This is a genomic window from Variovorax sp. GW821-FHT09B05 (genome assembly GCF_059418265.1).
Genome location: NZ_JBWKPN010000002.1, coordinates 330,136 through 385,366 on the forward strand (window position 1 = coordinate 330,136; position 55,231 = coordinate 385,366).

53 protein-coding genes (2 of these 53 running past the window's edge) are annotated in these 55,231 nt (G+C 69.3%); 28 read left to right on the top strand and 25 right to left on the bottom strand.

Features of this window, described 5'->3' with window-relative positions:
* Window positions 1–607: the 3' portion of an acetamidase/formamidase family protein gene (locus AC07RM_RS06390; protein WP_495333824.1), read on the top strand. Its footprint begins 383 nt before the window's first position; 607 of the gene's 990 nt are visible here — the last part of the coding sequence; its start codon lies off the left edge, out of view; it ends in the stop codon at window positions 605–607.
* Window positions 608–613: 6 nt separating this feature from the next.
* Here the strand turns inward: AC07RM_RS06390 and AC07RM_RS06395 are convergent, their stop codons facing one another.
* Complete coding sequence (locus AC07RM_RS06395; protein ID WP_495333826.1) at window positions 614–1,597, bottom strand: LysR family transcriptional regulator; 984 nt, start codon at window positions 1,595–1,597, stop codon at window positions 614–616.
* A 96-nt stretch (window positions 1,598–1,693) separates the two neighbouring features.
* Here AC07RM_RS06395 and AC07RM_RS06400 point away from each other — a divergent pair, with 96 nt between their 5' ends.
* Genes AC07RM_RS06400 through AC07RM_RS06410 form a run of 3 tightly spaced genes read left to right on the top strand, consistent with a single transcriptional unit; the run spans window position 1,694 to window position 5,205 of the window.
* The gene (locus AC07RM_RS06400; RefSeq protein WP_495333828.1) at window positions 1,694–2,905 is read left to right on the top strand and encodes a CaiB/BaiF CoA transferase family protein; all 1,212 of its coding nucleotides are present in this window, start codon (window positions 1,694–1,696) and stop codon (window positions 2,903–2,905) included.
* Window positions 2,906–2,930: 25 nt separating this feature from the next.
* Complete coding sequence (locus tag AC07RM_RS06405) at window positions 2,931–4,184, top strand: DUF1254 domain-containing protein (RefSeq protein ID WP_495333830.1); 1,254 nt, start codon at window positions 2,931–2,933, stop codon at window positions 4,182–4,184.
* 43 nt (window positions 4,185–4,227) lie between these two features.
* Entirely contained in the window at window positions 4,228–5,205 is a 978-nt protein-coding gene (locus AC07RM_RS06410; RefSeq protein WP_495333832.1) for a Bug family tripartite tricarboxylate transporter substrate binding protein, read from the top strand.
* Window positions 5,206–5,212: 7 nt separating this feature from the next.
* On the opposite strand, the gene moeA is transcribed toward AC07RM_RS06410, so the two are convergent.
* The 3 genes from moeA to AC07RM_RS06425 form a co-directional block, all read right to left on the bottom strand.
* Window positions 5,213–6,526 (bottom strand): molybdopterin molybdotransferase MoeA, encoded by a 1,314-nt coding sequence (gene moeA, locus AC07RM_RS06415; RefSeq protein ID WP_495334168.1) that lies wholly within the window; start codon window positions 6,524–6,526, stop codon window positions 5,213–5,215.
* 8 nt (window positions 6,527–6,534) lie between these two features.
* Window positions 6,535–7,680 carry a GTP 3',8-cyclase MoaA gene (moaA, locus tag AC07RM_RS06420; protein ID WP_495333834.1) on the bottom strand — a complete coding sequence of 382 codons (1,146 nt, stop codon included), beginning with the start codon at window positions 7,678–7,680 and terminating at the stop codon, window positions 6,535–6,537.
* A gap of 112 nt (window positions 7,681–7,792) precedes the next feature.
* Window positions 7,793–8,458: a hypothetical protein gene (locus AC07RM_RS06425; RefSeq protein ID WP_495333836.1), complete on the bottom strand. Its 666-nt coding sequence runs from the start codon at window positions 8,456–8,458 to the stop codon at window positions 7,793–7,795.
* A gap of 228 nt (window positions 8,459–8,686) precedes the next feature.
* Between AC07RM_RS06425 and AC07RM_RS06430 the strand changes: the two genes are divergently transcribed.
* Window positions 8,687–9,337, top strand: coding sequence for a superoxide dismutase (locus AC07RM_RS06430; RefSeq protein ID WP_490877624.1), 651 nt, complete (start codon window positions 8,687–8,689; stop codon window positions 9,335–9,337).
* A 38-nt stretch (window positions 9,338–9,375) separates the two neighbouring features.
* Window positions 9,376–10,266 carry a ZIP family metal transporter gene (locus AC07RM_RS06435; protein ID WP_495334169.1) on the top strand — a complete coding sequence of 297 codons (891 nt, stop codon included), beginning with the start codon at window positions 9,376–9,378 and terminating at the stop codon, window positions 10,264–10,266.
* A gap of 73 nt (window positions 10,267–10,339) precedes the next feature.
* Here the strand turns inward: AC07RM_RS06435 and AC07RM_RS06440 are convergent, their stop codons facing one another.
* Both AC07RM_RS06440 and AC07RM_RS06445 read right to left on the bottom strand, forming a co-directional pair.
* Window positions 10,340–11,773, bottom strand: coding sequence for an aldehyde dehydrogenase family protein (locus AC07RM_RS06440; protein WP_208510098.1), 1,434 nt, complete (start codon window positions 11,771–11,773; stop codon window positions 10,340–10,342).
* A 42-nt stretch (window positions 11,774–11,815) separates the two neighbouring features.
* Window positions 11,816–12,385, bottom strand: a complete 570-nt coding sequence (locus AC07RM_RS06445) for a peroxiredoxin (RefSeq protein WP_495333839.1) — start codon at window positions 12,383–12,385, stop codon at window positions 11,816–11,818.
* Between the two features lie 165 nt (window positions 12,386–12,550).
* Between AC07RM_RS06445 and AC07RM_RS06450 the strand changes: the two genes are divergently transcribed.
* The 8 genes from AC07RM_RS06450 (at window position 12,551) to AC07RM_RS06485 (ending at window position 20,168) form a co-directional block, all read left to right on the top strand.
* On the top strand, window positions 12,551–14,134 hold the full coding sequence (locus AC07RM_RS06450) for a phospholipase D family protein (protein ID WP_495333841.1): 1,584 nt from the start codon (window positions 12,551–12,553) through the stop codon (window positions 14,132–14,134).
* A 10-nt stretch (window positions 14,135–14,144) separates the two neighbouring features.
* A complete protein-coding gene (locus tag AC07RM_RS06455) occupies window positions 14,145–14,939 on the top strand; it encodes a sterol desaturase family protein (RefSeq protein WP_495333843.1) in 795 nt (264 codons plus the stop codon).
* Window positions 14,923–15,846, top strand: a complete 924-nt coding sequence (locus tag AC07RM_RS06460) for a fatty acid desaturase (RefSeq protein ID WP_495333845.1) — start codon at window positions 14,923–14,925, stop codon at window positions 15,844–15,846. Before AC07RM_RS06455 ends, AC07RM_RS06460 begins: the two co-directional genes overlap by 17 nt.
* Window positions 15,847–15,849: 3 nt before the next feature.
* A complete protein-coding gene (locus tag AC07RM_RS06465) occupies window positions 15,850–17,766 on the top strand; it encodes an iron-containing redox enzyme family protein (protein WP_495333847.1) in 1,917 nt (638 codons plus the stop codon).
* Window positions 17,753–18,688: a DUF6999 family protein gene (locus AC07RM_RS06470; protein ID WP_495333848.1), complete on the top strand. Its 936-nt coding sequence runs from the start codon at window positions 17,753–17,755 to the stop codon at window positions 18,686–18,688. The genes AC07RM_RS06465 and AC07RM_RS06470 overlap by 14 nt, the downstream gene beginning before the upstream one ends.
* 17 nt (window positions 18,689–18,705) lie before the next feature.
* Entirely contained in the window at window positions 18,706–19,077 is a 372-nt protein-coding gene (locus AC07RM_RS06475; protein WP_093341382.1) for a hypothetical protein, read from the top strand.
* Window positions 19,064–19,324, top strand: coding sequence for a hypothetical protein (locus tag AC07RM_RS06480; RefSeq protein ID WP_057592505.1), 261 nt, complete (start codon window positions 19,064–19,066; stop codon window positions 19,322–19,324). Before AC07RM_RS06475 ends, AC07RM_RS06480 begins: the two co-directional genes overlap by 14 nt.
* Window positions 19,325–19,580: 256 nt before the next feature.
* Window positions 19,581–20,168 (top strand): hypothetical protein, encoded by a 588-nt coding sequence (locus AC07RM_RS06485; RefSeq protein WP_093341385.1) that lies wholly within the window; start codon window positions 19,581–19,583, stop codon window positions 20,166–20,168.
* 10 nt (window positions 20,169–20,178) lie between these two features.
* Here the strand turns inward: AC07RM_RS06485 and AC07RM_RS06490 are convergent, their stop codons facing one another.
* Window positions 20,179–21,030: a metal-dependent hydrolase gene (locus AC07RM_RS06490; RefSeq protein WP_495333850.1), complete on the bottom strand. Its 852-nt coding sequence runs from the start codon at window positions 21,028–21,030 to the stop codon at window positions 20,179–20,181.
* Between the two features lie 129 nt (window positions 21,031–21,159).
* Here AC07RM_RS06490 and AC07RM_RS06495 point away from each other — a divergent pair, with 129 nt between their 5' ends.
* Entirely contained in the window at window positions 21,160–21,786 is a 627-nt protein-coding gene (locus AC07RM_RS06495) for a TetR/AcrR family transcriptional regulator (protein ID WP_209540631.1), read from the top strand.
* Here the strand turns inward: AC07RM_RS06495 and AC07RM_RS06500 are convergent.
* From AC07RM_RS06500 to AC07RM_RS06520, 5 genes are all read right to left on the bottom strand, one after another.
* Window positions 21,783–22,931, bottom strand: coding sequence for an ABC transporter permease (locus AC07RM_RS06500; RefSeq protein WP_495333852.1), 1,149 nt, complete (start codon window positions 22,929–22,931; stop codon window positions 21,783–21,785). The genes AC07RM_RS06495 and AC07RM_RS06500 overlap by 4 nt on opposite strands.
* On the bottom strand, window positions 22,931–24,115 hold the full coding sequence (locus tag AC07RM_RS06505) for an ABC transporter permease (RefSeq protein WP_495333854.1): 1,185 nt from the start codon (window positions 24,113–24,115) through the stop codon (window positions 22,931–22,933). The genes AC07RM_RS06500 and AC07RM_RS06505 overlap by 1 nt, the downstream gene beginning before the upstream one ends.
* Before the next feature lie 27 nt (window positions 24,116–24,142).
* Window positions 24,143–25,129 carry an HlyD family secretion protein gene (locus AC07RM_RS06510; RefSeq protein ID WP_093341394.1) on the bottom strand — a complete coding sequence of 329 codons (987 nt, stop codon included), beginning with the start codon at window positions 25,127–25,129 and terminating at the stop codon, window positions 24,143–24,145.
* Complete coding sequence (locus AC07RM_RS06515) at window positions 25,130–26,569, bottom strand: TolC family protein (protein WP_495333856.1); 1,440 nt, start codon at window positions 26,567–26,569, stop codon at window positions 25,130–25,132.
* A 173-nt stretch (window positions 26,570–26,742) separates the two neighbouring features.
* Entirely contained in the window at window positions 26,743–29,247 is a 2,505-nt protein-coding gene (locus AC07RM_RS06520) for a sodium-translocating pyrophosphatase (protein ID WP_495333858.1), read from the bottom strand.
* A 264-nt stretch (window positions 29,248–29,511) separates the two neighbouring features.
* Between AC07RM_RS06520 and ppa the strand changes: the two genes are divergently transcribed.
* Window positions 29,512–30,039, top strand: coding sequence for an inorganic diphosphatase (ppa, locus tag AC07RM_RS06525; RefSeq protein ID WP_093341396.1), 528 nt, complete (start codon window positions 29,512–29,514; stop codon window positions 30,037–30,039).
* Window positions 30,040–30,069: 30 nt separating this feature from the next.
* Here the strand turns inward: ppa and AC07RM_RS06530 are convergent, their stop codons facing one another.
* The 3 genes from AC07RM_RS06530 to AC07RM_RS06540 form a co-directional block, all read right to left on the bottom strand.
* A complete protein-coding gene (locus tag AC07RM_RS06530) occupies window positions 30,070–30,738 on the bottom strand; it encodes a lysozyme inhibitor LprI family protein (RefSeq protein ID WP_495333860.1) in 669 nt (222 codons plus the stop codon).
* Window positions 30,739–30,859: 121 nt separating this feature from the next.
* Window positions 30,860–31,612 (bottom strand): hypothetical protein, encoded by a 753-nt coding sequence (locus AC07RM_RS06535; RefSeq protein ID WP_495333862.1) that lies wholly within the window; start codon window positions 31,610–31,612, stop codon window positions 30,860–30,862.
* An 84-nt stretch (window positions 31,613–31,696) separates the two neighbouring features.
* The gene (locus AC07RM_RS06540) at window positions 31,697–32,863 is read right to left on the bottom strand and encodes a GNAT family N-acetyltransferase (RefSeq protein ID WP_495333864.1); all 1,167 of its coding nucleotides are present in this window, start codon (window positions 32,861–32,863) and stop codon (window positions 31,697–31,699) included.
* 19 nt (window positions 32,864–32,882) lie between these two features.
* Between AC07RM_RS06540 and AC07RM_RS06545 the strand changes: the two genes are divergently transcribed.
* Window positions 32,883–34,574, top strand: coding sequence for an NAD+ synthase (locus AC07RM_RS06545; protein ID WP_495333866.1), 1,692 nt, complete (start codon window positions 32,883–32,885; stop codon window positions 34,572–34,574).
* Entirely contained in the window at window positions 34,571–34,909 is a 339-nt protein-coding gene (locus AC07RM_RS06550; RefSeq protein ID WP_013540975.1) for a P-II family nitrogen regulator, read from the top strand. The genes AC07RM_RS06545 and AC07RM_RS06550 overlap by 4 nt, the downstream gene beginning before the upstream one ends.
* A 48-nt stretch (window positions 34,910–34,957) precedes the next feature.
* On the opposite strand, the gene AC07RM_RS06555 is transcribed toward AC07RM_RS06550, so the two are convergent.
* The 6 genes from AC07RM_RS06555 to AC07RM_RS06580 all read right to left on the bottom strand — a co-directional run bounded on the left by AC07RM_RS06555 (window position 34,958) and on the right by AC07RM_RS06580 (window position 38,616).
* Window positions 34,958–35,548, bottom strand: a complete 591-nt coding sequence (locus AC07RM_RS06555) for an LOG family protein (protein ID WP_495333868.1) — start codon at window positions 35,546–35,548, stop codon at window positions 34,958–34,960.
* 31 nt (window positions 35,549–35,579) lie between these two features.
* Window positions 35,580–35,987, bottom strand: coding sequence for a diacylglycerol kinase (locus AC07RM_RS06560; protein ID WP_057592491.1), 408 nt, complete (start codon window positions 35,985–35,987; stop codon window positions 35,580–35,582).
* On the bottom strand, window positions 35,984–36,562 hold the full coding sequence (locus tag AC07RM_RS06565; protein WP_495333870.1) for an RDD family protein: 579 nt from the start codon (window positions 36,560–36,562) through the stop codon (window positions 35,984–35,986). Before AC07RM_RS06565 ends, AC07RM_RS06560 begins: the two co-directional genes overlap by 4 nt.
* A gap of 12 nt (window positions 36,563–36,574) precedes the next feature.
* On the bottom strand, window positions 36,575–37,453 hold the full coding sequence (locus AC07RM_RS06570; RefSeq protein ID WP_495333872.1) for a DUF3106 domain-containing protein: 879 nt from the start codon (window positions 37,451–37,453) through the stop codon (window positions 36,575–36,577).
* Between the two features lie 168 nt (window positions 37,454–37,621).
* Window positions 37,622–38,053 (bottom strand): DUF3619 family protein, encoded by a 432-nt coding sequence (locus tag AC07RM_RS06575; protein ID WP_093341407.1) that lies wholly within the window; start codon window positions 38,051–38,053, stop codon window positions 37,622–37,624.
* Complete coding sequence (locus AC07RM_RS06580; RefSeq protein ID WP_208511881.1) at window positions 38,050–38,616, bottom strand: RNA polymerase sigma factor; 567 nt, start codon at window positions 38,614–38,616, stop codon at window positions 38,050–38,052. The genes AC07RM_RS06575 and AC07RM_RS06580 overlap by 4 nt, the downstream gene beginning before the upstream one ends.
* A gap of 296 nt (window positions 38,617–38,912) precedes the next feature.
* On the opposite strand from AC07RM_RS06580, the gene AC07RM_RS06585 reads away from it, so the two are divergent.
* The 7 genes from AC07RM_RS06585 to AC07RM_RS06615 all read left to right on the top strand — a co-directional run bounded on the left by AC07RM_RS06585 (window position 38,913) and on the right by AC07RM_RS06615 (window position 48,323).
* Window positions 38,913–40,697 (top strand): acetolactate synthase 3 catalytic subunit, encoded by a 1,785-nt coding sequence (locus AC07RM_RS06585; RefSeq protein WP_093341410.1) that lies wholly within the window; start codon window positions 38,913–38,915, stop codon window positions 40,695–40,697.
* A gap of 141 nt (window positions 40,698–40,838) precedes the next feature.
* On the top strand, window positions 40,839–41,330 hold the full coding sequence (gene ilvN / locus AC07RM_RS06590; RefSeq protein WP_012747479.1) for an acetolactate synthase small subunit: 492 nt from the start codon (window positions 40,839–40,841) through the stop codon (window positions 41,328–41,330).
* Window positions 41,331–41,476: 146 nt separating this feature from the next.
* Window positions 41,477–42,493, top strand: coding sequence for a ketol-acid reductoisomerase (ilvC, locus tag AC07RM_RS06595; RefSeq protein WP_296789229.1), 1,017 nt, complete (start codon window positions 41,477–41,479; stop codon window positions 42,491–42,493).
* 184 nt (window positions 42,494–42,677) lie between these two features.
* On the top strand, window positions 42,678–43,502 hold the full coding sequence (pssA, locus tag AC07RM_RS06600; protein ID WP_057592484.1) for a CDP-diacylglycerol--serine O-phosphatidyltransferase: 825 nt from the start codon (window positions 42,678–42,680) through the stop codon (window positions 43,500–43,502).
* Between the two features lie 223 nt (window positions 43,503–43,725).
* On the top strand, window positions 43,726–45,432 hold the full coding sequence (gene leuA, locus AC07RM_RS06605; RefSeq protein ID WP_495333874.1) for a 2-isopropylmalate synthase: 1,707 nt from the start codon (window positions 43,726–43,728) through the stop codon (window positions 45,430–45,432).
* A gap of 50 nt (window positions 45,433–45,482) precedes the next feature.
* Window positions 45,483–47,021 (top strand): 2-isopropylmalate synthase, encoded by a 1,539-nt coding sequence (locus tag AC07RM_RS06610; protein WP_495333876.1) that lies wholly within the window; start codon window positions 45,483–45,485, stop codon window positions 47,019–47,021.
* 117 nt (window positions 47,022–47,138) lie between these two features.
* Entirely contained in the window at window positions 47,139–48,323 is a 1,185-nt protein-coding gene (locus AC07RM_RS06615; RefSeq protein ID WP_093341415.1) for a serine hydrolase, read from the top strand.
* 112 nt (window positions 48,324–48,435) lie between these two features.
* Here AC07RM_RS06615 and AC07RM_RS06620 read toward each other — a convergent pair whose 3' ends face one another.
* From AC07RM_RS06620 to aat, 3 genes are read right to left on the bottom strand one after another with little or no spacing between them, the layout of a single operon-like run.
* Complete coding sequence (locus AC07RM_RS06620; protein ID WP_495333878.1) at window positions 48,436–49,287, bottom strand: IclR family transcriptional regulator; 852 nt, start codon at window positions 49,285–49,287, stop codon at window positions 48,436–48,438.
* Between the two features lie 30 nt (window positions 49,288–49,317).
* Window positions 49,318–50,067: an arginyltransferase gene (locus tag AC07RM_RS06625; RefSeq protein WP_495315893.1), complete on the bottom strand. Its 750-nt coding sequence runs from the start codon at window positions 50,065–50,067 to the stop codon at window positions 49,318–49,320.
* Window positions 50,064–50,819: a leucyl/phenylalanyl-tRNA--protein transferase gene (gene aat / locus AC07RM_RS06630; RefSeq protein ID WP_208511886.1), complete on the bottom strand. Its 756-nt coding sequence runs from the start codon at window positions 50,817–50,819 to the stop codon at window positions 50,064–50,066. Before aat ends, AC07RM_RS06625 begins: the two co-directional genes overlap by 4 nt.
* A 237-nt stretch (window positions 50,820–51,056) precedes the next feature.
* Here aat and AC07RM_RS06635 point away from each other — a divergent pair, with 237 nt between their 5' ends.
* Genes AC07RM_RS06635 through AC07RM_RS06645 form a run of 3 tightly spaced genes read left to right on the top strand, consistent with a single transcriptional unit; the run spans window position 51,057 to window position 54,832 of the window.
* Window positions 51,057–53,387: a xanthine dehydrogenase family protein molybdopterin-binding subunit gene (locus tag AC07RM_RS06635; RefSeq protein WP_495333880.1), complete on the top strand. Its 2,331-nt coding sequence runs from the start codon at window positions 51,057–51,059 to the stop codon at window positions 53,385–53,387.
* Between the two features lie 37 nt (window positions 53,388–53,424).
* The gene (locus tag AC07RM_RS06640) at window positions 53,425–54,354 is read left to right on the top strand and encodes a helix-turn-helix transcriptional regulator (protein WP_495333882.1); all 930 of its coding nucleotides are present in this window, start codon (window positions 53,425–53,427) and stop codon (window positions 54,352–54,354) included.
* Window positions 54,355–54,403: 49 nt separating this feature from the next.
* Window positions 54,404–54,832 carry an SRPBCC family protein gene (locus tag AC07RM_RS06645; protein WP_495333884.1) on the top strand — a complete coding sequence of 143 codons (429 nt, stop codon included), beginning with the start codon at window positions 54,404–54,406 and terminating at the stop codon, window positions 54,830–54,832.
* On the opposite strand, the gene pobA is transcribed toward AC07RM_RS06645, so the two are convergent.
* Window positions 54,802–55,231: the 3' portion of a 4-hydroxybenzoate 3-monooxygenase gene (pobA, locus tag AC07RM_RS06650; RefSeq protein ID WP_261213778.1), read on the bottom strand. 752 nt of this gene lie beyond the right edge of the window; 430 of the gene's 1,182 nt are visible here — the last part of the coding sequence; its start codon lies off the right edge, out of view; it ends in the stop codon at window positions 54,802–54,804. The genes AC07RM_RS06645 and pobA overlap by 31 nt on opposite strands.

Consider the following 55,231-nt stretch of genomic DNA (forward strand, 5'->3'; position numbering starts at 1 on the left):
CACCGCCTTCACCGCGCTGCTGAACCAGCCGCTGCCCGAGACCGTGCGCAAGATCGACGTGGACGAGGAGGGCGTGTACTGGAGCAAGCGCGTCACCCTGCCGTACCGCCCGCATATCGGCACCCTGAGCTGCTCGCCCGAGCTCGATTCCATCAACAGCCTCACGCCCGACCAGCACGGCGGCAACATGGACCTGCCCGACATGGGCCCAGGCAGCATCACCTACCTGCCGGTGCGCACGCCGGGCGGGCGGCTGTTCATCGGCGACGCCCATGCCTGCCAGGGCGACGGCGAGGTCTGCGGCACCGCGGTCGAATACCCGAGCCTCACGACCATCCGCGTCGACCTGATCAAGGGCTGGAAGCTCGAGTGGCCGCGGCTGGAAACCGAGGCCATGATCATGGCCATCGGCAGCGCGCGGCCGCTCGAGGACGCTACCCGCATCGCCTACAAGGAGCTGGTGCTCTGGATGGAAGCCGAGTACGGCTACGACCGCTGGGACGCCTACATGATGCTGAGCCAGTGCGGCAAGGTGCGGCTGGGCAACTTCGTGGATCCGAAGTACACGGTGGGGGCGGGGATCTCGAAGGAGTATCTGGCGCCCTGAGTCCCCTCAGGCCGCGGGCCTCGCGCGCCGCTTCGGCGCCATCGTCGCGGCCCCGCGCCGCACCGCCTCGGCGAACTCGGCCAGGATCGGCGGGCGCTCCATGCCGTCGCGGCGGAAGAACAGGCCGAAGGACGGCAGGCTCACCTTCGGCGCGACGGCGAGCCGGCGCACGCCGCCGCGCGCGATCTCGTCGATCGCATGCTCCAGCCGCACCGCGCACAGCAGCGACGGATCGCGGCGCAGCACTGCGCCGACCGTGACCGACGACAGGGCCTCGACGACCGGCATCGGCGGCGTCGCGCCGTCGTTGAGGAAGGCCGTCATGAAGGCCTGACGCACCAGCGTCTCGCGCGGCGGCAGCACCCAGGAGGACTGGGCCAGGTCGGCCCAGCGCAGCCTGCGCCGGGCGCCGTCGTCGTTGCCGGGGTGAGCGGTGGATGCGAGCACGCAGAGTTCGTCCTCGAGCAGCACCACGGGCTCGAGCCGCGGCGCGATGTCGCTCGCGGACAGCTCGGGCGTGATGGCGCCGAAGACGCAGTCGAGCGCGCCCTCGAGCAGCCGCTCGATCAGTTCGTGGACGCGGCCCTCGCGCAGCAGCACGGCGGCGCCTGGCACCCGCCGTCGCAGCTCGGCGATGGCGGCCGGGATGGTGGCAGTGACGGAGGGCGCGCCGACCCGCAGCACTGCCGCGGCGCCGCCCTGCAGCGCGTCGACGTCCTCGGTGGCGCGCACGAGTTCGTTGAGCACCGCCCGCGCGCGGAACACGGCGCTCGCGCCCAGCGCGTTGGCGTGAATGCCCTGGTGGCTGCGCTCGAACAGCCGCGCGCCGAAGCAGCCCTCGATCTCGCCGAGCATCTTGCTGATCGCGGGCTGGCTCAGGTGCAGCCGTGCCGCCGCGCCGCGCATGGTGGCGGTCTCGGAGAGCGCGGCGAGCAGCTCGAGGTGCCTCAGGCGCAGCTTGCGCACGAGATGGTGGGTCTTGGCGTCCATGGGCGGTCCCGGTGTCGGAGGCGATAGCTGATCGTGATCGCTCCCTCACGATTATCGAATTTTCAAGAATAGGGGAAGGGGATAAGGTCCGGGCCGATGAACACCGAGACAACGACCGAGACATCCGGACCCGCGGCACCGCTGGCGGGCGTGCGCGTGATCGACATGGGGCAGTACATCGCCGGCCCGGGCGCGGCGATGGTGCTGGCCGAGCTGGGCGCCGAGGTCGTGAAGATCGAGCCGATCGCGGGCGACCAGGCGCGCCACATCGGCCGCTACGGCGAGTCGATGATCCGGGCCTACAGCCGCGGCAAGCGCTCGATCGCGCTCGATCTCAAGAGCGAGGCCGGGCGTGCGGTCGCGTGGCGGCTGATCGAGGGCAGCGACGTGCTGATCCAGAACCTGCGCCCGGGCGCGGTGGAGGCCCTGGGCTTCGGGCCGGAGCCGGTGCGCGAGCGCTTCCCGAAGCTGATCTACCTCTCGATCTCGGGCTTCGGCAGCCGCGGGCCCTCGAGCGCGCGTCCCGGCTACGACGTGGCCGCGCAGGCCGAGAGCGGCCTGATGTCGGTGACGGGCGAGCCGGACCGGCTGCCGCAGAAGGTGGGCGTGCCGGTCATCGACGCGGCCGCGGGGCACCTGGGCGCGCAGGCGGTGCTGGCGGCGCTTTACGGCCGCACGCGCACCGGCAGGGGCGAGACGCTGCGCACCTCGCTGCTCGAGGTGGCGCTGCACCTGCAGGCCACCACCTGGTGCGACTACCTGGGCGGCGCACCCGAGCCGACGCGCATCGGCGACGGCCAGCCGAACAACGCGCCAGCCGCGGAGGTGGTGCCCACGCGCGACGGGCACATCGTGCTGTCGGCCTATGCGGACGAGCACTGGGCGCGCTTCTGCCGCGTCGTGGGGCGCGAGGCGCTCGCGGACGATCCGCGCTTTCGCAGCAACGCCCTGCGCGTGCGGCACCGCGCCGAGCTGCGCGCGGTGCTGCGCGAATGCCTGTCCGCGTTCACGAGCGAAGAGTGCGTGGCGCTGCTGAGCCGCAACCAGATCGTCGTCGGCGCGGTGCGCAGCTACCGGCAGGTGCTCGACAGCGAGGACGTGCAGGCCAGCGGCATGCTGGTCGACGCGGTCGCGGCCGACGGCAGCCGCTACCCCTCGCTTGCCTTGCCCTACAGCCTCGGCGACGCGCCGCGCGCCCGGCCGCGCGCCGCGTCTGCCTGCGGCGCGGACACCGACGAGGTGCTGGGCGCGCTGGGTTTCGGCGCGCAGGAAATCGCCGAGCTGCGCCGCGACGGCGCCGTGGCCTGAACGTCGGATGAGAGAGGAAAACGCCATGGACATGTTCACGCAAGAAGGCGAAGCCGCGGTCGTCCAGACGCTGCCGCTGTACGAGATGATGCGCATGCGCGCCGCGACCACCGCGCGCCGCCATCCGCGGCTGGGCTTCGCCGCCGCGGAGCCCGGCACCGGGATGCGCTGGGTCAACCAGTTCACCCACACGCACCGTCGCCTGGGGCCCGAAGACCGAGAGGTGGTGAGCCCGAACAACGACACCGTCTACAGCAACGCCTGGCTCGACCTCCGCGAGGGGCCGGTGGTCATCGAGTCGCCCGACATGGGCGAGCGCTACTGGACCCTCGGGCTGCTCGATGCCTGGACCAACCCATTCGCCTACGTGGGGCGACGCACCACCGGCAACCGGGCGCAGCGCACGCTGGTCCACGGCCCGGGCTGGCGCGACGCCGTGCCCGAGGGCATCACGCACACGATCCGCGCGGCCGGCGACGACGTCTGGCTGATCGGCCGCATCCTCGTGGAGGACGACGGCGCCGATGCCGAGCGCGTGCGCGCGCTGCAGGCGGGCCTGCGGCTCGTGCGGCTCGATGGCGCCGACGCTGCGATGCGCGTGGATACCGTGCTCGAAGGCCGCGACACGCGCATTCCCGCGCCCGACCTGTATCGCCAGGTCGTGGACGCCGCGCTGCGGCGCAATCCCGTGCCCGAGGGCGAGCGGCTCGCATGGCCGCCCACGGCCGGCGCGCTCGAGGCCGCGCTGCCGGCCGTCTACGAAGGCCTGCGCAGCGCCGGCCAGCCGCACGACCTGGGCGGCGGCTGGGCCATCCCGGTCATGGTGCGCACGCATTGGGGCGAGGACCTGCTGACGCGCTCCCGCATCGCGCGCAACTTCATCGGTGCGCTCGGCATCGACGAGGCGATGTACCCGACGGCCGAGGTCGACGCACGGGGCGAACCGCTCGATGGATCGCGGCGCTACGAGCTGCGCTTCGCGCCGGGCCGGGCCCCGAAGGTGGGCGCTTTCTGGTCGCTCACGATGTACCGGCGCAGCGACTGCCTGTTCGTGGCCAACCCGATCGCGCGCTACTCGATCGGCGACCGCACGCCAGGCCTGCGCCACGAGGCCGACGGCAGCCTCGTGATCCGGCTGCAGGCCGACGATCCCGGGCCGGACATGAACTGGCTGCCCGCGCCGCGCGACGCGCGTTTCTATGTCGTGCTGCGGCTCTACCAGCCGCATGCCGACCATCTGGCGCTGCGCTTCGACTATCCGCCGATCCGGCAGGCCTGAGACTCGACGAACGAACACACTTAGAAAAATGGAGACGACACGCATGACGACCTTGAACCGCCGCCACCTTCTCGCCGCGGCCGCCGGCCTGGCGCTGCCCTGGAGCGCGCCGGCTTTCGCGCAGGCCTGGCCCGCGCGGCCGATCCGCATGATCTCGCCCTACGGCGCGGGCGGCTCCAACGACATCCTCACGCGCGTGCTCGGCGACTTCCTCGGGCGCCGGCTCGGCCAGGGGATCGTGGTCGAGAACAAGGCGGGCGCGGGCACGCGCATCGCCAACGACTTCGTGGCCAAGGCGCCGCCCGATGGCTACACGCTGCTGCATGCCGCCGCGCCGATCGCCATCGGCGAGGCGCTCTACAAGGACCTGCCGTACGACGTGCACAAGAGCTTCGCTGCCATCGCCAGCACCGCGATCGCGCCGCTGTTCCTGGTGGTCAATGCCCAGGCGCCTTACAAGACGCTGGCCGAGTTCGTGAAGCATGCGAAGGCGCAGCCCGGGGGCGCCACCTTCGGCTCGCCGGGCGCGGGCTCCGCGCCGCACCTGACGGCCGAGCTGCTGCTGCGCGCCGCGGGCGCCAAGGGCGTGGTGGTGCAGTACCGCGGCGACGCACCGGCCTACACCGAGCTGCTGGCCGGGCGCATCGACGCCACGCTGACCGCCATCTCGACCGCGGTGCCGCATATCCAGGCCGGCAAGCTGCGGGTGCTGGGCGTGGCCAACGAGGAGCGTTCGCCGCTGTACCCCGATGCGCCCACCCTGCGCGAGCAGGGCCTGCCATCGGTCGTGGGCTACGGCTGGTACGGCATGCTGGCGCCCGCGGGCACGCCGGCGGCGGTGGTCGAGCGGCTCAATGCCGAGATCAACGCGGCCGTGGCCGACGCGGACGTGCGCCGCAAGGCCGAGGCCGCGGGACTGCAACTGCGTGGCGGCAGCGCCACCGAGTTCAGCGCCTTCATCGGCAGCGAGACACGCAAGTGGGCCCAGATCATCAAGGCCGCGAACATCACGGCCGAGTGAAAACGCCCTAGACGATCCCGTCGAACATCATCACGTCGACTTCGTCGCCCGCGGCCACCGGGCCCTGGTCGTGGTGCAGCACCACGAGGCCGTTGGCCTCGACCATCGAACTGAGCACACCCGAGCCCTGGTTGCCCGCCACCCGCACCTCGGGCAGCGCGCCGGGCACCGACTGCACGAAGCCGCGCTGGTATTCGGTGCGGCCCGGCTTCTTGCGGATCGGCCCGAGGCTGCGCGCGCGCAGCAGCGGCGGGTGCGCCGCGGCCGCGGCATGGCAGCCCATCATGCGCAGCAGCGCGGGCCGCACGAAGGCGAGGAAGGTGACCATCACGGCGACCGGATTGCCGGGCAGGCCGAACAGCACGGCGGATTCCGAGCCCTGGGGCTCGCGCGGGATCAGGCCCACGGCCATGGGCCGGCCGGGGCGCATCGCGACGCGCCAGAAGGCGATGTCGCCGAGCTGCTGCATCACCTCGCGCGTGTGGTCGGCCGCGCCGGCGCTGACGCCGCCGCTGGTGACGATGGCATCGGCCTCGCGCGCCGCGCGCTGCACGGCGGCCGCCAGCGAGGCGGGATCGTCGCGCACCAGGCCGAGATCGATGACCTCGCAGCCCAGCCGCTCGAGCAGGGCGGTGACGGTGTAGCGGTTGCTGTCGTAGACGGCGCCTTCGCGCGGCGCGTCGCCGATCTCGAGGATCTCGTCGCCGGTCGACAGACAGGCCACGCGCAGCCGTCGCAGCACCGGCACGCCGGTCAGGCCCAGGCTCGCGACCATGCCGAGCGCGGCCGGCGACAGCCGCTGGCCGCGGCGCAGCGCGGGCTGGCCCTGCATCAGGTCCTCGCCCGTGAGGCGGCGGTTGTCGCCGCGGCGCACCACGCGCGCGGGAAAGCTCAGGCGATCGTCGTCGACGCGGCAGAACTCCTGCGGGATCACGGTGTCGAGCCCGGCCGGCATGACGGCGCCGGTCATGATGCGCACGGCGTCGCCCGGGGCCAGCGCGCCGCGCCAGGTGGCACCGGCCAGCGCGGTGCCCACGATGCGCAGCGAGACCGAGGCATCGCTGGGCGCGTCGTCGCGCAGCAATGCGCCGTCGAAGGCGAAGCCGTCCATGGCGGAGTTGTCGTGCGGCGGCACGCTGACGGGCGAGACGATGTCCTCGGCCAGCACCCGGCCGAGCGCCTGGCGCAGGCCGAGCTGCTCGCGCTGGGCGACGACGGCGCCCTCGACCAGCCGCTCGATAAAGCTGCGCACGCCGTCGACGCCGAGGTCCTGGGGGTCGTGGCAGGCGAGGCCGGCGGCGATGTCGGCGATGCGGCCCATCGGTGCGCTCATCCGCCGATGTAGCTCATCTCGACGCGGCGCTGCGCCTTGGCGTCGCCGTCGTCGGGGCCGCGCAGCGCGCGCAGTTCCGAGTAGCGGTCGGCGCGCCCCTGCCAGACATGGCCGATGGCCGAGGCGATCTCCTCGTCGCTAGCGGCGCCGCGCAGCAGCGGGCGCAGGTCGTGGCCGGCGCTCGCGAACAGGCACAGGTAGAGCTTGCCCTCGGTCGACAGCCGCGCGCGGCTGCAGTCGTGGCAGAAGGCCTGCGTGACGCTGCTGATGACGCCGATCTCGCCGCGGCCGTCGGCATAGGCCCAGCGCTGGGCGGTCTCGCCGGCCACGCTGGCCTCGAGCGGGCGCAGCGGGAATTCGGCGCCGATGCGCGCGACGACCTCGGCCGAGGGCAGCACCTCGTCCATGCGCCAGCCGTTGGTGGCGCCGACGTCCATGTACTCGATGAAGCGCAGCACGACCTTGCCGTCGAGCTGGTCGCGGAAGTGGCGCGCCATCGGCAGGATCTCCTGCTCGTTGGTGCCGCGCTTGACCACCATGTTGACCTTGATCGGGCCCAGGCCCGCGGCATGCGCGGCCTCGATGCCGGCCAGCACGTCGGCGACGGGAAAGTCCACGTCGTTCATGTGGCGGAACACCGCGTCGTCGAGGCTGTCGAGGCTCACGGTCACGCGCTGCAGGCCGGCGGCCTTGAGCGCGGCGGCCTTGCGTTTGAGCAGCGAGCCGTTGGTGGTGAGCGTGAGCTCGAGGGGCTCGCCCGCGGGCGTGCGCAGCGCGGCGAGCTGCTCGATCAGGCCCTCGATGTTCTTGCGCAGCAGCGGTTCGCCGCCGGTCAGCCGGATCTTGCGCACGCCGTGCGCGGCGAACAGGCGGGCCAGCCGCGTGATCTCCTCGAAGCTCAGCAGCGCGCTGTGCGGCAGGTACTGGTAGTCCTTGTCGAACACGTCCTTCGGCATGCAGTAGCTGCAGCGGAAGTTGCAGCGGTCGGTCACGCTGATGCGCAGGTCGGTCAGCGGCCGGCCCAGACGGTCGTGCAGCACGCCGGTGGCGGGCAGCGCGATCCCGGGCACGGCGAGGGCCGCGCGCGCGCGGCCGATCTCGGCGATCGGGATGACGGTGCTGGAGCTGCTGCGGTTGTTCATGGGGCGAGGGGTCCGATTTTGCGCCATGGCCCAAGGGCCTGTGCCGCGCAGGCTACTGGATCGCGCCGCGGCGGACCTTGCCCGCGGTCAAGCTTCGGCGATACGGGGCCGTTCAACCGCGGCAGAGCTTGAGGTTGGTGCGGGTGGCGCGCACCACCGGCAGGTAGATCTCGGCGTCGGCCGGCGGGTATTCCTCCTGGATCTGCTCGTCGCTCTTGCCCGCGCTCTCGGCCAGCGGCGCCAGGGTCTGCAGGCAGGCGGCGCGGTCGCCGAGCTTGTACTGGGTCAGCGCGAGGTCGTTGCGCATCCAGCCCTTGCTGATCCAGTCCAGGGTCTTGTCGCACTCGGTGAGCACCGGTGCCAGCGTGGTGAGGGCGGCGGCATAGTCGCGCGCGTCGTAGCGGCGCTTGAAGCCCTGGCGCGAGGCGGCCACGGCCTTGTCGGTGCAGGCCGGGGCCGGGCGGGTGTAGGTGCCCTCGAAGGTGGCGCGCGCGCCGCAGCTGTCGCGGCACTGGTCGGCGCCGTTGCTGCCGACCTTGACCGTGCCGCCGTTGACGGTGAAGTTCACCACGCAGCTCGAGTCGTCGAGCTTCGCCGTGCCGCGCGCCACGTTGCCGTCGAGCGCGCAGGTGTGGGCGTTGGCGCCGATGGTCGTGATGTCGAAATGGCCGTTGGGCTTGACGCGCAGCGCGCCGTTGCCGCCCTGGTAGATGTATTCGCCGGGCGGCGGCGAGGCGAACTCGGCGCGGGCGAGGCCGGCGGCTGCGAGCACGAGCATGGGGAGGAGGCGGACGAAGGGAAGGGGGCGTGGAGCGTTCATCGGGCGTTCTTTGCGCGGGCGGCGACGGCCCGGCCAGTGTATCGGCCGCGCCCCGTCTGGCGGGTTCTCGCCATTCCCATTCGGCCTGTCTGGACATGGACAATGCGAACAATTATCATTTGTACGCCTGAGTACGTAGCGAATGGACGACGCAAAGGGCTTCTTTCAACCAGGAGCTTTGTCATCGTGCCCTACGTTCTTCCCGCCTTGCCCTATGCCTTCGACGCGCTCGAGCCCCATATCGACGCGCAGACGATGGAAATCCACCACGGCAAGCACCACCAGACCTACGTCAACAACCTCAACGCCGCGCTGAAGGACACGCCGCACGAAGGCCAGCCGGTCGAGGCGCTGATCGCCGGCGTCGAGCAGCTGCCCGAAGCCCTGCGCGCGCCGGTACGCAACAACGGCGGCGGCCATGCCAACCACGGCCTGTTCTGGACCGTGATGGCGCCAGTGGGCCAGGGCGGCGGCGGCCTGCCCGAGGGCGAACTCGCCAAGGCCATCGATGCCGACCTCGGCGGCTTCGAGGCCTTCAAGGAGGCCTTCACCAAGGCCGCGCTCACGCGCTTCGGCAGCGGCTGGGCCTGGCTCACGGTCACGCCCGCCGGCAAGCTCGCGGTGGAGAGCAGCGGCAACCAGGACAGCCCGCTGATGCGCGGCATCGGCTCGGGCAACGTGCCGATCCTCGGGCTCGACGTGTGGGAGCACGCCTACTACCTCAAGTACCAGAACCGCCGCCCCGAATACATCGCGGCCTTCTACAACGTCGTGAACTGGGCCGAGGTGGCCCGTCGCCATGCCGCGGCGCTGCGCGGCGGAAATTCCGGCGCATGAACCCCGACAGCTCCGAGCAACCGGCAGCGGCCCCCGCCATGCACGGCCCGCGTCCCGCCCGCAGCGCGCGCGAATGGCTCGGGCTGGCGATCGTGGCGGCCGGCGCGGTCGTCGTGGTGGCGCATTTCTGGCGTTTCGTGACCGCCGATCCGGTGGTCTGGAACGCGTTCCTCGGCGGCTCGGTGGCGGCCTTCGCCACGGCGCTGGGCACCACGCCGGTGATCTTCTCGCAGCGCCTGCCCGACCGCGTGCAGGACACGCTGTTCGGCTTCGGCGCCGGCGTGATGCTCGCGGCCTGCGCCTTCTCGCTGATCATTCCGGGCCTCGCGGCCGCCAAGTCGATCGGCGTGTTCGGCGGTGGCGACTGGGCCGCCGGCGGCGTCATCGGCAGCGCGATCCTGCTCGGCGGCATCGCGCTGATGGTGATGGACCGCGTGCTGCCGCACGAGCATTTCATCAAGGGCCGCGAAGGGCAGGCGGCGCGCCAGATCCGGCGCACGTGGCTGTTCGTGTTCGCGATCGCGCTGCACAACGTGCCCGAGGGGCTCGCGATCGGCGTCGGCTACGCCGCCAACAACGGCCTGCGCGCCGACGCGCTGGCCACCGGCATCGCGATCCAGGACGTGCCCGAGGGCCTGGTGGTGGCGGTGGCGCTGCTGGCCGCGGGCTACAGCCGCAGCTTCGCCGTGCTGATCGGCATGGCCTCGGGCCTGGTCGAGCCGCTGGGCGCGGTGCTCGGTGCGACCGTGGTCGGCCATTCGGCGATGCTGCTGCCCTGGGGGCTCGGTTTCGCGGCGGGCGCGATGCTGTTCGTGATCAGCCACGAGATCATTCCGGAGTCGCACCGCAAGGGGCACGAGGCCTTCGCCACCGGCGGGCTCATGGTGGGCTTCGTGCTGATGATGCTGCTCGATACGGCGCTGGGCTGAGCGGCTTCGAGCCCTAGAAAAAAACGCGGCGGGCCTTTCGGTCCGCCGCGTTTTTGCTTGAAGGGACGCGATCTCAGCCGTGCTTCACCGCCACCGTCTTCAGCGTGGTGAAACCGTACAGCGCCTCGAAGCCCTTCTCGCGGCCATAGCCCGAGGACTTGACGCCGCCGAAAGGCAGCTCGACGCCGCCGCCGGCGCCGTAGTTGTTGATGAACACCTGGCCGCTGCGCACGCGCTTGGCCATGCGGAACTGGCGCGCGCCGTTCTCGGTCCAGATGCCGGCGACCAGGCCGAACTGGGTGGCGTTGGCGAGCGCCACCGCTTCGTCCTCGTCGGCGAAGGCCATGGCGGCGAGCACCGGGCCGAACACTTCCTCCTGCGCGAGGCGGTGGTTCACCGGCACGTCGCGCAGCAGCGTGGGGGCCTGGTAGAAGCCGGTCTCGGGCGCTTCGTCGACCACGATGCCCTGCGCCACCATCGGGATGCCGGCCACCTGCGCGTCGCTCAGGAAATCCCACACGCGCTGCTGCTGGGTCTGGCGGATCAGCGGGCCGACGTCGAGGTCCATCGCGGCCGGGCCCACGCGCAGCGCCTCGAAGGCATGGCCCAGGCGTTCGAGCAGCGGTTCGTAGATGGCCCGCTCGACCAGCACGCGCGAGCCGGCCGAGCAGGTCTGGCCGGCGTTCTGCACGATGGCGTTGATCAGCACCGGGATCGCCGCGTCGAGGTTTGCGTCGGCGAAGATGATCTGCGGGCTCTTGCCGCCGAGCTCGAGCGTGACCGGGCAATGGCGCTCGGCCGCCACCTGCTGGATCAGCGTGCCGATCTTCGGGCTGCCGGTGAAGCTGATGTGGTCGATGCCCTCGTGGCGCGCGAGCGCGTCGCCCACCTCGTGGCCGTAGCCAGTGACGATGTTGAGCGCGCCGGCCGGGAAGCCCACTTCGGCCGCGAGCTGCGCCACGCGGATCAGCGACAGGCAGGCGTCCTCGGCCGGCTTGACCACGCAGACGTTGCCGGCGGCGAGCGCGCCGCCCACGCTGCGCCCGAAGATCTGCATCGGGTAGTTCCAGGGGATCACGTGGCCGGTCACGCCGTGCGGCTCGCGCCAGGTGAAGACGCTGTAGCCGTCCTGGTAGGGGATGGTCTCGCCGTGCAGCTTGTCGCAGGCGCCGGCATAGAACTCGAAGTAGCGCACCAGCGCGAGCGCATCGGCGCGCGCCTGCTTCACGGGCTTGCCGCAGTCGCGCTGCTCGATGGCCGCGAGCTCGTCGACGTGCTCGGCGATCTTCTGCGAGAGCTTGAACAGCAGCCGGCCGCGGTCGGCCGCGCTGACCTTGTGCCACACGCCCTCGAAGCAGTCGCGCGCGGCGCGCACCGCGCTGTCGATGTCGGCGGCATTGCTGCGCTGGATCTCGTCGTAGGGCTGGCCGTCGGAGGGGTCGATGACGGGGAGGGTGCGGCCGGAGGCCGAGGGAACGTCGGCGTTGGCGATGAAGTTGAGCTGCATGGGCCGGGATTTTGCGCGAAGCGGCGAAACCCCGCGCGGCGCCTACCGTGCGGCCTTGGGCAGCGCCTTCACCGCATTGAGCATGCGCTCGACATGCTTGTCGGGATTGAGGTTCTGGTAGTAGGAGGCGACCTTGCCGTCGGGCGCGATCACGTACGACAGCCGGTTGGCGAAGTCGGGCCGGGTCTGCATCACCGCGTCGAAGGACTGGATCACGGCCTTCGATTCGTCGGAGGCCACGGGAAAGCGGCTCTGGCAGGACTTGACCGAGAACTTCGACAGCGTGTCGATGTCGTCGGCCGAGACGCCGATCACGGTCGCGCCCAGGGCCGCGAACTGGTCGATGGCCTCGGCGAAGGCATGGGCCTCGATCGAGCATTCGTTCGAGTCGGCGGCCGGGAAGAAATACAGCACCACCGGCCCCTTGGCGAGCGCATCGGCCAGCGAGTAGCGGAAGGTCTTGCCGCCGAGCGCGGCGGTGGCGGTGAAGCGGGGCGCGGGGTCGCCGATGTCGAGCGCGGCGCGCGCGGGTGCGCAGAGTGCCGCCGCGGCCAGGGTAAGTGTGAGGGTGAGGGTTCCGAATGCCGCGCGCGAGAAGGTCGGAAGTTGCATGGCGGTGTGCTCCGGTCGCTGTGGGGGCGGATTCTAGGACGATGCCGCCGCTGAAACCGGCGTGGCGTGCGCGCCGTACTTGCTGCAGGGGCCGCGCTCGAAAAGAGGGAAGATGCGGCCCCGGGAGCGCGCTCATCGCGCCGATGGTGGGGAAGGACGGAAGAAATGACGAATGCCTGGATTCGGCGCGCGCTGCGCCTCGTGTACGCCCTCGGCGTGGCCGCGACGCTCGCCGCCTGCGGTGCGCTGCCGCCCGCGCGCGAACGGCCCGCCGAACATGCCGCCGCCTTCGATCCCTCGACCCGGCTGGCGACGATCGCCGAGGCCTCGACGCCGCCCGGCGAGCACTCGGGCTTCCGGCTGATGCCGCTGGGCGTGTATTCGCTCGACGCGCGCATCCAGCTCGCGCAGCGGGCCCAGCGTTCGCTCGTGGTGCAGTACTACCAGCTCGAGAACGACGCCACCGGCCGGCTGCTGCTGCGTTCGCTGCGCGAGGCCGCCGCGCGCGGCGTGCAGGTGCGCCTGCTGGTCGACGACCTCTACACCATGAAGAGCCAGCAGCTGCTGCTGGCGCTGGCCGCCGTGCCCAACGTGCAGGTGCGGCTGTTCAATCCCTTCTGCTGCGGGCGCGGCGGCGGGCTGCTGTCGCGCTTCGCGGCCTCGCCGCTGGAGATCGCGCGGCTCAACCACCGCATGCACAACAAGCTGTTCATCGCCGACGGCGCGATGGCCGTGGTGGGCGGGCGCAACATCGCCGACGAGTACTTCGTGCTCAGCGAGGCGCAGAACTTCATCGACATGGACGCGCTGGTGGTCGGCAAGGTGGTGCCGCAGCTCGAATCGATCTTCGACAGCTACTGGAACAGCCAGCAGGTCTGGCCGGTGGCCGACATCGTGACGGGCGAGGGCGGCCGGGCGCCGGCGGCCGCCGATTTCGACGCCTGGATCGGCATGGCCGCGCCGCCGCCGAAGATCGTGCTGCCGCCGGTCGACATCCTCGGCTACGGGCCGATCGCCGAGGAGCTCGACGCGGGCCGCATGGGCCTGCTGTGGGGCGAGGCGCGCGCCATCGCCGATCCGCCGACCAAGCCGACCACCATGACCGCCGAGGAGGCCATCGCCACCAGCGTGACGATGAAGGTCTGGACCCTGATGCTCGATGCGCAGAGCGAGGTCGACCTGACCTCGCCCTACCTGGTGCCGGGCGAGCGCGGCATGGCCGCCTTCGAGGAACTCACGAAGCGCAAGGTCAAGCTCACGCTGCTGACCAACTCGCTGGCCGCCAACGACGAGCCGCTGGTGCACACCGGCTACGCGCGCTACCGCGAGCGGCTGCTGCGCAGCGGTGCCGACGTCTACGAGCTGAGCCCCAAGCGCACCAGCGCGGGCGAGCGCTTCGGCATGTTCGGCAAGTCGCTGGGCCGGCTGCATGCCAAGACCGCGGCCATCGACAAGCGCCGCATCTTCATCGGCTCGATGAACCTCGATCCGCGCTCGGCCAGCCAGAACACCGAGATGGGCGTGGTGGCCGACAGCCCGCAGCTCGCGCGCGAGATGCTGCGCGTGATCAACATCAGCAAGCTGCAGAACTCCTACCGGCTGCGGCTGGCCAAGGGCACGGGCACCCTGGAATGGCTCACGACCGACGGCGAGAAGGAGCTGATCCTCACCGCCGAGCCCGAGTCGGATTTCTTCCAGCGTTTCTACAACATGCTGATCGCCCCGATCGTGCCCGAGATGCTGCTGTAGCCTCGGGGGGATGGCGCAGACCTTCACGTCCCTTTCCGCCCCGCAGGTGATGCTGTGGGGGCTGCTGTTCTTCGGCGGCATCTACCTCGGCTTCGGCGCGCTCAATGCCCTGCTGACCCGGCGCGTGCTGCCGGCGCTGGGCATCGGCCGGGTGCTCGACCCGCGGCCGCTGCAGCCCGGGCAACTGCGGCGCGAGCTCACGCAGTCGGGCATCTCGGTGCTGCTCTTCGGGCTCGGCATGGTGTTTCCCTGGGGGCTGCTGCAGCTGGGCTGGGCGCGGCTCGATCCCGATGCGGGCTGGCGCCAGGTCGTGCTGGAGATCGTGGTGCTCGCGCTGTGGAACGACGTGCATTTCTGGCTCAACCACCGGCTGCTGCACACGCGCTGGCTGCGGCGCTTCCACGGGCCGCACCACCGCTCCTTCGTGACCACGCCCTGGGCCACCTACAGCTTCCATCCGCTGGAGGCCGCGATGCTCGGCAACGTGATCCTGCTGCCGATGGTGCTGCACGACTTCAGCTTCTGGTCGCTGGCCTCGGTGCCGGTGTTCAGCCTGTTCTTCAACAGCGTCGGGCATTCGAACTACGACTTCTTCCCGCGCGTGTCGTACAGCCACTGGTTCGCGGCCAGCCGGCGCCACCACCTGCACCACGCCTGCCACAACGGCAACTACGGCTTCCAGTTCACCTTCATGGACCGGCTGTTCGGCACCCGCATCGCGGCCGACGCGGCCGAGCCGCTGTTCCGGGGCTTTCGCGACAGGCAGCGCGGCCGTCCGGCCACGCACGATGGCAGGCCGGCCTGAGATGCCGCGGCTGCGTCACTGGCGCGACTGGCAGAGCCTGTTCTATTTGGCGGCCTTGCCGGCGCTCGCCGCCTGGCAATGGGTGCATGGGTTCAGCCTCTGGCTCTATGCGCCGATGCTGTTCCTCACGCTCGGCGTCGGCGTGATCCACCACAACCACGTGCACCTGCGCATGTGGCGCGGCCGGCGCATGAACCGGCTGACCGACTTCTGGATCACGCTGCTGCAGGGCCATCCGACCTTCGTGTTCTGGCCCGCGCACGTGGCGAACCACCACCGCCATCGCCATGGCCCGAAGGACGTGGCGCGCACCTACCGCTTCGGCGGCGACACCAACCACCTGCGCGGCTACCTGCTGCATCCGTTCCAGGCGGTGTGGGTGCTGTTCCCGCTGTTCGTTGCGTGGCTGGGCCGGCTGCATCGCCACCGGCGCGGGGCCTGGCGCTACTGCATGGCGCAGTACGCGCTGTGGCTGGCGAGCTGGGCCGCGCTGCTCGCGCTCGACTGGCGCAAGGCGCTGGTGTTCGTGATCCTGCCGCAGCTGCACGGCCTGCACTGGCTGCTGGCCACCAACTACCTGCAGCATGCGCATGCCGACGGGCGCCGGCCCGAACGAGGGGCGCGCGGCGATACCTCGGGTACTCCGCTGAACTACGCGCGCAATTTCGAGGGCTGGGTCAATCCGCTGCTGTTCAACATCGGGCTCCACACGGCGCACCACGAGAACCCGCATGCCCATTGGTCCGAGCTCACGCATCTGCATCGCACGCATTACCGCGCGCGGGTCGATCCGTCGCTCAACGAGGGCGGGCTGGTGCCATACATGGCGCGCGTGTTCGTGCTCGGCGCGGTCTGGCCGCGATGGCGCAGCCGACCGCTGATGCCGGGCGATTCCTTCACTTCCTGACACATGCCAGTTCCCTTCCAACGCGTCTACCTCGAAAGCGCCGGCTACTTCATGCCGGGCGACCCCGTGCCCAACGAGCGCATGGACGACTTCATCGCGCCGCTCAACCGGATGTCCGAGCGCATCAAGCGCCGCATCCTGGCCGAGAACGGCATCCGTACGCGCCACTACGCGATCGATGCCGAGGGCGCGACGCGCCACACCAATGCGCAAATGGCGGCCGGCGCGATCCGCGACTGCCTGCGCCGCGGCGGCGCCGAGCTGTCGCGCGTGTCGCTCTTGGCCAGCGGTTCGTCGGGCGGTGACACGCTGATGCCCGGCTTCGCCAACATGATCCAGGGCGAGCTCGCGGCGGCGCCGATGGAGACGCTCGCGGTGCACGGCATCTGCGCGGCCGGCGTGTCGGCGATCCAGGCCGCCGCGCAGGGCATCGAGCTGGGCGCGCACCGCTCGGCGCTCGCGGTGGCCAGCGAGATGCCCTCGCGGCTGTTCAAGCGATCGCGCTTCGCGGCGCGCGGCTACGAGACCGACTTCGACTCGCACTTCCTGCGCTGGATGCTGTCGGACGGCGCCGGGGCGCTGCTGCTGTCCGACGGTGCGCCCGCACTGGCCGGTTCGCCGGGCCTGCGGCTGCGCCTGAAGTGGGTGCACCAGCGCTCGTTCTCGGGCGACTACCCGGTCTGCATGCAGCTGGGCCTGACCGAGGACCGGGCGCGTGGCCACCTCGACTTCGCTTCCTGGTCCGAGGCCGAGGCGGCCGGCGCGCTGTCGCTGCGCCAGGACATCCGGCTGCTGCCGCACCTGTTCGACATCGGCATCCACGAGTACGCGGGGCTGGTGCGCGACGGCTGGGTCGATCCCAAGCGCGTCGACCATTTCCTCTGCCACTACTCGTCGGAGAAGTTCATCCCGGTGGTCGAGGACCTGATGGCCAAGGCCGAGCTGTCGATCCCGCGCGAGCGCTGGTGGAGCAACCTCGCGTGGCGCGGCAACACCGGGGCGGCGTCGATCCTGGTGATGTTGGCCGAGTTCCTCCATACCCGCGCGCTGAAGCCCGGCGAGCAGGTCTTCTGCTACGTGCCGGAGTCGGGGCGCTTCATGGCGGCCTACATGCTGTTCGAGGTCGAGGCGGTGGAGGCGCCGCCCGTGATGGTCGTGCCGCGCGCTGCCGTGGCCACGGCCGACGACGAGCTCGTGATCGCGCCGCCGCACGACCCGGCCGCCGCTCCCGAGGGCCTGGGCGCGCTGCTGACCGAGCTGGCGGCCATCTGGCACGACTACCGCTCGCGCGTCTGGCGCACGCCGCTCGTGCGGCAGATCCGCGAGCGCCGCTTCGCGGTGCCCGACTACCTGAACTGGATGGAGCAGTGGGTGCCGCAGGTGCGCGAGGGCAGCCTCTGGATGCGCGAGGGCGCGGCCTCGCTGAGCGAGCCGTACCAGGCGCTGTCGTCGCTGATCGGCGTGCATGCGGGCGAGGAGCAGAACGACTTCCAGATCCTGTTCAGCGACTACCGCAAGGCCGGCGGCACGGTCGAGCGGATCGAGGACCTGCGCCGCAATCCGGGCGGCGAGGCGCTCAACGCCTACCTGCATGCGCTGGCCGCCACGCGCGACCCGATCGGCCTGCTGGGCGCGATCTACATCATCGAGGGCACGGGCCAGCGCATCGTGCCGGCGCTGCTGCCGCTGCTCAAGGCCAGCCTGCGGCTGCCGCCCGATGCCTTCCGCTTCCTCGAATACCACGGCCACAACGACGAGAACCACCTGAACCGCTGGCTGCTCGCGGTCGAGATGGTGATGGCCGTCGAGGGCCAGGCCCGCGCCGCGCGCCAGATCGCCGACACCGCGCGCCACACGGCCGCCCTGTACCTGATGCAGTTCCAGCACATCACCGAGCGGATTTCCCATGCGAACGCCTGAATTCCTGGCCCGCGGGCACGACGAGCGCGATCCCAGCCCCTGGCTGGCGCTCTACCTCGACCAGAGCACGCCGCTGCCCGACGAGGTCAAGGCAGCCTGGCTCGCCGATTCGAGCTCGGGCTCGCGGCAGTACCTGCTGCCGTTCCTGCGGCCGATCGCGCGCGCCACCATCATCCTGATCCAGGTCGTGAAGGTGTTCGTGCCGCGCAACTGGTCGCACTCGCGGCTGCTGCACCGCATCCTGGCCTGGGGGCTGCGGCATTTCGTGTCACCCGAGGCCAACTGGCTGATCCTGCGGCACTTCCACCTGGGCTCGCAGGTGCTGGCCTTCATCGGGCGCAACTCGCCGGCGCCGGTGGCCACCTCGCCGCTGGAGCCGCCGGACATCGAGGCGCTGAAGGACGACATGTTCCTCAAGCACGACCTCAACCTGTTCAATTTCGTGATCCGGCTGAACCAGGCGCTGCGCGACCGCGGGCTGGCGCTGGGCAAGGCGGAGGCGCCCGATTTCTCGATGATCCGGGAGCCCGCGCTGCGCCTGGAGGACATGCCGCATGGGCGGCTCAACTTCCTCGATCTGCAGAGCGCCATCGAGCTGTTCACGCCGCTCTACCAGCTGATGCTGACCGACAACGACTTCTGGCGCGCCGCCAACTCGCTGCAACTGGATGAAACCATCGGCATCTATGCCGCCACCATCCTGGCGGCGCCCGAGCACCTGATCCTGGTCAACAACAAGCACCCGCTGGTGCCGCTGTCGACCCTGCGGGCCGGGCACCGGCTGGTGATCCATGGCCTCTCGACCGAAATGCTGCACAGCCTGCTGCAGCGCATGAAGGCCGCAAGGAACGGCGAAGGCGGCGAATCCGGCTTCGTCCCGGCCGGGGAAGGGGCTTCGGCCGACACCCCGCCACTTGCATAGGGGTATGCTGTCCCCAGATGCAGACCATGAACACGACCCACACTCCGTCCCCCAAGACCGATCTGTCGGTGACCCATGTGCTGGCCCAGTTGCTCGAGCGGCTGGAGCACAGCAAGGTGCCCGTCGGTGCCGAGCAGTACCGCTCGGTGGTCGCGCACCTGGTGCACGAGTTCGAAGACGTCGAATCGGGCGCCGACCTCAGTCGCCTGCTCGACGCCTATCCGGCCGCCGCCGAGGTGTACGAGAACCTCAACTACAAGCACGCCGGCCTGTGCCGCTCCGCGCTCGACGCCTCGCTGGCGGCCGAGACCCGCGCCAGGGAAGCAATCGCGCGCGCCATGCGCCGCCCCGAACCGAAGAAGAAGGAAGAAACCGATGGCCAAGGCTGAGGTGAAGACTGCCGTCCTGGAAGACGGCCTGCGCTACAAGTCGAAGACGCCGGGGTCCCCGTTCCGCGCCTCCGCGTCGTTCAGCGGCGCCACCATGTCGTGCTTCATGTGCGGCAAGCACCGCGTGCGCTCGCAGCTGCGCACCCGCCAGGTGCTCGGCAAGTCCCAGACCGTCTGCGCGCCGTCCTGCAAGGCGCTCGATGAGGCACTGGAAGCAGCCGCGGCCGCGCCGTCGTCGCCCGAATGACGCAGCGCCCGCAAGGGCGTTTTTCCGCGCGCCTCGTCTAGCACGGCGGGGCGACGCCTTGGCGACATGCCCGTGCGGGCATCGCGTCGTCCGACTTCCACAGCGGCCGCAATAGTTATACAGTTAGAAACAATTGATGCATGTAATTGCATTGGTCAAAAAGTTCTAATTTCAGGCCGACATCAGATGATTTGCAGCAAGGCAATGGGTGCTTTTGGCGTAGTGCGGTCGTCCGCGCGCGCAAAAGGAAGCTGCCGTGGCTAAACCGCGTCACGTCGTCATGCAGGTGGTCAAGCGGTCTTCGGGCAGCGCGTCGCACCATGTGGAATTCGTGATGGACGACAACTTCGCCGAGCGCCTGCGGCAGTTGCGTTCGCTGGTGCCGCCGCTGGGCAGCCTCAACAAGCAGCGCGACCTGGTCATCGACAAGGTGCGGGTGCGGCTGCCCAACGCCATCTGGCGCTCGGGCCATGGCACCGACAGCAGCGTGGACGGCTCGTGCATCGTGATCGCGGCCGAGGGCTCGTTCAACTGCGGCGGCAAGGATCGCCTGACGCGCGAGAAGCTGGTGACCTACAACTTCTCGATCGCGCGCCTGGTCGAGCTGCACGGCGAGCGCCCCGAGGGCGAGACCTTCTACATCCGCGACGGCACCTTCGCCAACGACGAGCCGGCCGAGTCGCCGGCCGGTCGCTGGGTGGCTTCGATGCACGAGCTCGAGGCCGTGATGCGGGTGCCCGATGCGCCCTCGGACTTCGACACCCTGCACGAGGTGCCGCTGCGCGTCGACCCGCAGCAGCAGGCCGGCGGCACGGTGCCGCAGCACCGCACCAGCTTCTTCTGAGGGGCCGCGCTCAGGCCGCGGCGGTGTCCGGCTGCGTCGCGGCCGCGCCGACCGGCACATAGGCCGCGCGGTTGTCCACCAGCCAGCGTTCCGACAGGCTGCTGTCCTGCTGCGCCGGATGGAAATCGGCGCGCAGGTAGCGGCGCCACATCGCGTAGTTGCCGCGCAGCAGCCCGTCGCGCGCGAGCAGGATGCGCGCGGCGCTCTTCCAGGTCGACCACTTCCACAGCTGCTTCTCGTGCCGCAGGTTGGCCAGCGTCTGGTGCATCAGGTCGCCGAGGAACATCAGCGTGACGCGGCGGAACCAGCGCGTGCGCCATTCGTCGGAGCCGCCCGCGGCCCGGTAGACGTCGAAGGCCACGCTCTTGTGCTCGAGTTCCTCGGCGCTGTGCCACAGCCACATGGTGCGCAGCCGGGGCTCGGCGCCGTCGAGGATCCGTGGATGCGCGAGCAGCCACTCGGCGAACATGGCCGTGAAGTGCTCGGTGGCGGCCGTCACCGCGAGCGCGTGGCGAGGATCGGCGCCTTCCATCAGCGACAGCCGCTTGCTCGCGCGCTCGGTCCAGCGGTCGACCAGGCCCTGCTTCTCGAGGTGGGCATTGAACAGCGAATGGATGCGCCGGTGCGTCGCCTCCTGGCCGATGAAGCCGCGCACCTCGGCGCGGTACTTGTCCTGGGTCTCGGGCGGCAGGGTGGCGACGGCGTCGCGCACCGCGTCGATGAAGAACTGCTCGCCGAAGGGAAAACTCATCGACAGGGCGTTGAAGAAGGCGGTGGAGAATGCATCGCCGCCGCACCAGTCGCGGGCAAACGGGGCCTGGAGATCGATCAGAAGGCGGCGGACGACGAGTTCGGTGCTCATGAAGACAATCCTCGTGAATCGGAATGGTGGTGGCAAGGGGTGTGGTACAGATGCGTACCGCAATGCCTGCATGGTGCCTCCGAGTGCTTGGTACTGTCAAGTACCAGGGCGTAGGAAAATGTTCCGTTCATGAGTGCCGTCACCGACAACACCTCCCAGACTCCGGTCGAATCGCGCAACGAGCACTACCACCGGCTGCTCGAGGGCATGGCCCGCGCAGTGGCCGCCAAGGGCTATGCCGACACCACCATCGCCGACATCGTGCGCGAGGCCGCGGTGTCGCGCCGCACCTTCTACGAGCACTTCGCGACCAAGACCGAATGCCTGATCGCACTCTACGAGGCAGCCAGCCACCTGGCGCTGCAGGCGGTCAGCGAGGCCTTCGACCCGGTGCAGCCCTGGCATGCGCAGGTGGAGCGCGCGATCACGGCCTATTTCGACTATCTAGCGCAGGACCCGGTGCTGCTGCGCACGCTGTTCGTCGAGATCCTGGGCCTGGGCATGCCGGGGCTGGTGGCGCGGCGCCGGGTCAACGACGAGATCGCGAACTTCATCCAGGCCGCGATCAACAGCAGCGGCACGACCGGCCCGGGCCCGCAGGCGCACCTGACGAGCGAGATGGCGATGACGGTGGTCGGCGGCATCAACGAGCTGGTGCTGCAGGCCATCGAGCAGGAGCGCGCGGGCGATCTGCGCGAGCTGGTCGCGCCGGCCACGCGGCTGGTGCGCGCGGTGGCGGCGGAGAGCCAGCGCTAGGCGGGTTTCGCACGCCGCGGCGTCGCCGCGAGCCACAGCGTCAGCAGGCCGGCGAGCAGCAGCGCCAGCAGCACGCCCAGGTGCGGCAGCACGTCGTGCAACGGCGCACCCATCTGGTTGAGCCGCAGCGAGGCCTGGATGCCGGCCGTGCTCGGGAACAGCCAGCGCAGGGCCTGCAGCGGCGCGGGCAGGGCCTCGACCGGCCACGAGAAGCCCGAGAGAAAAGCCATCGGCAGGGCCGTGAACAGCAGCACCTGCAGCGCCCGTTCGCGGTCGCGGAACCAGCAGCCCAGCAACAGGCCCAGCGTGCAGATCGCGGGCACGTAGAAGGCCAGCAGCACCAGCGCGCCGAAGGGATTGCCGCCGCGCGGATAGTCCTGCAGGAAGAACACCCAGCCGAAATAGAAGATGCCGCTGAGCACGCCGAAGCCCGACAGCGCCGCCAGCCGGCCCAGCCAGGCGCTCATCGAGGCGCGCAGCCGCCGCGCCTCGGCCCAGGTGCCGGCCAGCATGGCGGTGCCCATCAGCAGCGTCTGCTGCAGGATCAGCAGCGCCACCGCCGGCACCACGTAGCTGCCGTAGCCCTCGGTGGGATTGAAGAGCGCCACCAGTTGCGTGACCAGCGGGCTGCGGCTGCGCGCGGCCTGCACCGCGCTCTGGCCGCCGGCCTGCAGCTTGCGGATCTCGACGCCGGCCGAGACCGTGCCCACCGCTTCCGAGAAGCCGTAGAGCACCGCCTTGTTCAGCAGCGCATAGGCGCCGTTGCCCTCGATGCTCACCACCGCCGGCAGCCCGCGCAGCACGCTGCGCTTGAGGTCGGCCGGCAGCAGCGCATAGCCCTCGATCTCGCCGCGCCACAGGGCCTGCTGCGCCTCGTGCACGTCGGCCGTGACCAGGCGCACGTCCAGCCGCGGATTGGCCATCGCGAAGCGCGCGATCTGGCGCGACAGTCCGGTGTGGTCCTGGTCGACCACCGCCACCGGCACGCGGGTCACGGCCTGCGAGCCGTAGGGCCAGGGGTAGAAGAAGCCGTAGATGATCGGCGCCAGCAGCATGATCAGCAGCACGCCCTTGTCGCGCAGCACGGCCAGCGCGGTGTCGCTCCAGGCAGCGCCGAAGCGGGCGAGGGCGCGCTTCCGGTCCATCAGCGGCCTCCCCACGAATCGGGCGCGCGCGCCGCGCGGCCCAGCGCGGTGGCCGTCGCGGCCAACAGCGCGGCGGTGCCCAGCACCATCCACAGCGGCGTCGCGGCCGAATAGGCCAGCGGCGCGCCCATCTGCAGCTGCTCCATCTGCACGCGGATGTAGTGGGTGTAGGGCAGCAGCGCGGCCCACAGCTGCGCCAGCGCGGGCATGGCCACCAGCGGAAAGCCCACGCCGCCGAACGCGAAGGCCGGCGCGGTGATGAAGCCGGTGGCCGACAGCGCGGTGCGCAGCGAGCGCGTGAGCGCCGCGACGAAGCCGCCGAGCGCGATCGACAGCGCGAGGAACACCACCAGCGCGAACAGCGTCCAGCCGAGCGAACCCACCGGATGCCAGCCGCGCCCGGCCGTGATCCACAGCATGGCGGCGATGCCCACCAGCGACAGGCTCGCGAACGGCAGCGCCAGCTTGCCCGCGAGCGCGGCCAGCGCCTCGTGCCAGCGCGGCGCGGCGCCCAGCCAGCCGCCGATGCTGCGGTCGCGCAGCTCGCGGCCCACGGCCCAGGCGCCGGCGGTCATCGCGAGGATGTGCAGCAGCGCCGGGATCAGCGCGGCGCCGAGGAACTGCTCGTAGTCGCCCGAGGTGTTGAACAGCGCGACGGTGCCCGCCTTCAGCGGCTCCATGGTCGCGCGCGCGGCGATCATCGATTCGCCGCGCTTGTTGCGCACCGCGAGCTCGACCCCGCCCGAGACCGTGGCGACCACGGTGCGCACGTCGCGCTGGATCAGGCTCGAATGGGTGCCGAGCTGGGCGTTGTGCAGCAGCACGACCTGGCCCGTGCGGCCCTGCTTGACCTCGCGGTTGAGATCGCGCGGCAGCTGCACCGCGGCATCGACCACGCCGCTGGTGAGCGCGCGCGCCATCGCGCCTTCGTCGTCGAAGCGCTGCACCACGCGCAGGCCCGGCGTGGCATCGAGGAAGCGCACGATCTGGCGCGATAGCGCCGAGCGGTCCTGGTCGAGCACGCCGATCGGCAACCGCTCGGGCAGGCCGGCCGAGAAGATCCACCAGATCAAGAGCACCGCGAGCAGCGGCACCCAGGTGATCATCGCGAGGTCCCAGGGCCGCGTGCGCAGCAGCGCGAACTCGCGCCGTGCGCTGGCGGTGGAGAAGCCGCGAAGGCTCATGGCTCGGCCGGTCCTCTCGCGTGCCGCTCAGTCGACCAGCACGCTCATGCCCGGCCGCGCGCCCTCGATCGGCTGCAGCGGCCGCGCGCGGACCTCGAAGGTGCGCACGTCGAAGCCGGCGCCGCCGCGGGTGGCGCGCCAGGTCGCGAAGTCGGGCAGCACGCCGCTGTAGTAGACCTTGAAGCGCGCCGTGCGCCGGTCCTCGGCCAGCGCGGGCAGGCGGGCCTCGAACTCGCTGCCCATCGCGAAGCGCGGCAGCCGGTCCTCGCGCACGTTGAGCACCACCCACTGGTCGGCCAGGTCGACCACCGTGACCACCGCCACGCCCTGCGGCGAGAGTTCGCCGACCTTGGCGAGCACCTTGGCCACCTCGCCGGCGACCGGGCTGCGCAGCTCGGTCTCGGCCTTGGCGGCCTCGGCTTCCGCGACCACGCCGGCCACCTGGCGCGCCTGCGCGCTGGCCGCGGCCTGGTCCTCGGGGCGTGCGCCGGCACGTGCCATGTCGTACTGCGCCCTGGCGGCGATGGCCGCGTCGCGCGAGGCCTTCCAGTTGGCCTCGGCCTCGTCGCGCTTCTGGTCGGCCACCAGGCCTTCGCGCGCGAGGCCGTCGACGCGGCGGAACGAGGTCTGCGCGAGCTGGGCCGCGGTCTCGGCGCGCTGCCATTGCATGCGCGCCATCTCGATCTCCTGCGGCCGCGCGCCGTTCTGCGCCTTCTGGGCCACGGCCTGCGCGGCCTGCTCGGCGGCGGTGGCCTGCGCGAGCTTGGCGCGCACCTCGGGGCTGTCCATGCGCACCAGCACCGCGCCGGCCTGGATGCGGTCGCCTTCCTTCACCAGCACCTCGGCCACGCGCGCCGTCACCTTGCCGGCGACATCGGTCTCGCGCGCCTCCATCTGGCCCTGGAACACCTCGGGCGCGGGCCGCGAGGCGCGCCAGAAGCCCCAGGCCAGCAGCGCCAGCACGAGCAGCGCGGCCAGGATCGCGATCAGTTTGCGGGTCTTGGCACTCATCATTCAGTTCACCTTCACGTCGGCACGCGCGATGTAGTCGGAAAAGCGATCGGACAGGCCCGCGCTCTCGAGCAACTGGGCCAGCGCCTGCACGTACTCGTTGGCGGCCTGCGCGCGCTCGGTCAGCACCTTGGCCTGGTTGGTCTCGGCATCGATCAGGTCGAGCGTGGTGCTGGTGCCTTCGCGCAGGCCCGAGGTGCGCAGCTTCAGCACCTCGCGCGCCAGCTCCACCGAGGCCTGCATCTCGAGGTACTGGCGGCGCGCGTTGTCGAGCGCGCGCCAGTTGCGTTCCACCAGCAGCGAGATGTCGCTGCGCGCCTGGGCGCCGGTGCGTTCGGCCTGCTCGACCTGCTTTTGCGACGCGGCCGAGAGCGCATCGCGATCGACCGAGTCGTACAGCGTCCAGCGCACGCCCAGGCCCGCCACCCAATCGGCATTGCCGCTCTTGAGCTGGCGCGTGCCGAAGGCGATGACCTGCGGGCGCCGCAGCGCTTCCTCGCCCTCGTGCAGCTGCTCGGCCTGCGACTTCTTGGCCGCGACCTTGTCGAGGCCCGGATGGCGGTTGAGCGCCGAATCGATGAACCAGCCCAGCGGCTCGACCGGCGCGCTGATCACGAACAGCGGCGTCTGCGGCGCCACGCGGCCCTCGGCGCGCACCGTGCGCGCCAGCGCCACGGCCGCGAGCGCGGCATCGTTCTCGGCCTTGCGCGCGTTGCGGCGCGCCTCCTCGTAGGCCGCGCTGGCCTGCAGCCGTTCGACGCGCGAGATCACGCCGGCCGCGAGCATCTTCTGCGCCGCCGCGTCGTGCTGCGCGATGGTGCGCTCGGCCTGCGCGCGCAACTGCGCCGCGCGCTGCGCGAGCTGGGCGCCGAAGTAGCGCTGCACCAGCAGCGTGTCGACCTCGTGGCTCGCCTGTTCGGCATCGGCCTCGGCCTCGCGCGTCTGCGCCGAGACAAAGCCGCGCACCGCATCGGTGGCACCGCCCAGGTAGATCGGCCAGACCGCCGACACCGAGGCGTTGGAGCCGGTGTCGTGCCGGTTCAAGGTGTAGCTGTTGGGCAGTTGCGGGATCGGCACGCGCGCGATGAAGCTCTGGATCGAGGGCGGCAGCGCCTGCCCGATCTGGCCGAGCTTCTGGTTGAGCGGGTCGAGGTCGAGGTTCAGGTTGGCGTTGTACGCATAGGCCAAGCCCGACACGCTGACCACCGGGCCGCCGAGCCGCTTGAGGCCATCGCTCTGCAATTGCTTGGCCTCGACCGCGGCGCGCGCGGCGGCCAGCTTGTCGGAGCGGTCGAGCATGCGGGCGCGCGCGGCATCGAAGCTCATCGCGGTGGCATCGTCGGCTGGCGCGGGGGCCTGCGCGAAGGCCGCGCCGCCGGTGGCCGCGAGCAGCAGCGGCGCCAGGGCCTGGAGGAGGGCGTTGCGAAGGTGAAGGTGTGTCATCGGATTCGAAATGCCTTGCGCGCAAGCGTAGCGGGCCGGCGCGGCCCGGTCACGCAAAACGTGGCGCGCGCACCTCGCTTCGATGGCGGGTGTTCCCGAAGGCGCAAGAAAAACAGGGCGACGCCGATGCAGCGTCGCCCCGTGCGGAATGGCGTTTCAGTCGGGCGCGAGCCTCAGGACTTCACTTTCACCTCGACGCGCCGCGCTTCGCCCGCGGGGCCGTCGGCCTGGGTCTGCTCGGGCTTGGCGAGCTCGATCTTGTCCTCGGGCGCGCCCGCGGCCTTGAGCGCATCGCCGACCGCCATCGCGCGCTGCTTGGCGAGCTCGGCGTTCTTCGCGGCGTCGCCGGTGGCGTCGTGGTAGCCGCTCACCAGCACCGTGTTGCCGCTCTGCACGGCCTTGATCACGTCGGCCAGCGCCTCCCTGGCATTGGGCGCGACCTCGGCGCTGCCGGTGGCGAAGTAGAACTTGACCACGCCGTTCTCGACCTTGACCGCGGCGGCTTCGGCCGCGGTCACCGCGCCCGAGGCCACGGCGCCGGCCGGCGTGCTGACCGCGGCCGGTGCCGTGGCGGCCACCGGTGCCGGGGGCGGCACGGCCGCCGTCGCATCGCCGGCATGGAACTTCACCACCAGCGGCACGATGAGCAGCGCCACGATGTTGATGATCTTGATCAGCGGGTTCACGGCCGGGCCGGCCGTGTCCTTGTAGGGATCGCCCACGGTGTCGCCGGTGACGGCGGCCTTGTGCGTCTCGCTGCCCTTGCCGCCGAAGTGGCCGTCCTCGATGTACTTCTTGGCGTTGTCCCAGGCACCGCCGCCGGTGCACATGGAGATGGCGACGAACAGGCCCGTGACGATGGTGCCCATCAGCAGGCCGCCCAGGGCCTTCGGTCCGAGCAGCAAGCCGACCACGATCGGCACCAGCACCGGCAGCAGCGAGGGGATCATCATCTCCTTGATGGCCGCGCCGGTCAGCATGCTCACGGCCTTGCCGTATTCGGGCTTGGCGGTGCCTTCCATGATGCCGGGGATGTCGCGGAACTGCCGGCGCACTTCCTCGACCACCGAGCCCGCCGCGCGGCCCACGGCTTCCATCGCCATCGCGCCGAACAGGTAGGGGATCAGGCCGCCGATGAACAGGCCGACGATCACCATCGGGTCGCTGAGGTTGAACGTGATGTTCAGGCCGAAGCTCTCGAGCTTGTGCGTGTAGTCGGCGAACAGCACCAGCGCCGCGAGGCCGGCTGAGCCGATGGCGTAGCCCTTGGTCACGGCCTTGGTGGTGTTGCCCACCGCGTCCAGCGGATCGGTGATGTCGCGCACGCTCGCGGGCAGTTCGCTCATCTCGGCGATGCCGCCGGCGTTGTCGGTGATGGGGCCGTAGGCGTCCAGCGCCACCACGATGCCGGCCATGCTGAGCATGGAGGTCGCGGCCACCGCGATGCCGAACAGGCCGGCCAGCGCGTACGAGGCCAGGATGGCGATGCACACGAAGATCACGGGCCAGGCCGTCGAACGCATCGACACGCCGAGGCCCGCGATGATGTTGGTGCCGTGGCCCGTGGTCGAGGCCTGCGCGATGTGCTGCACCGGCTTGTACTGCGTGCCCGTGTAGTACTCGGTGATCCACACCAGCGCGGCCGTCAGCGCCAGGCCCACGAAGCAGGCGCCGAACAGCTTGAGCTGGCTGCCGCTGGGCGCGATCGCGTTGTCGGGGATGAGCCAGTTGGTGACGAACCAGAACGCGATCAGCGACAGGATGCCCGCCACCGCCAGGCCCTTGTAGAGCGCCGGCATCACGTTGGTCATGCCCGGCGAGGCCTTGACGAAGAAGCAGCCGATGATCGACGCGATGATCGACACGCCGCCCAGCGCCAGCGGATAGAGCACCGCGTTGACCGGCGCCGCCGTGACCATCAGCGCGCCGAGCACCATGGTGGCGATCAGCGTCACCGCGTAGGTCTCGAACAGGTCGGCTGCCATGCCGGCGCAGTCGCCGACGTTGTCGCCCACGTTGTCGGCGATCACCGCGGGGTTGCGCGGATCGTCCTCGGGGATGCCGGCCTCGACCTTGCCCACCAGGTCGGCGCCGACGTCGGCGCCCTTGGTGAAGATGCCGCCGCCCAGCCGCGCGAAGATCGAGATCAGCGAGGAGCCGAAGGCGAAGCCGATCAGCGGATTGAGCAGCGCCGCCAGCGCATGGTTGCCGCTCGGCAGGCCCCTGGAGGCCAGGAACCAGTAGAAGATCGACACGCCCAGCAGGCCCAGCCCGACCACCAGCATGCCGGTGATGGCGCCGCCGCGGAAGGCCACGTCGAGCGCCGGCCCGATGCCTTGGGTGGCGGCCTGCGCGGTGCGCACGTTGGCGCGCACCGAGACGTTCATGCCGATGAAGCCGCAGGCGCCCGAGAGCACCGCGCCGACCACGAAGCCGACCGCGGTCGTGAGGTCGAGGAAGAGGGCGATCAGGATCGCGAGCACCACGCCCACGATGGCGATGGTGCGGTACTGCTTGGCCAGGTAGGCCGCCGCGCCCTGCTGGATCGCCGCCGCGATCTCCTGCATGCGCGCGTTGCCCGCGTCCTTGGCGAGGATCCAACTTCGGGCCCAGATGCCGTAGGCCACGGCCACGAGGCCGCAGACGATGGCGAGGATGAGGGGGGTGTTGCCATTCATGCGTTGCATCTCCATTCGTTCGTTGTGACGTGGAGACGGAAAGCGCGAGGATCCGTTGCGTGCAACGCGCGGGAGTCGAGATTTCCGCCGCGTTGCTTCCTCGAAGCTCGCTGCATCCCGGGGAGCCGGGGTGCGGAGCCGATTGGCCAACAGCTGCAATTTACAGGCAAAAACGAAATCGCGTGCGACGGGTCAGTGACACGGAAAGTAAACTTCGGGTTTGTCCGCATCCCTCTCATACTTTTCAACTACTCGAAAAACGTCATGTCCTTCGACAAAGTCTCCCCCGGCAAGAACGTCCCCGATGCCTTCAACGTCGTGATCGAAATCCCGATGAATGCCGACCCGATCAAGTACGAGGTCGACAAGGAGTCGGGCGCGATCTTCGTCGACCGCTTCATGACCACGGCCATGTACTACCCGGCCAACTACGGCTACGTGCCGCAGACGCTGTCGGGCGACGGCGACCCGGTCGACGTGCTGGTGATCGCACCGTACCCGCTGCTGCCGGGCGTGGTCGTGCCCTGCCGCCCGCTGGGCATCCTGATGATGGAAGACGAAGCCGGCGTGGACGGCAAGGTGCTGGCCGTGCCGACCGACAAGGTGCTGCCGATCTACAGCCACTGGAAATCGGTGGACGACGTGAACCCGATGCGCCTGAAGGCCATCAGCCACTTCTTCGAGCACTACAAGGACCTCGAGGCCGGCAAGTGGGTCAAGGTGCTGGGCTGGGAAGGCATCGACGCCGCCCGCAAGGAAATCCTCGACGGTATCGCCGCCTACAAGAAGTGATCGGGCGGGGCGTGTCGGTCGCCCGGGCAGTCACTCCTGCTCGAACGGCGACCGGCGCGCATCGCGCACGAAGGTGCCGGCCGTCGACGGGCTCGCGCATTCCGCGGCGCCCGCGGGCGTGTCGGTCACCACGATGCGGTCGGCGCTGAATTGCAGGGTGCGGGTGCAACGCCCGCCGAACGGCACCACCAGCCGCTGCCGGTCGTCGAGCCGGCCACCGCCCTGCAGCAGCATGTTGCTGCGCGCATCGGGGCAGATGTAGAGCTCGATGTCGAGCGCGCCGTCGTTCGACGGCGTCACGTCCAGGAAACGCCCGTCCTTCGGACAGCGGCCCTCCACGTAGCGGCCGGTCCAGTGCAGCAGCGGCTCCACCAGGTAGCGGATGCGCCGCTCGTAGTCCTCCCGCAGGCATTTCACGTCGGCCTTGCAGTGCCGGTTGCGCACCGCGAGCCAGTCGCGCTGGTCGCGCTTCAGGTAGGTGGCCCATTGGCCGGCATCGGGTATCGCGAGCTGCTTGCGATAGAGCTCGGCCATGCTCTCGTCCTGCAGCGAGAGCGCGGGCGTGGTGCAGATGGTCTTCTCGGTGGGGTTCGAGGCCTTGGCGCAGTCGAAGCTGGCGGCATGGGCCGGCACGCAGGCGAGGGCCGCGAGGCCCAGGGCCATCGCCCAGGGGAAGAGGGGGCGGATCGATGCGGGCATGCGGTGCTCTCCTGCGCGCCGGGCTTGCGCGATGGCCGCATGCTCGTTCCCGCGCCGGCCGCTGTCGATCTGCCGAACGGCAGGGCCGGCTATGCCCTTGGTCGGAGCCTCGGGCTCGACCTCAGCCGCGGGCTGCGTCGCCGGCCAGCCGCATCCATTCGCGGTTGACCGAGCGGGCGTGCGAATTCCAGTGGCGCGCGGCCTGCTGGAGTTCGTCCCACTGGCGCTGCGCGGCGGCGCCGTCGCCCTGCTGCGCGAGCCAGGCCACGTAGCGCGCACGCGCCTCGACGGTGTTGTAGAGGCTCAGGGTCGATTCGAAGGCCTGGCGCGCTTCGTCGTGGCGGCCCTCGGCGGCCAGGGCGCGGGCCACCAGCAGCGCGACCTCGTCCTTGCGGTAGTCGTCGCGGGTCGAGCGCAGGCTTTGCAGCGCCTGCATCGCTTCGCTGCCCGCGCCCGGACCGCCCGCGGCCAGCAGTGCGCTCGCGAGGCCGAACTGCAGCTCGGGATCGGAGGCCAGCGGGCCCTTGAGCGCATCGCGGTAGTGCCCGACCGCCTCGCCGGCCTGGCCGCGATCGAGCGCGGCCTTGGCGAGGCGCAGCTTGTTCTGCGCCGTCGGCGCGAGGTCGTAGGCCTGCTCGGCCGCGCGGTATTCGCGCTCGGGATCGATGAAGCCGATGGCCGCGCTCGCGACCTTGCCCGCGGTGCGCTGCATGCGCGAGGCGGGCAGGTACTCGACCACGAAGTAGACGATGCTGCCCAGCAGCGGAAAGCTGAACAGGATCAAGAGCCAGTACATCTGCTTGCCGTGGCGCATCGCGTGCACCGCGAAGAACAGCGCGATCAGGATGTGCAGACCCAGGCCGACGAATGGCATGACTTTTCCCCTTGTTGTTGGCGATCTGCCGGGGTTTATAGCAGCCGTGTTTGGCCGTGGCCTGACGCGGGCCCGTCGTCGCGCTCAGGCGGCCTTGAACGGGCTGCGCTCGCCGAGGTGATCCATGTAGTTCTCGATGCCTTCGCCCTCGCGCTCGAGGAAGCGCTCGACCGCGTCGGCGAAGGCCGGGTGCGCGAGCCAGTGGGCGCTGGTGGTCTTCACGGGCATCAGGGCACGCGCCATCTTGTGCTCGCCCTGCGCGCCGCCCTCGAAGCGCTGCACGCCGTGCGCGATGCACCAGGCCAGTGGCTGGTAGTAGCAGGCCTCGAAGTGCAGGCAGTCGACGCGCTCGACCGCGCCCCAGTAGCGGCCGTAGGCCACGAGCGGGCGGCCGGTGCTCTCGTCGGTGGCCAGTGCGATCAGGCTGGCGGCGATCGGCTTGCCTTCGCGCTCGGCGATGAACAGCAGCCAGGCCTCGGGCAGCGTGTCGGCCATGCGATGGAAGAAGTCGCGCGTGAGGTAGGGCGGGTTGCCGTGCTCGCGGTAGGTGCGCGCGTAGCAGCGGTAGAAGAAGTCCCAGTCGGCGCGCGAGATGTCGGCCCCGCGCGACCAGCGGAAGCGCACGCCGGCATCGGCGACCTTGCGGCGCTCCTGGCGGATCTTCTTGCGCTTGTCGTGCGCGAGGCTCGCGAGGAAGGCCTCGAAGTCCGCGTAGCCGGGCGCCGGGTTCTGCCAATGGAACTGCACCGTGTGCCGCAGCATCAGCCCGGCCTCGGTGCAGGCCTCGATGTCGGCCTCGGCACCGAACAGCAGGTGCAGCGACGAGAGCTCGCTCTCCTTGCACCAGGCCACCAGTGCCTGGGCCAGCAGCACGCGGCCGGCCGCATCGCGCGCGAGCAGGCGCGCACCGGGCACGGGCGTGAACGGCACCGCGACCGTCGCCTTCGGGTAGTAGGCCAGGCCGTGCTGCTGGTAGGCGTTGGCCCAGGCCCAGTCAAACACGTACTCGCCATAGGAATGGTCCTTGACGTAGACCGGGCAGGCGGCCTCGAGCGTGTCGCCGCGCCAGAGGGTGAAGAACTGGGCCGTCCAGCCGCTCTCGGGCGTGGCGCTGCCGCTCTCGTGCAGCGCGGCCAGGTACTCGTGGCGCATGAAGGGCGAGGGTTCGGCCTGCGCGGCGAGCAGCGCGTTCCAGGCCTGCGGGCTCACGTCCGACGGCGACGCGACAACCCGAATGACATAATCGTTCAAGCCTGTTTCTTCCTTCCGTATGACGCTCAAGCTCGCCATCGCGCAACTCAATTTCGTGGTGGGCGATCTCCCCGGCAATGCCCGAAAAATCGTGGCGGCCGCGCGCGAGGCCCATGCCCGGGGCGCTCGCCTTCTGCTGACGCCCGAACTCTCGATCGCCGGCTACGCGGCCGAGGACCTGTTCCTGCGGCCCGCCTTCACCGAAGCTTGCGATGATGCCGTGAAAGGCATCGCCGCCGCTCTGGCCGACCTCAAAGACATGGTCGTGGTGGTGGGGCATCCGAGCGGCGGCAGCCTGCGCGGGCGCTCCGTGTCGGTGCAGTTGCGCCACAACGCGGCCAGCGTGCTCAAGGAAGGCCGCATCCTCCAGACCTACGCCAAGCGCGAGCTGCCGAACTACCAGGTGTTCGACGAGCGCCGCTACTTCGCGCCGGGGCAGGGCACCTGCGTGTTCGAGGCCGGCGGCGTGTCGGTCGGCCTGCTGATCTGCGAGGACGCCTGGTTCGACGCGCCGGCCGAGCTGGCGCGCTCCGCCGGCGCCGAGGTGCTGGCCGTCATCAATGCCTCGCCCTACCACGTGGGCAAGGAGGGCGAGCGCGTGGCGCGCATGGCCGATCGCGCGCGCGCCGTGGGGCTGCCGCTGGTCTATGCCCACCTCGTGGGCGGGCAGGACGAGGTGGTGTTCGACGGCGCCTCGTTCGCGCTGCAGGCCGATGGCGCGCTCGCCATGCAGGCGCCGGGCTTCGAGGAGAAGCTGGTGCTGGCCGAGCTCGAGCGTGCACCGTCGCAGGGCGTGCGCTTCCTGCCCGAGCCCATCGCCGCGCCGCGCGACGCCGAGGCCCAGCTCTGGGATGCGCTGGTGCTCGGCGTGCGCGACTACGTCGGCAAGAACGGTTTTCCGGGCGCGATCCTCGGGCTGTCGGGCGGCATCGATTCGGCGCTGGTGCTCGCGATCGCGGTCGATGCGCTCGGCAAGGACAAGGTGCGCGCGGTGATGATGCCCTCGCCCTACACGGCCGACATCAGCTGGATCGATGCGCGCGACATGGCGGGGCGCCTGGGCGTGCGCTACGACGAGATCTCGATCCGGCACACCTTCGAGTCGTTCAAGGCGGCACTGGCCCCCGATTTCGCGGGCCGGCCCGAGGACACGGCCGAAGAGAACATCCAGGCCCGCATCCGCGGCACGTTGCTGATGGGGTTGTCGAACAAGTTCGGCTCGATCGTTCTCACCACGGGCAACAAGAGCGAGATGGCCACCGGCTACTGCACGCTCTACGGCGACATGGCGGGCGGCTTCGCGGTCATCAAGGACCTGCTGAAGACGACAGTGTTCGCGCTCGCGCGTTGGCGCAATGCCCACGATCCCTACGGCACCGGCGCCGAGCCGATCCCCGAGCGCATCATCACGCGGCCCCCGAGCGCCGAGCTGCGGCCCGACCAGACCGACCAGGACAGCCTGCCGCCCTACGACATCCTCGACGCGATCCTGGCACGCTACATGCAGGACGACGAGGGCATCGACGAGATCATCGCCGCGGGTTACGACCGCGCGGTGGTCGAACGGGTGGCACGGCTCATCAAGATCAACGAATACAAGCGGCGCCAGGCGCCGGTAGGCATCCGGGTGACGCACCGCAGTTTTGGCAAGGATTGGCGTTACCCTATCACCAGCAAATTCAACGAAACCGCCGGAGCACGCAAACCATGAAGCAGATCACCGCCATCGTCAAACCCTTCAAGCTCGAGGACGTACGCGAGGCCCTGGCCGAAGTGGGCGTCACCGGACTCACCGTGACCGAGGTCAAGGGCTTCGGCCGCCAGAAGGGCCACACCGAGCTCTACCGCGGCGCCGAGTACGTGGTCGACTTCCTGCCGAAGATGAAGGTCGAGGTCGTCGTCAACGAGGGCGATGTCGAGCGCTGCATCGAGGCCATCGTCAATTCGGCGCGCACCGGCAAGATCGGCGACGGCAAGATTTTCGTGACGGCCGTCGAGCGCATCGTGCGCATCCGCACCGGCGAAGAGAACGAGAACGCGGTCTGAGCTGAGCCGCAGGGGCCGGCGCTCGCCGGCCGTTCTTTCACCGCGGGCTTAGAGGTTCTCGGCCAGCCGGTCGTCGCGCGGATGGCGCGGCACCTCGGCCCGCAGCGCCGCGAGCAGCGGTTCGGCCTCGCTGCCGGTGCGCACCAGGCTCATCTGCCAGTCGCCCATCAGGCCGTCGCGCACGCTCTGGCCGAGGAAGTCGAGCAGCTTGTCGTAGTAGCCGGCGCTGTTGAGGATGCCGACCGGTTTGTCGTGGTAGCCGAGCTGGCGCCAGGTCCAGATCTCGAACAGTTCCTCGAAGGTCCCGATGCCGCCGGCCATGGCCAGGAAGGCATCGGCGCGCTCGCCCATCATCGCCTTGCGCTCGTGCATGGTGTCGACCACGTGCAGCTCGTCGCACAGCGGGTTGGCCAGTTCCTTGTCGACCAGTGCCTTGGGGATGATGCCGACCACGCGTCCGCCCGCGGCGCGCGTGGCCTCGGCCACGGTGCCCATCAGGCCGGTGCGGCCGCCGCCGTAGACCAACTGGCCGCGCTGCTGGCCGATCCAGCGGCCGACCGCCGTGGCGGCTTCAGTGAACTCGGGACGCTCGCCGGGGCGCGAGCCGCAATACACGCAAATCGAAAATTCAGGGGTCATCCCCCGATCATGCCTCGCGCGGCGGGCCCGCTCATGACACGAAGCGCGTCCACAGGGCGGCGGCCCAGATGCAGGTGCACAGCGAGAGCGACAGCAGCACCGCGGCGCTGCCCATGTCCTTGGCGCGCTTGGAGAGGTCGTGCCATTCGGGGCCGATGCGGTCGATGGCCGCTTCCACCGCCGTGTTGAGCAGCTCGACGATCATCACCAGCACCGCGCTGCCCGCGAGCAGGGCGATCTCGACCCAGCTGCGGCCGAGCCAGAAGGCGGCGGGGATCATGACCATCGACAGGATGGCCTCCTGCCGGAAGGCCGGCTCGCCCCAGCCGGCGCGCAGGCCGTGCAGCGAGATCAGCGTGGCGTGCCAGACGCGATCGAAGCCCTTGCGGGCCTTCTGCGGATTGACGGCGGGATCGGGAAGTTCGGGCAGGGCGCTCATCGGCGGCTCATGGGCTTGGAGGTGATGAGCCGGGTGCCGGCCCAGGCGTCATGCCAGAACTGGCGTTGCGGATGGAAGCGTGCCAGCAGGGCCCAGATGGCCACCCAGCCGAAGACGAGCACCGTGACTTCGGGGCCCGACAGCTTGAAGGGCGCGACGGCGGCGAGCGGCGGCAGGAACCAGATCCAGCTCAGCAGGTAGCGCGCGAGCGCGCGGCGCTGGCTGACCGGGTGACCGTGCGTGTCGACGATGCGGATGTTCCAGGTCTTCATCGCCAGCGTCTGGCCCTTGGCCCAGAACCAGACGAAGTAGACGCCGAACACCACGAAGAGAAAGCCCTGGAACAGGTGGCGCCGCGAGTCCATGGCGTCGCGCATCTGGCCCAGCGTGCTGAAGAGCCAGCCTGAAACGAACACCACCGCGAACAGCAGCATGCCTTCGTAGAGCCAGCAGGCCATGCGGCGCCAGAGTCCCGGAACCGGGTCCTGTGCCGTGGAAGAAGAAACGTCAGACGCAGGAGGGACGAGCGAAGCAGGCGAATCCGACTCCGAAACCTCGGAAGAGCTGGAAACCATCGAGACCTTGGGTCAGGGGGCGGCCGAGGGTTGCTCGAGCGTGCGCCCCGCAGAAGTGGAAGACGGTGTGGAGGATACCGAAGTCGACGGGCCGGACGATGAAGAGTACGGAGACGGCACCTGGGCTTCTGCCGGCACCGGCTGGGGCGTGAAGGTGGCGGGGGCCGCGGCCGAGGGCGTCGCCGGGGCGACGGTGGCCGCAGCCGTGCCGGACGACGCGGCCGGCGGGGTCGCGACGACGGCCGCAGCGGGCACGATGGCCGGCGCCGCGGGCGCCATCGGCGGCGCGAGCTGGATGCGGGGCGTGTGCTGCCCGGGCGGCGTGACCGTGGGCACGGCCACGAGCTTCTGGGACGACACCGGCCGCACCGGGATGGCGGCGCCCTTGGGCTTGGCCGGCGCACGCTCGGCGAGCTTGCGCTTCTCTTCTTCGCTCAGCGCCTGGTACTGCTCCCACTTGGCCTTGCGCTCGTCGGCCGGCACGCGCTTGACCTCGGCGAAGTTCAGGCGCGCCTGGACGCGCTGCTGGTTGCTGAGCGCGGCCCACTCGATCATGCGGCTGCGCAGCGTGATCTGGTCCTCGGCCGGCAGCGAGGCGTAGTTGCGCGACAGCGCGAGCCACTTGCGCTTCTGGCCGACGTTGAGCGTGTTCCAGTGCGGCGCCAGCGGTTGCAGGGCCTGTTGCTGCTCGGCGGTGAGCTCGGCCCACAGCGGCTTGGTGAGGGTGGGCGGCTTGGCGGCGGCGGACGCGGCCATGGTGCCGGTCGGCGCGGCCTTCGGCGTCTCCGCGCGAACGGCTTCCGAGCGCACGGGCGTGGTCTGCGCGGCCGCGATCGTCAGTCCCAGTGCCGCGGCGGCCACGGTGCCGGCCCCGGCGAGACGAGCCGCCACGCCTTGCGACCACGAGCGCGAGGAGCGGGGCGAAATCGCGGGGGGCAGGGTGCGGCGTGGCATTCGGATGATCGATCGGATGGAGGCTTCGGACAGGCGGGAAGGTCTAGGCGGCAGACGGGAGCGGCGAAGCCGGGCGCGGGGCTGGGAGGGCGGGTGAGGCCCTCGTCAGTCGGAGGCGCCGTCGGATTTGAGGAACTGCGCGAAGCCCGGGTCGGTGTAGGCCGCCGGCGGCAGGTCGCCGGTGAGCAACGCGGAATCGACCTCGGCCAGCTCGCTGGCGCGGTCCTCGTCCTGCATCACGCTGATGGTGACCAAGCCGGCCACCAGGGCCACGAGCGGCACCACGGTACCGATGCGCGTCCACCAGCCCCAGCCACCACCGCCGCCCAGTGCGGCGGTATTGCCTGCCTGTACCACGGCGGGCGCGGCGCGCAGCTGCGGGGCCTGCTTGCGCTGGGCCACGGCTTGCGCGCGCGCCACGCGCAGGCGTTCGCCGATGTCGTGCGGCAACGCCTGGTTGCCGGCGGACAGGCGCGCGGCCACGCGTTGGCCGAATTCGTTTTCGGCGACAGAAGAAAGAGGAACCTTAGTATTCATAGCGAAATTCCCTTGGCTTTGAGCGCCTTGCTCAGAGCGTGGACGGCGCGCGAGCAGTGGGTTTTGACGCTGCCCTCGGAGCAGCCCATTGCGGCGGCCGTCTCTGCGACGTCCATTTCTTCCCAGTAACGCATCAGGAAAGCCTCGCGTTGACGGCCCGGCAATGCCGCGATCTGTTCTTCGATCTCATGCAGGACCTGTGCCCGGCGCGTGGTGTCCTCGGCGCTCTCGGTTTCTCTGGAGTCGGTCGGCGAGGCGAAGTTCTCGAGCAGGTCGAAATCGCCGTCGTCGTCGGTGGCCTCGAAATCGCTGAGGTTCGAGAACAGGGCGCGGCGGGTCTTCTGGCGGCGGAACCAGTCGAGCGTGCAGTTCGACAGGATGCGCTGGAACAGCATCGGCAGCTCGGCGGCGGGCTTGTCGCCGTAGTGCTGGGCCAGCTTCATCATGCTGTCCTGCACGATGTCGAGCGCCGCTTCCTCGTCTCGCACGTGATAGACCGACCGCTTGAAAGCGCGGCGTTCGACGCTTTTCAGGAAATCGGAGAGTTCTTGTTCGGTGGCCAAGCGTGAGAGGGGCGCCGGGCGCCGCGTGGGAATGGATGTCGGGCGGGAATGCCTCGTTGTTGGCCGCGAATTATGCCCGCCGCTCTTGACGAATCGTGTTGCGGGGCGATACGGGCTCGGCGGAACGCTGCGGCGGTGTCATAATCGCCCTCGCAAGTCAAAAGGCAAACGGGTCACGGTCCGGCGGAACAATCAGTCCGCTCATGGCTTTGGCCTCAAGTCCTGGCGCGGCCCCACAAGGGTTGGCAAGGGGCACCCAAGGTTTTTCGTTCCCGAAAAAACTCCAAAGGTTGATCATGGAAATCTCCAAGGCGGAACTCGCTTCCGCAGCAGCCGCGTCCTCCGGCGCCGGCAATCACACGCAAGAACTCATGGGCGCCGAAGTGCTGGTCAAGGCACTGCAGGCCGAAGGCGTCCAGTACATCTGGGGCTACCCCGGTGGCGCGGTTCTCTACATCTACGACGCGTTCTACAAGCAGGACACCATCCAGCACGTGCTGGTGCGCCACGAGCAGGCGGCGGTCCACGCGGCCGACGGCTATGCGCGCGCCACCGGCGAGGTGGGCGTGGCGCTGGTCACCTCGGGCCCGGGCCTGACGAACGCGGTCACGGGCATCGCGACGGCCTACATGGACTCGATCCCGATGGTGATCATCTCGGGCCAGGTCCCCACGGCGGCGATCGGCCTGGATGCCTTCCAGGAATGCGACACCGTCGGCATCACGCGCCCGATCGTCAAGCACAACTTCCTCGTCAAGGATCCGAAGGACCTGGCGATGACGATGAAGAAGGCCTTCCACATCGCACGCAGCGGCCGTCCGGGCCCCGTGGTGGTGGACGTGCCCAAGGACGTCTCGTTCAAGAAGGTGGCCTATGCCGGCTATCCCGAGAAGATCGAGATGCGCTCGTACAACCCGGTGCGCAAGGGCCACGGCGGCCAGATCCGCAAGGCGCTGCAGCTGCTGCTCAACGCCAAGCGCCCCTACATCTACACCGGCGGCGGCGTGCTGCTGGGCAATGCCACCAACGAGCTGCGCACGCTGGTCGACATGCTCGGCTACCCGGTCACCAACACGCTGATGGGCCTGGGCGCCTATCCGGCGAGCGACCGCAAGTTCCTCGGCATGCTGGGCATGCACGGCACCATCGAAGCCAACAACGCGATGCAGAACTGCGACGTGCTGCTGGCCGTGGGCGCGCGCTTCGACGACCGCGTGATCGGCAACCCCAAGCACTTCGCGCAGAACGAACGCAAGATCATCCACGTCGACATCGACCCGTCGAGCATCTCCAAGCGCGTGAAGGTCGACATCCCGATCGTGGGCGACGTCAAGGACGTGCTCACCGAACTGATCTCGATGATCCGCGAGAGCACGACCAAGCCCGATGCCGGCGCGCTCGCCAACTGGTGGACCACCATCGAAGGCTGGCGCTCGCGCGACTGCCTCAAGTACGACCGTGGCAACAAGGACGTGATCAAGCCGCAGTTCGTCGTCGAGACGCTGTGGAACATGACCAAGGACGCCGACGCGTACATCACGTCCGACGTCGGCCAGCACCAGATGTGGGCCGCGCAGTACTACCGCTTCGACGAGCCGCGCCGCTGGATCAACTCCGGCGGCCTGGGCACCATGGGCGTGGGCATTCCCTACGCCATGGGCATCAAGCTCGCGAAGCCGGAGTCGGAAGTCTTCACCATCACGGGCGAAGGCTCGGTGCAGATGTGCATCCAGGAGCTGTCGACCTGCCTGCAGTACAACACGCCAATCAAGATCTGCTCGCTGAACAACCGCTACCTCGGCATGGTGCGCCAGTGGCAGGAGATCGAGTACTCCGGCCGCTACAGCCACAGCTACATGGATGCGCTGCCCAACTTCGTGAAGCTCGCCGAGGCCTATGGCCACGTCGGCATGCTGATCGAGCGTCCGCAGGACGTGGAGCCCGCGCTGCGCGAAGCACGCAAGCTCAAGGACCGCACCGTGTTCATGGATTTCCGCACCGACCCCACCGAGAACGTGTTCCCGATGGTCAAGGCCGGAATGGGCATCACCGAGATGCTGCTGGGGTCCGAGGATCTCTGATCCCTCGGCCTGTTTTCGACCGTTCGTTCTCAACCTTTCACTGACGAATCTATTGCCCGCCGAGCCCGCGCATTACCGTGCGCGGGGGAGGGCGGCGAAAGCGAAAGCTTCCGCGCTGGCGAAAAGAGGAGTCACGCACACATGAAACACATCATTGCCGTTCTGCTGGAAAACGAGCCCGGTGCTCTTTCCCGCGTGGTGGGCCTGTTCTCGGCCCGTGGCTACAACATCGAGTCGCTGACCGTCGCGCCCACCGAGGATGCGAGCCTGTCGCGCATGACCATCGTCACCGCCGGTTCCGACGACGTGATCGAGCAGATCACCAAGCACCTGAACCGCCTGATCGAGGTGGTCAAGGTGGTCGACCTGACCGAAGGCGCCTACACCGAGCGCGAGCTCATGATGGTGAAGGTGCGCGCGGTCGGCAAGGAGCGCGAGGAGATGATGCGCATGGCCGAGATCTTCCGCGGCCGCATCATCGACGTCACCGACAAGAGCTACACCATCGAGCTCACGGGCGACCATGGCAAGAACGACGCCTTCCTCGAGGCGATCGATCGCAGCGCCATCCTCGAGACCGTGCGCACCGGCGCCAGCGGCATCGGCCGCGGCGAACGCATCCTGCGGGTCTGACCCGATGAAAACGGAGCTCGGTCGCTGCCCGTTCGGGCCGAGCTTGTCGAAGCCTCCGCGCGAGCGGGGACTGCATTGAGCCCTTCGACAGGCTCAGGACGAACGGCACAACACACTGCAACTCGCATATCTATCTGGAGAACATCATGAAGGTTTATTACGACAAGGACGCGGACCTGAGCCTGATCAAGGGCAAGACGGTGGCCATCATCGGTTACGGCTCGCAAGGCCACGCGCACGCGCAGAACCTCAACGACAGCGGCGTCAAGGTCGTGGTCGGCCTGCGCAAGGGCGGCGCTTCGTGGGACAAGGTCGGCAAGGCCGGCCTGCAGGTCGCCGAAGTGGCCGATGCCGTGAAGTCCGCCGACGTCGTCATGATCCTGCTGCCCGACGAGCAGATCGCCAACGTCTACAAGAACGACGTGGCGCCGAACATCAAGGAAGGCGCTTCGCTGGTCTTCGCGCACGGCTTCAACGTGCACTACGGCTTCGTGCAGCCGCGCGCCGACCTCGACGTGTGGATGGTCGCTCCCAAGGCCCCGGGCCACACCGTGCGCAGCACCTACACCCAAGGCGGCGGTGTGCCCCACCTCGTGGCCGTGCACCAGGACAAGAGCGGCAAGGCGCGTGACCTCGCGCTGAGCTACGCCACCGCCAACGGCGGCGGCAAGGCCGGCATCATCGAGACCAACTTCCGCGAAGAAACCGAGACCGACCTGTTCGGCGAACAAGCGGTTCTGTGCGGCGGCACGGTCGAGCTGATCAAGGCCGGTTTCGAAACGCTGGTGGAAGCCGGCTACGCGCCCGAAATGGCGTACTTCGAATGCCTGCACGAGCTCAAGCTCATCGTCGACCTGATCTATGAAGGCGGTATCGCCAACATGAACTACTCGATCTCGAACAACGCCGAATACGGCGAGTACGTCACGGGCCCGCGCATCGTGACCGACGAGACCAAGAAGATCATGAAGCAGGTGCTCAAGGACATCCAGACCGGCGAATACGCAAAGAGCTTCGTGCTCGAAGCCGCTGCCGGCCAGCCCACGCTGATCAGCCGCCGTCGCCTGGGTGCAGAGCACCAGATCGAAGTGGTTGGCGAAAAGCTGCGCGCGATGATGCCCTGGATCAAGAAGAACAAGCTGGTCGACCAGACCCGCAACTGATCTCCAGGCGAGCAGGGTGCTCCGGCGCCCGATTCCCCCCAAGGGCCACCCTCGCGGTGGCCCTTTTGCTTGGAGGGGCGGGCGTGCCCCTGAACTACACTCCCGGGGATGCGATCCAGTGACCGAATTGCTATCGAAGAGATAGCTGAACCGACAATGCCCATGAGGGACGGAGACCTATCCAATGCATGACGACACCGTCCCCGACGAGGTCCAGCCGCGCAAGCGGCGAAAGGGCATCTACGTCCTGCCGAACCTGTTCACGCTGGCCGCGCTGTTCGGCGGCTTCTATTCGGTCGTGATGGCGATGAACGCGCGCTTCGACCTCGCCGCGCTGGGCGTCTTCGCGGCCATGGTGCTCGACAGCCTCGACGGCCGCGTGGCGCGCATGACCAACACGCAGAGCGCGTTCGGCGAGCAGATGGACTCGCTGTCCGACATGGTCTCGTTCGGCGCCGCGCCCGCGCTGATCGCCTACGAGTGGTCGCTCAAGGGCCTGGGCCGCTGGGGCTGGATCGCGGCCTTCGTCTATTGCGCCTGCGCGGCGCTGCGGCTCGCGCGCTTCAACGTCAACACCGGCGTGGTCGACAAGCGCTGGTTCCAGGGCCTGCCGTCGCCCGCGGCGGCGGCGCTGGTGGCCGGCTTCATCTGGCTCATGACCGAATGGGGCAAGCGCGGCGGCGAGGTGCTGTACCTCTCGTGGACCCAGATCACCTGGATCACCTTCGCCTTCACGCTCTATGCGGGCCTCACGATGGTGACCAACGCGCCGTTCTACAGCTTCAAGGACGTGCAGATGAAGAAGAGCGTGCCCTTCGCCGTGATCGTGCTGATCGCGCTCGGCATCGCGGTCATCAACATCCATCCGCCGACGGTGCTGTTCGGCCTGTTCGTGGTCTACGGCCTGAGCGGCTACGTGGTCTATGCATGGCGCAAGGCCAAGGGGCAGCAGACCAGCGTAATCAGCACCTCGACCGAGGAACCCGACGAGCGCGGTTTGCACAACTGAGACAGGCATCGGGACACAGTCTTCACAAAGTCTCGAAGCCTGTGCTAAATTCGCAACCCTCATGACGAAGATGATTTCGCTGCTGGCCCTACTAGCTCTCCCTCACGGGCGGAGACGGTAGCGCACGCGCAAATCCATCACCACGGCCCGTTCGCACCAGCAACGGGCCGTTTGTTTTTGGGGTTGCTGGTTGATCACCAACCATCACAGCAGAGAAATCGACATGTTGAAGCAACCTCAAGCCAAATACCGTGCGTTCGCGCCCATCGGTCTCAAGGACCGCACCTGGCCCGACGCCGTGCTGACCAAGGCGCCGATCTGGCTGTCGACCGATCTGCGTGACGGCAACCAGGCCCTGGTCGAGCCGATGGACATCACGCGCAAGATGCGCATGTTCGAGACCCTGGTGGCCATCGGCTTCAAGGAGATCGAGGTCGGCTTTCCCTCCGCGTCGCAGGTCGAGTTCGACTTCGTGCGCAAGCTCATCGAGGAAGACCGCATTCCCGACGACGTGACGATCCAGGTGCTGACGCAGGCGCGCGACCACCTGATCGCCCGCACCTTCGAGGCCTTGCAGGGCGCGCCGCGCGCCATCGTCCATCTCTACAACGCCGTGGCGCCCGTGATGCGCCGCGTGGTGCTCGGCATGGACGAGGACGGCATCGTCGAGCTCGCCGCCTCGCATGCGCGCATGTTCAACGAGATGGCCGCGAAGCAGCCCAATACGAGCTGGACCTTCCAGTACTCGCCCGAGATGTTCTCGGGCACCGACCTCGCGTTCTCCAAGCGCGTGGTCGACGCGGTCACCGCGGTCTGGGCGCCCACACCCGAGCGCAAGTGCATCGTCAACCTGCCGTCGACGGTCGAGCACTCCACGCCGAACATCTTTGCCGACATGATCGAGTGGATGCATCGCAACCTCGAACGCCGCGATGCGATCGTGCTCTCGGTGCATCCGCACAACGACCGCGGCACCGGCACCGCCGCCGGCGAGTTCGCGTTGATGGCCGGCGCCGACCGCATCGAAGGCTGCCTGTTCGGCAACGGCGAGCGCACCGGCAATCTCGACCTCGTCAACGTGGCGCTCAACCTCTACACGCAGGGCGTCTCGCCCGAACTCGACTTCTCGAACATCGACGAGATCCGCGCCACGGTCGAGCACTGCAACCAGATTCCCGTGCATCCGCGCCATCCGTACGTGGGCGACCTGGTCTACACCTCGTTCTCGGGCTCGCACCAGGACGCGATCAAGAAGGCCTTCTCCGCGCGCAAGGACGGCGACATCTGGGACATGCCCTACCTCCCGATCGATCCGAAGGACGTCGGCCGCAGCTACGAGGCCGTGATCCGCGTCAACAGCCAGTCGGGCAAGGGCGGCATCGCCTACCTGCTCGAAAGCGAGTACGGCATCGAGATGCCGCGCCGCCTGCAGATGGAATTCAGCCAGACGGTGCAGCGCGTGATGGACGTCGCGGGCAAGGAACTCACGGCCGCGGACCTCTGGCAGCTCTTCGTGCGCGAGTACGGCATCGAGTCGGTGCAGGCGCTCCAGCACCGCGTCTTGCAGGAGGAGGGCAAGGACGGCGCCAATGCCTCGGTGCTTCTGCGCGGCGACCTGGCCTGGAACGGCGAGACCGTGGCCATCGAGGGCCGCGGCAACGGTCCCATCGATGCCTTCACGCACGCGCTGAGCGCCGCGACGGGCCATGCGGTGCGCGTCATCGACTACCACCAGCATGCGATCGGCGCCGGTGCCGACGCCAAGGCCGTGGCCTACCTGGAGCTGCGCGTGGACGAGTCGCGCACGCTGTTCGGCGTGGGCATCGACGAGGACACCATCGCCGCCTCGCTGAAGGCGATCGTCTCGGGCGTGGAGCGCGCCAGGGGCAATGGCGCGCACAGCGCACAATCGGAGACCGCGACCGTCTGAGCCTCGATCCGACCGAAGCGCCAGGTGGCCAGAAACGAAGGAGAACCACGATGACCGACCAACTCATAATTTTCGACACCACCTTGCGCGACGGCGAACAGTCGCCCGGCGCCTCGATGACGCGCGACGAGAAGTTGCGCATCGCCAAGCAGCTCGAGCGGCTGCGGGTCGACGTCATCGAGGCCGGATTCCCGGCCAGCTCGAACGGCGACTTCGAGGCGGTCAAGGCGATCGCCAACGCGATCAAGGAATCGACGGTGTGCGGCCTGTCGCGCGCCAACGACCGCGACATCGCGCGTGCCGCCGAGGCGCTGAAGGGCGCGGCGCGCGGCCGTATCCACACCTTCATCGCAACCTCGCCGCTGCACATGGAGAAGAAGCTGCGCATGTCGCCCGACGAGGTGTACGAGCAGGCCCGACTCGCGGTGCGCTTCGCGCGCAACCAGGTGGGCGACGTGGAATTCAGTCCCGAGGACGGCTACCGCAGCGATCCCGATTTCCTGTGCCGCGTGATCGAGACCGTGATCGCCGAGGGCGCGACCACGATCAACGTGCCCGACACCGTGGGCTACGCGATCCCCGAGCTCTACGGCAACTTCATCAAGACCCTGCGCGAGCGCATTCCCAACAGCGACAAGGCGATCTGGTCGGTGCACTGTCACAACGACCTCGGCATGGCGGTGGCGAACTCGCTGGCCGGCGTGAAGATCGGCGGCGCGCGCCAGATCGAGTGCACCATCAACGGCCTCGGCGAGCGCGCGGGCAACTGCTCGCTCGAAGAGGTGGTGATGGCCGTGAAGACCCGCAAGGACTACTTCGGCCTCGCGCTGAACATCGACACCCAGCACATCGTGGCCGCGAGCCGCATGGTCAGCCAGACCACCGGCTTCGTGGTGCAGCCCAACAAGGCGGTGGTGGGCGCCAATGCCTTCGCGCATGCCTCGGGCATCCACCAGGACGGCGTGCTCAAGGCGCGCGACACCTACGAGATCATGCGGGCCGAGGACGTGGGCTGGGCCGCCAACAAGATCGTGCTGGGCAAGCTCAGCGGCCGCAACGCCTTCAAGCAGCGGCTGCAGGAGCTGGGCGTGACCATGGAGAGCGAGGGCGAGATCAACGCCGCCTTCCTGCGCTTCAAGGAGCTGGCCGACCGCAAATCCGAAATTTTCGACGAGGACATCCTCGCGCTTGTCAGCGCGGAGGAGGGTGCGAACGTTGGCGAACAGTTTGCTTTCGTTTCTCTCGCGCAGCACAGCGAAACCGGTGAACGCCCCCAGGCGAAGATCGTCTTCACCGTCCATGGCAAGGAAGTCACGGGCGAGTCGGACGGCAATGGCCCGGTCGATGCTTCCCTGAAGGCCATCGAGTCGCACGTCAAGAGCGGCGCCGAGATGGTGCTTTACTCGGTCAATGCCATCAGTGGCTCGACGGAAAGCCAGGGAGAAGTTACAGTCCGGTTACAAAACGCAGGGCGGGTGGTCAACGGCGTCGGGGCGGATCCCGACATCGTGGTGGCGTCAGCAAAGGCTTATTTGAGTGCGCTCAACAAGTTACAGAGCCAAGCTGAGAGAGTGGCGGCACAAGGTTAGGTTTTCGAGCGATCCTTGGTATTCGAATGAAGAAAAGGATGCAAGTAGCTGATATTGCGTGCCTTTTTTGATTTCGATACACTGCGGTCCTTATTCCTGCCGCTGGAGATTTTGTACATGCCCGAAGCCCGTCTCCACCGCGTTTCAAGCCTTCGCACCCTCGCCGTCGCGTTCTGCGCGACGGCGTTTTTGTTGTCCGGCGCCCAAGCCGCCAAGAAAGAGAAGGCGGCCCCTGCCAAGACGGCGGCCGTCTCGAAGAAAGCCCGCGGCGCTGCGCCGGTCGAGGTGAAGCGCAATGCCGCGTCGTCCAAGGTCGCCAAGCGTGGTGGCCGTGCCGAGCGCGACGACAAGGCCGACAAGGTGGTCCGTGGTGGCCGCAACGTGGTGGCCACCCTGCAAAAGAAGAACGGCAAGACCGTGGTGGCCGTGCAGCGCCGCTCGGTGGTCCGTGTCGAGGCGCCGCCGCGCCAGTCCTTCGGCCAGATGGCCGGCCTGCACACCACCGACGACGCGCTCGAGCTCAAGTCGAGCGTCGCGCTGGTGGTCGACCAGGACACGCACGAGGTGCTGTTCAGCAAGAACGACCACGCCGTGCTGCCGATCGCCTCGCTCACCAAGCTCATGACCGGCCTGCTGATCAGCGAGGCCAAGCTGCCGAACGAAGAGCTCATCACCATCACCCAGGACGACGTCGACACCGAGAAGCGCAGCAGCTCGCGCCTGACGGTCGGCACCACGCTCACGCGCGGCGAACTGCTGCACCTGGCGCTGATGTCGAGCGAGAACCGCGCCGCCCACGCGCTGGGCCGCACCTATCCCGGTGGCCTGAGCACCTTCGTGAGCATCATGAACGCCAAGGCGCGCATGCTCGGCATGAAGGACACGCGCTATGTCGAGCCCACCGGCCTGTCGAGCCGCAACCAGTCGAGCGCGCAGGACCTGGCGCTGCTCGTGAACGCCGCCTACGCCGACGCCACCGTGCGTTCGCTGTCCACCTCGCCCGAGTACCAGGTCGAGGTCGGCCGCCGCACCTTGCAGTTCAACACCACCAACCGCCTCGTGAAGAGCCCCGACTGGGACATCGGCGTGCAGAAGACCGGCTACATCTCCGAAGCCGGCCAGTGCCTGGTGATGCAGGCCCGGGTCGCGGGCCGCAAGCTGATCATGGTGTTCCTCGATTCGGCCGGCAAGTTCAGCCGCATCGCCGACGCCGAGCGCGTGCGCCGCTGGGTCGAGGCCACGCATGCCGTGCCGGGTTCGCCGGCCGCCTCGCGCGCCGTGGCGTACCAGATCGCGGGCTGAGCAAGCCTGCCCAAAGACGAAAGCCGGCGGTTGCCGGCTTTTTTCATGGTGCGGGGGAAGAGCTTTGACCCCCGAGGGTCGCCGCATGGGCCTGAAACGCGCCCAGGCGCGCTCAAGCCCCCACGGACGGGGTTGCCCCGCCCGGCGACCCCGAAGCGGTTGCCACGGCCCCGGCAGCGGGTGCCACGCCCTGCTTGAAGCCCAGCGCCTCCGAGATTTCGTTCGCCGTTGCCTGCAGCTTGGGCAGCCAGCCTTCGTCGAGCCGGTCGGCCGGTGCCGAGATCGACAGCCCCGCGACCAGCTTGCCCTGGTCGTCGTAGATGCCGGCGGCCATGCAGCGCACGCCCAGCTCCAGCTCCTCGTTGTCGCGCGCGATGCCGTACTGACGCGCCTTCGACAGCTCGCGCTCGAGCGCTGGCAGTTGCGTGATGCTGTTGCGCGTGTGGCCGGCCAGCCCGGTGCGGGTGGCGTAGCTGCGCACCCGCTGCGGATCGTCCGCGGCCAGGAACAGCTTGCCGGTGGAAGTGAGGTGCAGCGCAGCGCGGCCGCCGATGGCGCGCACCACCTGCATGCCCGAGCGCTCGCTGTAGGAGCGCTCGATGTACACGATCTCGTCGCCCTGGCGCATGCTGAGGTTGACCGGCTGCTGCGTGAGCTTGTGCAGCTCGCGCATCGGGCCCAGCGCGGCGTCGCGCACGTTGAGCCGGCCCTTGACCAGGTTGCCGAGCTCCAGCAGGCGCATGCCGAGCCGGTAGCTGCCGGCCTCGGGACGGTCGACGAAGCGGCCGACCGCGAGGTCGTTGAGGATGCGGTGGGTGGTGGAGGGATGAAGCCCCGTCTTTTCGCTGATTTCCTTCAGGGAAATGGCTTCTTCGCGCGAGGCCAGCACGTCGATCAGCGCGAACATGCGTTCGATGACCTGGATGACGGGGGTGGCCGGAATGTCTGAATGGTTTTTTCTCATGGCGCTGTGCGGTGAAGACCGGGCGCCATTTTATCTTGTGAAATCGCTGGCGCGCTGCCAGCGGCCGTCGATCAGCAATTCGTGGGGCGCGAAGCGCGCCTTGTAGTTCATCTTCGGGCTGTGTTCGATCCAGTAGCCCAGGTAGACGTGGGGCAGGCCGAGCTTGCGCGCCTGCTCGATCTGCCAGAGCACGCTGTAGGTGCCGTAGGCCATGCCGTCCTCGGGCTCGTAGAAGGTGTAGACGGCCGAGATGCCGTCGTTGAGCACGTCGAGGATCGACACCATCTTGAGCGCGCCCGCGCTGCCGTCGGGCAGGGTCTCGCGGAACTCCACCAGCCGCGAGTTCACGCGGCTTTGCAGCAGGAACTGGGTGTACTGGTCGATGCTGTCGTGGTCCATGCCGCCGCCCGCGTGGCGGCCGTTCTGGTAGCGCAGGTAGAGCTGATAGTGCTCGGGCACGAAGCACAGCTTGAGCACGCGGGCCTGCAGGTCGGCGTGCTGCTTGGCGGCACGGCGCTGGCTGCGCGAGGCCTTGAAGGCATTGGCCAGCACCCGCAGCGGCACGCAGGCGCGGCAGCCGTCGCAGTACGGGCGGTAGGTGAACATGCCGCTGCGCCGGAAGCCGCTGAGCACCAGGTCCGAGTACGCGTCGTTGTGGATCAGGTGGCTGGGAGTGGCCACCTGCGAGCGGGCCTGGCGGTCCGGCAGGTAGCTGCAGGGATAGGGCGCGGTCGCGTAGAACTGCAGCGTGTGGAGCGGGAGATCCTTGAGGTGCGTCACGTCGGGTGAGAGGGTCGCGCAGACAGGAGTTCGGACCAGTATACGGGCTCGAAACGCCAGGCGGGCCCCGTCGCTTCCCGAGCCCGGGCCACGTGTTCGACGAAGCGCGCGCGCGGCATTTCATGCGCGCCCAGGCTCGCGAGGTGGGCCGTGTTCTGCTGGCAGTCGATCATCCGCACGCCGAAGCGCCGGCACAGGCACACCAGCGCCGCCAGCGCGGTCTTCGAGGCGTCGGGGCGGCGCGTGAACATCGACTCGCCGAATACCGCGCCGCCGATCGCCACGCAGTAGAGGCCGCCCGCGAGTTCGCCGTCGATCCAGGTCTCGACGCTGTGGGCATGGCCGGCCCGGTGCAATTCGGTATAGGCGGCGACCATGTCCGGCACGATCCAGGTGCCCGACTGGCCCGGGCGGGCCGAGCCCGAGCAGGCCCGGATGACGGCCCCGAAGTCGTGGTCGATGCGGATCTCGCAGCCCGGCGCCTGCGCGAAGCGCGCCAGCGTCTTGCGCAGCGAGCGGTGGAGCCGGAAATCGGCCACCTGCAGCACCATGCGCGGATCGGGGCTCCACCACAGGATCGGCTGGTCCTCGCTGAACCAGGGGAAGACGCAGCGGCCGTAGGCGCGCAAGAGAGTATCGACGTCGAGCGAGCCGCCAGCGGCCAGCAGCCCGGGCACGGGATCGGCGATCCCCCACGCCGTCGAGGGGTCGGGCAGGGCATCGCCGGGTTCGAGCCAGGGCAGTTGTCGCATGGCCGTAGGTATACACGGCTTGCGGGGCGCATCTTCGTATCAGAGGCGAAAACCCAACGCCGGCCCCGACCCGGGCCCCTCGGGCATGCTCCTTTCTGGTGCCCTCCCAATGCACTCGTCCAAAGGCGCACACGTTTGCTCCAGCTCACATATAGTGCGGAGCTTCCTTCGAAGAAGCACCCCATGACGGTCTCCGCGCGCCAGCGTTGTGCGCGGGCCCGGTACAAGAGGACCACGTTGACCACAGACCCCAATCCCATGCGTTTCGGCAGCGGCCAGGCCGTGCGCCGGCTCGAAGACCAGAGTCTTCTTTCAGGCGCCGGCCGCTACACGGACGATGTGTCCCTGCCGAGCCAGTCCCACCTGGTCTTCCTGCGTTCTCCCTATCCTCATGCGCGCATCGCCTCGGTCGACGCCTCGGCGGCGCTCGCGCTGCCGGGGGTGCTCGCCGTGATCACCGGCGCCGACCTGGCCGCGGCCGGCGTCAAGCCGATGCCCGGTGCCGCCGGCTTCAAGCGTGCCGACGGCGGCGACAGCGCCAGCCCCGCGCGCCATGCCATCGCGCACGAACGCGTGCGCTTCGTCGGCGAGGCCGTCGCCGTGGTGGTGGCCGACACCGTGCAGCAGGCGCGCGACGCGGCCGAAGCCGTGATGGTCGAGTACGAGGAGCTGCCGATGGTGGTCGACCTCGCGGCCGCCACCGCCGAAGACGCGCCGCAGCTGTGCGACGAGGCCGGCGGCAACATCGCGGCCGAGATGCGCCACGGCAGCAGCGAGGCCGCCACGGCCGCCTTCGCCAAGGCCGCCCACGTGGTGGCGCTCGACGTGGTCAACCAGCGCGTGGTGGCGCTGACCATCGAGCCGCGCTCGGTGCTCGCCGCGCCCGACGCCGACACCGGCCGCCTCACGATCCGCATGAGCACCCAGATGCCCTCGGGCGTGCGCGATTCGATCTGCGCCGCCATCGGCCTGGCCAAGGACAAGGTCCGCGTGGTGGTCGGCGACGTCGGCGGCGGCTTCGGCATGAAGACCGGCGCCTATCCCGAGGACATCGCGGTGGCCTTCGCGGCGCTGCAGGTGAAGCGCCCCGTGAAATGGGTGGCCGACCGCAGCGAGGAATTCCTCTCGAGCGCCCATGGCCGCGACATCGAGGCCAAGGCCGAGCTCGCGCTCGATGCCAAGGGTCGCATCCTCGCGCTGCGCATCAAGACGCTGGCCAACGTCGGCGCCTATGCCACCGGCACCGGCGTCGCGATCCAGCTGCTGATCGGCCCCTGGGTGCAGACCAGCGTCTACGACATCCAGACCATCGACTTCCACTTCAAGGCGGTGCTCACCAACACCGCGCCCACCGGCGCCTACCGCGGCGCCGGCCGGCCCGAGGCGATCTTCACCATCGAGCGGCTGATGGACGAGGCCGCGCGCCAGACCGGCATCGACCGCATCGAGCTGCGCCGGCGCAACTTCATCCGCCCCGAGCAGATGCCGTACAAGAACCCGATGGCGCAGACCTACGACACCGGCAAGTTCGAGTCGGTGATGGACCAGGCGCTGGGCCTGGCCGACTGGAACGGCTTCGAGGGCCGCGCCGCCGAATCGGCGCGCAACGGCCGTCACCGCGGCCTGGGCATCGCCACCTTCCTCGAATGGACCGGCGGCAACGTGTTCGAGGAGCGCGTCACCGTCTCGGTGCAGGCCGACGGCGTGATCGAGGTGTTCTCGGCCGTCAATGCCATGGGGCAGGGCATCGCCACCTCGCTGGCGCAGCTCGCGGTCGACGCCTTCGGCGTGCCGATCGAGAAGGTGCGCGTGGTGCTCGGCGACACCGACCGCGGCGACGGCTTCGGCAGCGCCGGTTCGCGTTCGCTGTTCACCGGCGGCTCGGCCGTGCGCATCGGCGCCGAGCGCACCATCGACAAGGCGCGCGAACTCGCGGCCCAGGAGTTCGAGGTGGCGATCGACGATGTGACCTACAGCCGCGGCGCCTTCGCCGTGATCGGCACCGACCTCGAGCTCGACCTGTTCACGCTGGCCGGCAAGCAGCCCGAGCGCGAGATCTTCGTCGACTCCACCAGCACCGTGGCCGGCCCGACCTGGCCCAACGGCTGCCACATCTGCGAGATCGAGATCGATCCGCCCACCGGCGAGATCAGCGTGGTGGCCTACAGCTCGGTCAACGACGTGGGCCGCGTGGTCAACCCGATGATCGTGCGCGGCCAGCTCGAGGGCGGCGCGGTGCAGGGCATCGGCCAGGCGCTCTACGAGCAGGTGGTGTACGACCACGAGACCGGCCAGCCCGTCACCGGCAGCCTGATGGACTACGCCGCGCCGCGCGCCGACATCGTCAGCACCATGTTCCACATGGAGATGGACGAGTCGACGCCCTGCAAGAACAACCCGCTGGGCGTGAAGGGCGTGGGCGAACTGGGCACCATCGGTGCCACGCCGGCCATCGTCAATGCCGTGGCCGACGCCTTCGCGCGCAACGGCCTCGCCGCCCGCGCGCCGCGCCTGCACATGCCACTGAGCCCTTCGCGCGTGTGGCAGGCGATGCAGACGGTCGACTGAGGACCCGCCGCACGGCCGGTACTGCGGGAGAACCACCATGCTCGTGGTCACCGAACTGCAGACCGAGCCGATCCGGGTCTCGAGCTACCGCTGCGACGCGGGCCCCGATGCCCCGCCTTTCGCCGAGATGCACGAGGGCCATTCGGTCTCGTACGTGCGCAAGGGCAGCTTCGGCTATCGCACGCGCGGCCATGCCTACGAGCTCGTGGCCGGCTCGGTGCTCGTCGGCGCGCCGGGCGACGAGTACGTCTGCACCCACGACCACCATGTCTGCGGCGACGAGTGCCTGGCCTTCCACCTCTCGCCGGGCTTCGTCGAGCTGATCGGCGGCGGGCGCGGCACCTGGCAGGCCGGCGGCCTGCCGCCGCTGTCCGGGCTGATGGTGCTCGGCGAACTCGCGCAGGCCGCGGTCGAGGGCCGCAGCGATCTCGGCCTCGACGAGGTCGGCATGCAGTTCGCCCATCGCTTCGTCGACCTCGTGGAGGGGCGCGATGCGCCGCGCCCCGGAGCGGCCCCCGCGCGCGACCGGCGCCGCGCCGTCGATGCCGCGATGTGGATCGCCGAAGGCTCGCACGAGGACATCGGCCTCGAGCAGGCCGCGGCCGAGGCCGGGCTCAGCGCCTTCCATTTCCTGCGGCTGTTCTCCCAGGTGCTGGGCGTGACGCCGCACCAGTACCTGGTGCGCTCGCGGCTGCGCCATGCGGCGCGCCTGCTCGCCGACGGCGACCGTCCCGTGACCGAGATCGCGCTCGACGTGGGCTTTGCCGACCTCAGCAATTTCGTGCGCACCTTCCGGCGCGCCGCCGGTGTCTCGCCGGGCGATTTCCGCCGTGCCGCGCGCGGCGACCGCAAGATTCTCCAAGACCGCCTCGCGGCCTTGCTCGACGATGAGCGCCTGATCCATTCATCGACCAGGAAGCCATCGCCATGCACCACGCCATTGAACTCGAGCTTGAACTCGAACTGACAGCCCCGGCCCGCGCAGGCCGCCATCCCTGAGCGCGAAGGAGCCCGCCATGGCCACCATCCACCGGGAATTCGAACTCGCCGCGAGCGCGGCACAGGTCTGGGACGCGCTGCGCGACTTCCGCGCCGTGCACGAGCGGCTCGCGCCGGGCTTCCTCTCGGGCTGTCGCATCGACGAGGAGGGCGCGCGCATCCTCGACTTCTCCAACGGCAGCGTGGCGCGCGAGCTGCCGGTGTCGATCGACGAATCGCTGCGCCGCATCGCCTACACCGTCACGGGCAGCCGCATGCGGCATCACCATGCGTCGGCGCAGGTGTTCGACGCGGGCGACGGGCGCTCGCGCTTCGTCTGGATCACCGACGTGCTGCCCGACGAGCTCGCGCCCTACATCGCCGGCATGATGGACGAGGGCGCGGCCGCGATGAAGAAGAAGCTCGAGGCCGAGGCTCAGAAGTCCTCGAGCGGCAGCCCGACGTAGTTCTCGGCCAGCGAGGTCGAGGCCGCGTGCGAATGCACGAGGTAGTCGAGCTCGGCTTCCTGGATCTTCTGGCCGAAGGCGCCGGTCTCGGGGAAGCGGTGCATCAGCGAGGTGAACCACCACGAGAAGCGCTCGGCCTTCCAGACCCGGCGCAGGCACAGGTCGGAATAGCGGTCGAGCGCCGAGGCCGAGCGCTCGCGGTAGAAGATCTCGAAGGCGCGCGACAGGTAGCCCACGTCGGCGGTCGCGAGGTTCAGCCCCTTGGCACCGGTCGGCGGCACGATGTGCGCCGCGTCGCCGGCCAGGAACAGCGAGCCGAAGCGCATCGGCTCGGCCACGAAGCTGCGCAGCGGCGCGATGCTCTTCTCGAGCGAAGGCCCAGTCACCAGCCGCTCGCGC

Coding starts and splice junctions, on each gene's coding strand:
- AC07RM_RS06395 (WP_495333826.1), bottom strand. CDS start 1,597: ATGGACGCCAAGACCCACCATCTCGTGCGCAAGCTGCGCCTGAGGCAC.
- AC07RM_RS06400 (WP_495333828.1), top strand. CDS start 1,694: ATGAACACCGAGACAACGACCGAGACATCCGGACCCGCGGCACCGCTG.
- AC07RM_RS06405 (WP_495333830.1), top strand. CDS start 2,931: ATGGACATGTTCACGCAAGAAGGCGAAGCCGCGGTCGTCCAGACGCTG.
- AC07RM_RS06410 (WP_495333832.1), top strand. CDS start 4,228: ATGACGACCTTGAACCGCCGCCACCTTCTCGCCGCGGCCGCCGGCCTG.
- moeA (WP_495334168.1), bottom strand. CDS start 6,526: ATGGGCCGCATCGCCGACATCGCCGCCGGCCTCGCCTGCCACGACCCC.
- moaA (WP_495333834.1), bottom strand. CDS start 7,680: ATGAACAACCGCAGCAGCTCCAGCACCGTCATCCCGATCGCCGAGATC.
- AC07RM_RS06425 (WP_495333836.1), bottom strand. CDS start 8,458: ATGCTCGTGCTCGCAGCCGCCGGCCTCGCCCGCGCCGAGTTCGCCTCG.
- AC07RM_RS06435 (WP_495334169.1), top strand. CDS start 9,376: ATGCACGGCCCGCGTCCCGCCCGCAGCGCGCGCGAATGGCTCGGGCTG.
- AC07RM_RS06440 (WP_208510098.1), bottom strand. CDS start 11,773: ATGCAGCTCAACTTCATCGCCAACGCCGACGTTCCCTCGGCCTCCGGC.
- AC07RM_RS06445 (WP_495333839.1), bottom strand. CDS start 12,385: ATGCAACTTCCGACCTTCTCGCGCGCGGCATTCGGAACCCTCACCCTC.
- AC07RM_RS06450 (WP_495333841.1), top strand. CDS start 12,551: ATGACGAATGCCTGGATTCGGCGCGCGCTGCGCCTCGTGTACGCCCTC.
- AC07RM_RS06455 (WP_495333843.1), top strand. CDS start 14,145: ATGGCGCAGACCTTCACGTCCCTTTCCGCCCCGCAGGTGATGCTGTGG.
- AC07RM_RS06460 (WP_495333845.1), top strand. CDS start 14,923: ATGGCAGGCCGGCCTGAGATGCCGCGGCTGCGTCACTGGCGCGACTGG.
- AC07RM_RS06465 (WP_495333847.1), top strand. CDS start 15,850: ATGCCAGTTCCCTTCCAACGCGTCTACCTCGAAAGCGCCGGCTACTTC.
- AC07RM_RS06470 (WP_495333848.1), top strand. CDS start 17,753: ATGCGAACGCCTGAATTCCTGGCCCGCGGGCACGACGAGCGCGATCCC.
- AC07RM_RS06475 (WP_093341382.1), top strand. CDS start 18,706: ATGCAGACCATGAACACGACCCACACTCCGTCCCCCAAGACCGATCTG.
- AC07RM_RS06480 (WP_057592505.1), top strand. CDS start 19,064: ATGGCCAAGGCTGAGGTGAAGACTGCCGTCCTGGAAGACGGCCTGCGC.
- AC07RM_RS06490 (WP_495333850.1), bottom strand. CDS start 21,030: ATGAGCACCGAACTCGTCGTCCGCCGCCTTCTGATCGATCTCCAGGCC.
- AC07RM_RS06495 (WP_209540631.1), top strand. CDS start 21,160: ATGAGTGCCGTCACCGACAACACCTCCCAGACTCCGGTCGAATCGCGC.
- AC07RM_RS06500 (WP_495333852.1), bottom strand. CDS start 22,931: ATGGACCGGAAGCGCGCCCTCGCCCGCTTCGGCGCTGCCTGGAGCGAC.
- AC07RM_RS06505 (WP_495333854.1), bottom strand. CDS start 24,115: ATGAGCCTTCGCGGCTTCTCCACCGCCAGCGCACGGCGCGAGTTCGCG.
- AC07RM_RS06510 (WP_093341394.1), bottom strand. CDS start 25,129: ATGATGAGTGCCAAGACCCGCAAACTGATCGCGATCCTGGCCGCGCTG.
- AC07RM_RS06515 (WP_495333856.1), bottom strand. CDS start 26,569: ATGACACACCTTCACCTTCGCAACGCCCTCCTCCAGGCCCTGGCGCCG.
- AC07RM_RS06520 (WP_495333858.1), bottom strand. CDS start 29,247: ATGAATGGCAACACCCCCCTCATCCTCGCCATCGTCTGCGGCCTCGTG.
- ppa (WP_093341396.1), top strand. CDS start 29,512: ATGTCCTTCGACAAAGTCTCCCCCGGCAAGAACGTCCCCGATGCCTTC.
- AC07RM_RS06530 (WP_495333860.1), bottom strand. CDS start 30,738: ATGCCCGCATCGATCCGCCCCCTCTTCCCCTGGGCGATGGCCCTGGGC.
- AC07RM_RS06535 (WP_495333862.1), bottom strand. CDS start 31,612: ATGCCATTCGTCGGCCTGGGTCTGCACATCCTGATCGCGCTGTTCTTC.
- AC07RM_RS06545 (WP_495333866.1), top strand. CDS start 32,883: ATGACGCTCAAGCTCGCCATCGCGCAACTCAATTTCGTGGTGGGCGAT.
- AC07RM_RS06550 (WP_013540975.1), top strand. CDS start 34,571: ATGAAGCAGATCACCGCCATCGTCAAACCCTTCAAGCTCGAGGACGTA.
- AC07RM_RS06555 (WP_495333868.1), bottom strand. CDS start 35,548: ATGACCCCTGAATTTTCGATTTGCGTGTATTGCGGCTCGCGCCCCGGC.
- AC07RM_RS06560 (WP_057592491.1), bottom strand. CDS start 35,987: ATGAGCGCCCTGCCCGAACTTCCCGATCCCGCCGTCAATCCGCAGAAG.
- AC07RM_RS06565 (WP_495333870.1), bottom strand. CDS start 36,562: ATGGTTTCCAGCTCTTCCGAGGTTTCGGAGTCGGATTCGCCTGCTTCG.
- AC07RM_RS06575 (WP_093341407.1), bottom strand. CDS start 38,053: ATGAATACTAAGGTTCCTCTTTCTTCTGTCGCCGAAAACGAATTCGGC.
- AC07RM_RS06585 (WP_093341410.1), top strand. CDS start 38,913: ATGGAAATCTCCAAGGCGGAACTCGCTTCCGCAGCAGCCGCGTCCTCC.
- ilvN (WP_012747479.1), top strand. CDS start 40,839: ATGAAACACATCATTGCCGTTCTGCTGGAAAACGAGCCCGGTGCTCTT.
- ilvC (WP_296789229.1), top strand. CDS start 41,477: ATGAAGGTTTATTACGACAAGGACGCGGACCTGAGCCTGATCAAGGGC.
- pssA (WP_057592484.1), top strand. CDS start 42,678: ATGCATGACGACACCGTCCCCGACGAGGTCCAGCCGCGCAAGCGGCGA.
- leuA (WP_495333874.1), top strand. CDS start 43,726: ATGTTGAAGCAACCTCAAGCCAAATACCGTGCGTTCGCGCCCATCGGT.
- AC07RM_RS06610 (WP_495333876.1), top strand. CDS start 45,483: ATGACCGACCAACTCATAATTTTCGACACCACCTTGCGCGACGGCGAA.
- AC07RM_RS06615 (WP_093341415.1), top strand. CDS start 47,139: ATGCCCGAAGCCCGTCTCCACCGCGTTTCAAGCCTTCGCACCCTCGCC.
- AC07RM_RS06620 (WP_495333878.1), bottom strand. CDS start 49,287: ATGAGAAAAAACCATTCAGACATTCCGGCCACCCCCGTCATCCAGGTC.
- aat (WP_208511886.1), bottom strand. CDS start 50,819: ATGCGACAACTGCCCTGGCTCGAACCCGGCGATGCCCTGCCCGACCCC.
- AC07RM_RS06640 (WP_495333882.1), top strand. CDS start 53,425: ATGCTCGTGGTCACCGAACTGCAGACCGAGCCGATCCGGGTCTCGAGC.
- AC07RM_RS06645 (WP_495333884.1), top strand. CDS start 54,404: ATGGCCACCATCCACCGGGAATTCGAACTCGCCGCGAGCGCGGCACAG.